This window comes from Glutamicibacter sp. BW78 (assembly GCF_002332245.1).
GTDB classification, from domain to species: Bacteria; Actinomycetota; Actinomycetes; order Actinomycetales; family Micrococcaceae; genus Arthrobacter_H; species Arthrobacter_H rhombi_A.
The window spans coordinates 113,630-167,560 of record NZ_NRGU01000038.1 but is presented as its reverse complement, the minus strand read 5'-3'; the positions used below and the strand labels follow the sequence as shown (position 1 = coordinate 167,560).

General features: G+C 66.3%; 63 protein-coding genes (2 of these 63 only partly in view). 34 read left to right on the top strand and 29 right to left on the bottom strand.

Going from position 1 to position 53,931, the window contains the following annotated elements:
- The 3 genes in view from CIK75_RS11070 to CIK75_RS11060 are tightly spaced (each overlapping or abutting the next) and all read left to right on the top strand, a layout consistent with a single transcriptional unit that may run on beyond the window.
- On the top strand, positions 1 to 267 hold the end of the coding sequence (locus CIK75_RS11070) for a metal ABC transporter substrate-binding protein (protein ID WP_096224241.1). Its footprint begins 690 nt before the window's first position; 267 of the gene's 957 nt are visible here — the last part of the coding sequence; its start codon lies off the left edge, out of view; its stop codon occupies positions 265 to 267.
- Positions 264 to 1,004, top strand: coding sequence for a metal ABC transporter ATP-binding protein (locus tag CIK75_RS11065; protein WP_096224239.1), 741 nt, complete (start codon positions 264 to 266; stop codon positions 1,002 to 1,004). The genes CIK75_RS11070 and CIK75_RS11065 overlap by 4 nt, the downstream gene beginning before the upstream one ends.
- Positions 1,001 to 1,876, top strand: coding sequence for a metal ABC transporter permease (locus CIK75_RS11060; protein WP_086997038.1), 876 nt, complete (start codon positions 1,001 to 1,003; stop codon positions 1,874 to 1,876). The genes CIK75_RS11065 and CIK75_RS11060 overlap by 4 nt, the downstream gene beginning before the upstream one ends.
- A gap of 7 nt (positions 1,877 to 1,883) precedes the next feature.
- Here CIK75_RS11060 and CIK75_RS11055 read toward each other — a convergent pair whose 3' ends face one another.
- Complete coding sequence (locus CIK75_RS11055; RefSeq protein ID WP_096224237.1) at positions 1,884 to 2,567, bottom strand: metal-dependent transcriptional regulator; 684 nt, start codon at positions 2,565 to 2,567, stop codon at positions 1,884 to 1,886.
- 157 nt (positions 2,568 to 2,724) lie between these two features.
- On the opposite strand from CIK75_RS11055, the gene CIK75_RS11050 reads away from it, so the two are divergent.
- From CIK75_RS11050 to CIK75_RS11010, 9 genes are all read left to right on the top strand, one after another.
- Positions 2,725 to 3,300 carry a sigma-70 family RNA polymerase sigma factor gene (locus CIK75_RS11050; protein ID WP_096224235.1) on the top strand — a complete coding sequence of 192 codons (576 nt, stop codon included), beginning with the start codon at positions 2,725 to 2,727 and terminating at the stop codon, positions 3,298 to 3,300.
- Positions 3,291 to 3,866: a hypothetical protein gene (locus CIK75_RS11045; RefSeq protein WP_143269234.1), complete on the top strand. Its 576-nt coding sequence runs from the start codon at positions 3,291 to 3,293 to the stop codon at positions 3,864 to 3,866. Before CIK75_RS11050 ends, CIK75_RS11045 begins: the two co-directional genes overlap by 10 nt.
- A complete protein-coding gene (locus CIK75_RS11040) occupies positions 3,859 to 4,212 on the top strand; it encodes a hypothetical protein (protein ID WP_096224233.1) in 354 nt (117 codons plus the stop codon). Before CIK75_RS11045 ends, CIK75_RS11040 begins: the two co-directional genes overlap by 8 nt.
- Positions 4,213 to 4,311: 99 nt before the next feature.
- Positions 4,312 to 4,815, top strand: a complete 504-nt coding sequence (locus tag CIK75_RS11035; RefSeq protein WP_096224231.1) for an Asp23/Gls24 family envelope stress response protein — start codon at positions 4,312 to 4,314, stop codon at positions 4,813 to 4,815.
- Positions 4,816 to 4,818: 3 nt separating this feature from the next.
- On the top strand, positions 4,819 to 5,001 hold the full coding sequence (locus CIK75_RS11030; RefSeq protein WP_086997056.1) for a DUF2273 domain-containing protein: 183 nt from the start codon (positions 4,819 to 4,821) through the stop codon (positions 4,999 to 5,001).
- Between the two features lies 1 nt (position 5,002).
- Positions 5,003 to 5,410 carry a hypothetical protein gene (locus CIK75_RS11025; RefSeq protein ID WP_096224229.1) on the top strand — a complete coding sequence of 136 codons (408 nt, stop codon included), beginning with the start codon at positions 5,003 to 5,005 and terminating at the stop codon, positions 5,408 to 5,410.
- Complete coding sequence (locus CIK75_RS11020; protein ID WP_086997062.1) at positions 5,407 to 5,964, top strand: DUF6286 domain-containing protein; 558 nt, start codon at positions 5,407 to 5,409, stop codon at positions 5,962 to 5,964. The genes CIK75_RS11025 and CIK75_RS11020 overlap by 4 nt, the downstream gene beginning before the upstream one ends.
- Positions 5,961 to 6,551, top strand: coding sequence for an alkaline shock response membrane anchor protein AmaP (gene amaP / locus CIK75_RS11015; protein ID WP_086997065.1), 591 nt, complete (start codon positions 5,961 to 5,963; stop codon positions 6,549 to 6,551). Before CIK75_RS11020 ends, amaP begins: the two co-directional genes overlap by 4 nt.
- 48 nt (positions 6,552 to 6,599) lie before the next feature.
- Positions 6,600 to 6,785, top strand: a complete 186-nt coding sequence (locus CIK75_RS11010) for a CsbD family protein (protein ID WP_086997068.1) — start codon at positions 6,600 to 6,602, stop codon at positions 6,783 to 6,785.
- 72 nt (positions 6,786 to 6,857) lie between these two features.
- Here the strand turns inward: CIK75_RS11010 and CIK75_RS11005 are convergent, their stop codons facing one another.
- The 7 genes from CIK75_RS11005 to CIK75_RS10975 all read right to left on the bottom strand — a co-directional run bounded on the left by CIK75_RS11005 (position 6,858) and on the right by CIK75_RS10975 (position 13,385).
- Positions 6,858 to 7,625, bottom strand: a complete 768-nt coding sequence (locus CIK75_RS11005) for a sulfite exporter TauE/SafE family protein (RefSeq protein ID WP_086997071.1) — start codon at positions 7,623 to 7,625, stop codon at positions 6,858 to 6,860.
- 6 nt (positions 7,626 to 7,631) lie between these two features.
- The gene (locus CIK75_RS11000) at positions 7,632 to 9,020 is read right to left on the bottom strand and encodes an MBL fold metallo-hydrolase (protein ID WP_096224227.1); all 1,389 of its coding nucleotides are present in this window, start codon (positions 9,018 to 9,020) and stop codon (positions 7,632 to 7,634) included.
- 33 nt (positions 9,021 to 9,053) lie between these two features.
- A complete protein-coding gene (locus tag CIK75_RS10995) occupies positions 9,054 to 10,250 on the bottom strand; it encodes an FAD/NAD(P)-binding oxidoreductase (RefSeq protein ID WP_096224225.1) in 1,197 nt (398 codons plus the stop codon).
- Positions 10,251 to 10,409: 159 nt separating this feature from the next.
- On the bottom strand, positions 10,410 to 11,159 hold the full coding sequence (locus CIK75_RS10990; protein WP_241895413.1) for a GntR family transcriptional regulator: 750 nt from the start codon (positions 11,157 to 11,159) through the stop codon (positions 10,410 to 10,412).
- A gap of 109 nt (positions 11,160 to 11,268) precedes the next feature.
- Positions 11,269 to 11,616: a DsrE family protein gene (locus CIK75_RS10985; RefSeq protein WP_086997079.1), complete on the bottom strand. Its 348-nt coding sequence runs from the start codon at positions 11,614 to 11,616 to the stop codon at positions 11,269 to 11,271.
- Positions 11,613 to 12,578, bottom strand: a complete 966-nt coding sequence (locus tag CIK75_RS10980; protein ID WP_096224223.1) for a cytochrome c biogenesis CcdA family protein — start codon at positions 12,576 to 12,578, stop codon at positions 11,613 to 11,615. Before CIK75_RS10980 ends, CIK75_RS10985 begins: the two co-directional genes overlap by 4 nt.
- Complete coding sequence (locus CIK75_RS10975) at positions 12,579 to 13,385, bottom strand: DsbA family protein (protein WP_096224221.1); 807 nt, start codon at positions 13,383 to 13,385, stop codon at positions 12,579 to 12,581.
- Positions 13,386 to 13,512: 127 nt separating this feature from the next.
- Between CIK75_RS10975 and CIK75_RS10970 the strand changes: the two genes are divergently transcribed.
- The 5 genes from CIK75_RS10970 to CIK75_RS10950 all read left to right on the top strand — a co-directional run bounded on the left by CIK75_RS10970 (position 13,513) and on the right by CIK75_RS10950 (position 17,933).
- Positions 13,513 to 14,076, top strand: coding sequence for a hypothetical protein (locus CIK75_RS10970; protein ID WP_096224220.1), 564 nt, complete (start codon positions 13,513 to 13,515; stop codon positions 14,074 to 14,076).
- Positions 14,073 to 14,471 (top strand): BlaI/MecI/CopY family transcriptional regulator, encoded by a 399-nt coding sequence (locus CIK75_RS10965; RefSeq protein WP_158225945.1) that lies wholly within the window; start codon positions 14,073 to 14,075, stop codon positions 14,469 to 14,471. Before CIK75_RS10970 ends, CIK75_RS10965 begins: the two co-directional genes overlap by 4 nt.
- A gap of 78 nt (positions 14,472 to 14,549) precedes the next feature.
- Complete coding sequence (locus CIK75_RS10960) at positions 14,550 to 16,475, top strand: glycerophosphodiester phosphodiesterase (RefSeq protein ID WP_096224216.1); 1,926 nt, start codon at positions 14,550 to 14,552, stop codon at positions 16,473 to 16,475.
- Between the two features lie 44 nt (positions 16,476 to 16,519).
- Positions 16,520 to 17,002, top strand: coding sequence for a glutathione peroxidase (locus tag CIK75_RS10955; RefSeq protein WP_096224214.1), 483 nt, complete (start codon positions 16,520 to 16,522; stop codon positions 17,000 to 17,002).
- 28 nt (positions 17,003 to 17,030) lie between these two features.
- Complete coding sequence (locus CIK75_RS10950; protein WP_086997096.1) at positions 17,031 to 17,933, top strand: alpha/beta hydrolase fold domain-containing protein; 903 nt, start codon at positions 17,031 to 17,033, stop codon at positions 17,931 to 17,933.
- 29 nt (positions 17,934 to 17,962) lie between these two features.
- Here the strand turns inward: CIK75_RS10950 and CIK75_RS10945 are convergent, their stop codons facing one another.
- On the bottom strand, positions 17,963 to 19,102 hold the full coding sequence (locus CIK75_RS10945; RefSeq protein ID WP_198962437.1) for a PQQ-dependent sugar dehydrogenase: 1,140 nt from the start codon (positions 19,100 to 19,102) through the stop codon (positions 17,963 to 17,965).
- A gap of 245 nt (positions 19,103 to 19,347) precedes the next feature.
- Between CIK75_RS10945 and CIK75_RS10935 the strand changes: the two genes are divergently transcribed.
- Positions 19,348 to 20,364: a hypothetical protein gene (locus CIK75_RS10935; RefSeq protein ID WP_143413335.1), complete on the top strand. Its 1,017-nt coding sequence runs from the start codon at positions 19,348 to 19,350 to the stop codon at positions 20,362 to 20,364.
- A 49-nt stretch (positions 20,365 to 20,413) separates the two neighbouring features.
- Here CIK75_RS10935 and CIK75_RS10930 read toward each other — a convergent pair whose 3' ends face one another.
- Complete coding sequence (locus CIK75_RS10930) at positions 20,414 to 20,734, bottom strand: DUF2316 family protein (RefSeq protein WP_086997109.1); 321 nt, start codon at positions 20,732 to 20,734, stop codon at positions 20,414 to 20,416.
- 110 nt (positions 20,735 to 20,844) lie between these two features.
- On the opposite strand from CIK75_RS10930, the gene CIK75_RS10925 reads away from it, so the two are divergent.
- The 4 genes from CIK75_RS10925 (at position 20,845) to CIK75_RS10910 (ending at position 24,936) form a co-directional block, all read left to right on the top strand.
- Positions 20,845 to 21,552: a FadR/GntR family transcriptional regulator gene (locus CIK75_RS10925; RefSeq protein WP_096224426.1), complete on the top strand. Its 708-nt coding sequence runs from the start codon at positions 20,845 to 20,847 to the stop codon at positions 21,550 to 21,552.
- Positions 21,549 to 22,511, top strand: a complete 963-nt coding sequence (locus tag CIK75_RS10920; protein WP_096224209.1) for an asparaginase — start codon at positions 21,549 to 21,551, stop codon at positions 22,509 to 22,511. Before CIK75_RS10925 ends, CIK75_RS10920 begins: the two co-directional genes overlap by 4 nt.
- Positions 22,512 to 22,601: 90 nt before the next feature.
- A complete protein-coding gene (locus CIK75_RS10915) occupies positions 22,602 to 24,014 on the top strand; it encodes an aspartate ammonia-lyase (protein WP_086997114.1) in 1,413 nt (470 codons plus the stop codon).
- Positions 24,015 to 24,093: 79 nt separating this feature from the next.
- On the top strand, positions 24,094 to 24,936 hold the full coding sequence (locus tag CIK75_RS10910; RefSeq protein WP_096224207.1) for a metalloregulator ArsR/SmtB family transcription factor: 843 nt from the start codon (positions 24,094 to 24,096) through the stop codon (positions 24,934 to 24,936).
- A 22-nt stretch (positions 24,937 to 24,958) separates the two neighbouring features.
- Here CIK75_RS10910 and CIK75_RS10905 read toward each other — a convergent pair whose 3' ends face one another.
- The 3 genes from CIK75_RS10905 to CIK75_RS10895 all read right to left on the bottom strand — a co-directional run bounded on the left by CIK75_RS10905 (position 24,959) and on the right by CIK75_RS10895 (position 27,758).
- Positions 24,959 to 26,671 (bottom strand): AarF/UbiB family protein, encoded by a 1,713-nt coding sequence (locus tag CIK75_RS10905; protein ID WP_096224205.1) that lies wholly within the window; start codon positions 26,669 to 26,671, stop codon positions 24,959 to 24,961.
- A 5-nt stretch (positions 26,672 to 26,676) separates the two neighbouring features.
- Positions 26,677 to 27,219 (bottom strand): PadR family transcriptional regulator, encoded by a 543-nt coding sequence (locus tag CIK75_RS10900; protein ID WP_096224203.1) that lies wholly within the window; start codon positions 27,217 to 27,219, stop codon positions 26,677 to 26,679.
- A gap of 134 nt (positions 27,220 to 27,353) precedes the next feature.
- Positions 27,354 to 27,758: a DUF3021 domain-containing protein gene (locus tag CIK75_RS10895; protein ID WP_086997128.1), complete on the bottom strand. Its 405-nt coding sequence runs from the start codon at positions 27,756 to 27,758 to the stop codon at positions 27,354 to 27,356.
- A gap of 42 nt (positions 27,759 to 27,800) precedes the next feature.
- On the opposite strand from CIK75_RS10895, the gene CIK75_RS16345 reads away from it, so the two are divergent.
- Positions 27,801 to 28,199, top strand: a complete 399-nt coding sequence (locus CIK75_RS16345) for a hypothetical protein (protein ID WP_198962436.1) — start codon at positions 27,801 to 27,803, stop codon at positions 28,197 to 28,199.
- A gap of 241 nt (positions 28,200 to 28,440) precedes the next feature.
- On the opposite strand, the gene CIK75_RS10885 is transcribed toward CIK75_RS16345, so the two are convergent.
- Positions 28,441 to 28,899: a hypothetical protein gene (locus CIK75_RS10885; RefSeq protein ID WP_096224201.1), complete on the bottom strand. Its 459-nt coding sequence runs from the start codon at positions 28,897 to 28,899 to the stop codon at positions 28,441 to 28,443.
- Between the two features lie 165 nt (positions 28,900 to 29,064).
- Positions 29,065 to 29,451, bottom strand: coding sequence for a nuclear transport factor 2 family protein (locus CIK75_RS10880; RefSeq protein ID WP_143413333.1), 387 nt, complete (start codon positions 29,449 to 29,451; stop codon positions 29,065 to 29,067).
- A 52-nt stretch (positions 29,452 to 29,503) separates the two neighbouring features.
- On the opposite strand from CIK75_RS10880, the gene CIK75_RS10875 reads away from it, so the two are divergent.
- From CIK75_RS10875 to CIK75_RS10865, 3 genes are all read left to right on the top strand, one after another.
- Entirely contained in the window at positions 29,504 to 30,028 is a 525-nt protein-coding gene (locus tag CIK75_RS10875) for a GNAT family N-acetyltransferase (protein WP_086997138.1), read from the top strand.
- A 59-nt stretch (positions 30,029 to 30,087) separates the two neighbouring features.
- Positions 30,088 to 30,777, top strand: a complete 690-nt coding sequence (locus CIK75_RS10870; RefSeq protein ID WP_241895412.1) for a class I SAM-dependent methyltransferase — start codon at positions 30,088 to 30,090, stop codon at positions 30,775 to 30,777.
- A 115-nt stretch (positions 30,778 to 30,892) separates the two neighbouring features.
- Entirely contained in the window at positions 30,893 to 31,522 is a 630-nt protein-coding gene (locus CIK75_RS10865) for a class I SAM-dependent methyltransferase (RefSeq protein ID WP_096224198.1), read from the top strand.
- Positions 31,523 to 31,553: 31 nt separating this feature from the next.
- On the opposite strand, the gene CIK75_RS10860 is transcribed toward CIK75_RS10865, so the two are convergent.
- A complete protein-coding gene (locus tag CIK75_RS10860) occupies positions 31,554 to 32,468 on the bottom strand; it encodes an EamA family transporter (protein ID WP_241895411.1) in 915 nt (304 codons plus the stop codon).
- An 83-nt stretch (positions 32,469 to 32,551) separates the two neighbouring features.
- Between CIK75_RS10860 and CIK75_RS10855 the strand changes: the two genes are divergently transcribed.
- On the top strand, positions 32,552 to 33,478 hold the full coding sequence (locus tag CIK75_RS10855) for a LysR family transcriptional regulator (protein WP_096224196.1): 927 nt from the start codon (positions 32,552 to 32,554) through the stop codon (positions 33,476 to 33,478).
- Here CIK75_RS10855 and CIK75_RS10850 read toward each other — a convergent pair.
- Positions 33,468 to 34,733, bottom strand: coding sequence for an MFS transporter (locus CIK75_RS10850; RefSeq protein WP_198962435.1), 1,266 nt, complete (start codon positions 34,731 to 34,733; stop codon positions 33,468 to 33,470). The two genes, CIK75_RS10855 and CIK75_RS10850, sit on opposite strands and share 11 nt — an antisense overlap.
- Before the next feature lie 53 nt (positions 34,734 to 34,786).
- On the opposite strand from CIK75_RS10850, the gene CIK75_RS10845 reads away from it, so the two are divergent.
- Positions 34,787 to 35,338, top strand: coding sequence for a CGNR zinc finger domain-containing protein (locus CIK75_RS10845; RefSeq protein ID WP_158225944.1), 552 nt, complete (start codon positions 34,787 to 34,789; stop codon positions 35,336 to 35,338).
- Between the two features lie 136 nt (positions 35,339 to 35,474).
- Here CIK75_RS10845 and CIK75_RS10840 read toward each other — a convergent pair whose 3' ends face one another.
- Together CIK75_RS10840 and CIK75_RS10835 are read right to left on the bottom strand one after the other, a co-directional pair.
- Positions 35,475 to 36,071, bottom strand: a complete 597-nt coding sequence (locus CIK75_RS10840; protein WP_241895410.1) for an aspartate/glutamate racemase family protein — start codon at positions 36,069 to 36,071, stop codon at positions 35,475 to 35,477.
- The gene (locus CIK75_RS10835) at positions 36,068 to 36,907 is read right to left on the bottom strand and encodes an SDR family oxidoreductase (protein ID WP_096224191.1); all 840 of its coding nucleotides are present in this window, start codon (positions 36,905 to 36,907) and stop codon (positions 36,068 to 36,070) included. The genes CIK75_RS10840 and CIK75_RS10835 overlap by 4 nt, the downstream gene beginning before the upstream one ends.
- A gap of 173 nt (positions 36,908 to 37,080) precedes the next feature.
- Between CIK75_RS10835 and CIK75_RS10830 the strand changes: the two genes are divergently transcribed.
- The 4 genes from CIK75_RS10830 to CIK75_RS10815 all read left to right on the top strand — a co-directional run bounded on the left by CIK75_RS10830 (position 37,081) and on the right by CIK75_RS10815 (position 40,430).
- Positions 37,081 to 37,830, top strand: a complete 750-nt coding sequence (locus CIK75_RS10830; protein ID WP_096224190.1) for a hypothetical protein — start codon at positions 37,081 to 37,083, stop codon at positions 37,828 to 37,830.
- 160 nt (positions 37,831 to 37,990) lie between these two features.
- Positions 37,991 to 38,770 carry a hypothetical protein gene (locus CIK75_RS10825; RefSeq protein WP_096224188.1) on the top strand — a complete coding sequence of 260 codons (780 nt, stop codon included), beginning with the start codon at positions 37,991 to 37,993 and terminating at the stop codon, positions 38,768 to 38,770.
- 74 nt (positions 38,771 to 38,844) lie between these two features.
- Positions 38,845 to 39,654 (top strand): hypothetical protein, encoded by an 810-nt coding sequence (locus CIK75_RS10820; protein WP_096224186.1) that lies wholly within the window; start codon positions 38,845 to 38,847, stop codon positions 39,652 to 39,654.
- On the top strand, positions 39,651 to 40,430 hold the full coding sequence (locus CIK75_RS10815; protein ID WP_096224184.1) for a hypothetical protein: 780 nt from the start codon (positions 39,651 to 39,653) through the stop codon (positions 40,428 to 40,430). Before CIK75_RS10820 ends, CIK75_RS10815 begins: the two co-directional genes overlap by 4 nt.
- 7 nt (positions 40,431 to 40,437) lie before the next feature.
- Here the strand turns inward: CIK75_RS10815 and CIK75_RS10810 are convergent, their stop codons facing one another.
- The 9 genes from CIK75_RS10810 to CIK75_RS10770 form a co-directional block, all read right to left on the bottom strand.
- On the bottom strand, positions 40,438 to 42,546 hold the full coding sequence (locus CIK75_RS10810; protein WP_096224182.1) for an iron ABC transporter permease: 2,109 nt from the start codon (positions 42,544 to 42,546) through the stop codon (positions 40,438 to 40,440).
- 7 nt (positions 42,547 to 42,553) lie between these two features.
- Complete coding sequence (locus CIK75_RS10805; protein ID WP_096224180.1) at positions 42,554 to 43,540, bottom strand: iron-siderophore ABC transporter substrate-binding protein; 987 nt, start codon at positions 43,538 to 43,540, stop codon at positions 42,554 to 42,556.
- 82 nt (positions 43,541 to 43,622) lie between these two features.
- Positions 43,623 to 44,447: an ABC transporter ATP-binding protein gene (locus tag CIK75_RS10800; RefSeq protein ID WP_086997171.1), complete on the bottom strand. Its 825-nt coding sequence runs from the start codon at positions 44,445 to 44,447 to the stop codon at positions 43,623 to 43,625.
- A gap of 90 nt (positions 44,448 to 44,537) precedes the next feature.
- Entirely contained in the window at positions 44,538 to 46,079 is a 1,542-nt protein-coding gene (locus CIK75_RS10795) for a long-chain fatty acid--CoA ligase (RefSeq protein WP_096224178.1), read from the bottom strand.
- Positions 46,076 to 46,702, bottom strand: coding sequence for a TetR/AcrR family transcriptional regulator (locus CIK75_RS10790; protein WP_096224176.1), 627 nt, complete (start codon positions 46,700 to 46,702; stop codon positions 46,076 to 46,078). Before CIK75_RS10790 ends, CIK75_RS10795 begins: the two co-directional genes overlap by 4 nt.
- Positions 46,699 to 48,828, bottom strand: coding sequence for a 3-hydroxyacyl-CoA dehydrogenase NAD-binding domain-containing protein (locus CIK75_RS10785; RefSeq protein WP_096224174.1), 2,130 nt, complete (start codon positions 48,826 to 48,828; stop codon positions 46,699 to 46,701). Before CIK75_RS10785 ends, CIK75_RS10790 begins: the two co-directional genes overlap by 4 nt.
- A gap of 54 nt (positions 48,829 to 48,882) precedes the next feature.
- Entirely contained in the window at positions 48,883 to 50,064 is a 1,182-nt protein-coding gene (locus tag CIK75_RS10780) for an acyl-CoA dehydrogenase family protein (RefSeq protein ID WP_086997184.1), read from the bottom strand.
- Positions 50,065 to 50,184: 120 nt separating this feature from the next.
- Positions 50,185 to 50,811: a phosphoribosylanthranilate isomerase gene (locus CIK75_RS10775; RefSeq protein ID WP_096224172.1), complete on the bottom strand. Its 627-nt coding sequence runs from the start codon at positions 50,809 to 50,811 to the stop codon at positions 50,185 to 50,187.
- A 107-nt stretch (positions 50,812 to 50,918) separates the two neighbouring features.
- A complete protein-coding gene (locus tag CIK75_RS10770; RefSeq protein ID WP_096224171.1) occupies positions 50,919 to 51,494 on the bottom strand; it encodes an XRE family transcriptional regulator in 576 nt (191 codons plus the stop codon).
- Positions 51,495 to 51,563: 69 nt separating this feature from the next.
- On the opposite strand from CIK75_RS10770, the gene CIK75_RS10765 reads away from it, so the two are divergent.
- On the top strand, positions 51,564 to 52,511 hold the full coding sequence (locus CIK75_RS10765) for an NAD(P)/FAD-dependent oxidoreductase (RefSeq protein WP_096224169.1): 948 nt from the start codon (positions 51,564 to 51,566) through the stop codon (positions 52,509 to 52,511).
- Positions 52,508 to 53,224 (top strand): class I SAM-dependent methyltransferase, encoded by a 717-nt coding sequence (locus CIK75_RS10760; RefSeq protein WP_241895409.1) that lies wholly within the window; start codon positions 52,508 to 52,510, stop codon positions 53,222 to 53,224. Before CIK75_RS10765 ends, CIK75_RS10760 begins: the two co-directional genes overlap by 4 nt.
- Positions 53,225 to 53,285: 61 nt before the next feature.
- Here the strand turns inward: CIK75_RS10760 and CIK75_RS10755 are convergent, their stop codons facing one another.
- Positions 53,286 to 53,931: the 3' portion of a sulfite exporter TauE/SafE family protein gene (locus tag CIK75_RS10755; protein WP_086997196.1), read on the bottom strand. It continues 104 nt past the right edge of the window; the window shows 646 of its 750 coding nt (coding positions 105-750); its start codon lies beyond the right edge, outside the window; the stop codon is at positions 53,286 to 53,288.

Here is a 53,931-nt window from a genome sequence, read left to right as displayed (position 1 = left end):
GTCAATGCCGAACAGCAGGCCCGGCCCAGCCAGATCGCCGCGGCCATCGAGTTCGTGAAGGACCAGCAGGTGCCCGCGGTGTTCTGTGAATCCACGGTCTCCGATGCCCCGATGCAGCAGATCGTCGAAGCCACCGACGCCGACTTCGGCGGAACGCTCTACGTCGACTCGCTCTCCGGGCCCGAAGGACCGGTCCCCACCTACCTGGATCTGCTGCGCCATGACGCCGACACCATTTCCTCGGCACTCACCGGGGCCACCTCGTGACCGCCGCGATCGACGTCCGCGAGGCCACCGTCCACTACGGGGAGGTCCTGGCCCTGGACCGTGCCACCGTGACCTTGCAGCCGGGCCGCATTTGCGGCCTGGTCGGCATGAATGGGTCCGGCAAATCCACGCTCTTCAAAACGATCATGGGTTCGGTGACCCCCGACCAGGGTTCGGTGCAGATCAACGGCGGAGCCCCCTCGGCCGCCCGCAAGGCCGGCACCATCGGCTATGTTCCCCAAAGCGAGGAAGTGGACTGGGCCTTCCCGGTTTCCGTCCGCGATGTGGTGATGATGGGCCGTTACGCTCAAATGGGCATCACCCGCCGGCCACGGCCCGCGGACCGCGCCGCGGTCCAGGACGCCCTGGAGCGGGTGGAACTCACCGAATTTGCCGACCGGCAGATTGGTCAGCTTTCCGGCGGGCAGAAGAAACGGGCCTTCGTGGCCCGGGGTATCGCCCAAGGGGCGACCATCCTGCTGTTGGATGAGCCCTTCGCCGGCGTCGATAAGCGCACCGAGGCCACCATCACGTCCCTCTTGCGTGGACTCGCCGCCGAAGGGGCCACCGTCCTGGTCTCCACCCACGATCTGCACGCCTTGCCGGCGCTGGCCGATGAGGCCGTGCTACTGATGCGCAAGGTGCTCATGCATGCCTCCCCCGCGGAAGTCCTGCAACCCGAGAACCTCGCCCGCGCCTTCGGCCTGGACGTCATGGACCGGGAGGTGCTGGCGTGAATCTCATCGAACTCCTCGCCGAACCGCTGAGCTATGACTTCATGGTCCGCGCCTTGGCCACCACCGTCATCGCCTCGGTCGTCTGCGCCGTGCTCTCCTGCTGGCTGGTGCTGGTGGGCTGGTCGCTGATGGGTGACGCGGTCTCCCATGCGGTGCTTCCCGGCGTCGTCCTGGCCTACGTGGTCGGGGCACCCTTCGCCCTGGGAGCCATCGTTTTCGGGTTCCTGGCCGTCGCCCTGATCGGGGTGGTGCGTGACACCAGCCGGGTCAAGGAAGATGCGGCGATCGGCATCGTGTTCACCACGCTCTTTGCCTTGGGGTTGGCCCTGATCTCGGTGACCCCCTCGCAGACGGACCTGAACCACATCATCTTCGGCAACCTGCTCGGTGTGTCCCGGGCGGAGCTGTGGCAGGTGGGCATCCTGGGGGCCATCACCCTGGCGGTCCTGCTCCTGAAGCGCCGGGACTTCACGCTGTATGCCTTCGATCCCACCCACGCCCAGGCGATCGGGCTGAACCCCCGCCTGCTCGGTGCCGCCCTTTTGGGGCTGCTGGCCCTGACCTGCGTCGTGGCCCTGCAGGCGGTCGGCGTGGTGCTCGTGGTGGCCATGCTCATCATCCCGGGCGCCACGGCCTACCTGCTCACGGACCGGTTCTCCCGGATGCTGGTGCTCGCCCCACTGATTTCCGTGGTCTGCGCGGTGGCCGGACTGTATGTGAGCTACTACCTCGATACCGCTTCCGGGGCCATGGTGGTCCTGTCCCAGGGGGCGGCCTTCACGGTGGTGTACCTCTTCGGCCCGCGCCACGGACTGCTGGGCAAACGGTGGGCTGCACGGCGCCGCAAACGGCTGCTGACCACCGCGGCCTAAGGAACAACTAGTCGGTGGCCACGGACACGAAGAGGGCATCGCTGGCCGTTTGCCCCAAGCTCAAGGGGTGCTGGCCTGAACCGTCCACCTGCACTTCCAACGTTCCCGAATACGGTTCGCCGGCACCGACGGTCAACCGGGCACCACAGCTGATGTTCCGATCCCTGAAATACCCCAGCAGCTCGCTATCGGAATCGGAGATCCGCTCCACCACCACGGTGGTTCCCGGTTCGACGCCGGTGAGCTGAACGGCGTCGGGAACCTCCACGGTGCCGTCCGCTGCGGGGATGGGATCCCCGTGCGGGTCACGGGTGGGATGCTCCAGGATGACGTCGATGCGTTCGATCATGAAGTCGGAGACGGCATGCTCGAGGACCTCGGCCTCGTCGTGGACCTGTTCCCAGCCGTAGCCCAGCACCTCGACCAGGAACGATTCGATCAGCCGGTGCCGGCGGACCATCGCCACCGCGTGGATCCGTCCGGTTTCGGTCAATTCAACGGTGCCGTATTTGGCGTGGTTCAGGTATCCCTGCTCGGCGAGCTTGCGCACGGCATCGGAGACGGTGGAGATCCGCAGACCGGTTTTTTCGGCGATGTCCTTGGTCGTGACCGGTTCGCTGGTCCACTCCGAGAGACTCCAGACGGCTTTGAGATGGTTTTGGGCGCTGTCCGACAATTCTGTAACCGACATGCAGGCCAGTCTACGCAGCCCGCGACCCGCACGCCCGTCGGGCCCCGTTGGAGCCGCTCCATCTGGTCCCGGCGCACCTGCTAGCCTTCAAGTCATGGCCCTGCTGCAGCCCTGAAGCAACAGGTCCTGCGGTCTGCGGCAGTGACGAGGGGGATGTATGGACGGGACGATCACCGAGCTGGATGATCCTGTCCTGATCGTTCGCGCCCAATCGGGAGATCTGGCGGCGTTCGAGGAGATCGTCCGCCGGTACCAACGCCCCCTTCTGCGGTTCTGCCGTGGCATGCTCGGTCGCGGACCGGATGCCGAAGACGCCGTCCAGGACGTCATGGTCACCGCCTGGCGTCGGTTGCCGACCCTGCGCTCCGCCGAGGCCGCGTCGACGTGGTTATACCGGATCGCCCGGCATAGTTGCATCGACCTGCTCAGGAAACGGCAGCCCGACGGTGGCGATCCAGCCGAATACGAAGACCGCCAAACCCCGAGCGAATCATCTCGGCGCCCCCTGGCGGGGCCCGCCGAGGACACCGAAACCCAGTTGGCTCTGGCCGAGCTGTGGCGATTCGTCGCCACCATGCCCTGGGCCCAACGCGAAGCCTGGATGCTGCGCGAGATCCACGGGTTGAGCTACCAGGAAATCGCCGCTATCACCGGCGAAAAGCTGGCCACCGTCCGAGGACGCATATCGCGCGCCCGCATCACGTTGGCCGAAAGGATGGACCCGTGGAAATGACCACCGGAGGCGAGGAGGTGCCAGCTTGCGACCGCTCCGAAGAGGACATCTGGGAGCGTCTGGACCTGCCTCCCGACGAGCACGAACTCTCCTGCCCGCACTGTCAGGAACAACGCCGCCGGCTCCAGCCCCTGCTCTTGGCGACCCGACGGCTCCGGGAGACCCCGCCGGAAGAGGCCGCCGAGGAGGACGCCGCCTTGGAGCGGATCCGCCATACCGCCATGGACGGCATTCGTGCCGAAATTCGGCGTGGCCGGCGCCTCGAGGTGCTGGTGACCCCGCACGGCCCCCTGGAGCTCAGTGTCTACGTGCTCAATGAGGTCATCCGCCGGGCCGCCGACGGTGTTCAGGGCATCAAACTGGGCCGCCACGGCACCACGGGGACGACGACGGATGCCGGACTCCCCGCGGTGCTCTGCCACCTGTCGGTGCAGATGAACGCCGATGAACAGGTCCCGGAGGTCGCCGAACGACTCCGCGCGGCCACCCTGGCCGCCCTGGCCGACGAGCTGGGCGTCGTCCCCGCGGCCGTCGATATCACCGTGGAGGACATCACCCATGACTGAGCCAACCGTTGAGCCCACCGCCACCGAAGCGGCCCGCACGGCGGCCATCACCGAAGTCTTGGAAACCGACGGGGTGGCCGAGGTGTTCCCGCCGACCGTCGCCATCGTCCGCGCCCTGGCCTCCCGGCCGGCCTCCCCCACCGAAGCCCTGCGCCTGCGCCAGGGCACGGAAGGGACCGAGGCGCGGATCGACATCGGTGTGGAGGCCGGTCACCGGGCCACCGACGTCGCCCGGGCAGTGCAGCAAAAAATCCATACCGTCCTGCTCGGCCACGGTCTCAAGATGGCCTTCGTTGCTGTCACCGTCCTGGAACACGGTCGAGCCGACACGGGGCCGCGGAACTAGCATCCAAAGTTTTTTTCGTTTCGACCGTGACGTTTTCCTCCCGAAACCGTCTGTACTCATGAGACCGACGCACCGTGCGTTGGCACCAGGGAGGAAATCATGGCCGAGAACACGCACACGAACCTGCCGAAGACCACCGAGGAAGCACGCGCGAAACAGGCTCCCCAGCCGGCCCAGCAGTCCCCGCAAGCCCAGGGACCGCTGCAGACCGACCACGGCACCACCACCATTGCCGAGACCGTCGTGCAGAAGTTGGCCGGAATCGCTGCCCGCGAAGTTCCTGGCGTCTACGCCATGGGAGCCGCAGGCCGCCGCGCCCTGAACGCGATCTCCGAACGCATCCCCGGATCCCAGACCAATGTCAGTGGCGGGGTTTCCGTGGAGAAGGGTGACCTGCAGACGGCCATCGATGTGAGCATCGTCGTCGAATATGGTGTCTCCATTGCCGAGGTCGCCGAAGATATTCGCCGCAGCATCATCCAGGCCGTCGAGCACGGAACCTCCCTGGAGGTGATCGAGGTCAATGTGAACGTCACCGACGTGCACCTGCCCGAGGAAGACAACGACGATGCTGTTTCCGATCGCTCCGATCGTCTGGAGTAGACGATGACGAGCACACGCTTCTGCACCATTATCGGACTGGTCCTGGGGACCATCTGGGTGATCGCCGGATTCTGGGCGATGCTCTTGGTGGCCGTCGTCGCGGCGGTCGCCTTCGGCGTCGGCCGCGTCCTGGACGGACGTGTGGACCTGCAGGACTGGGCGGGCCGCATCCAAGGCCGGCGCTGATATGACCGCCTCCAGCCTCAGCGCCGCCACCACGCCGGAACCGGACGTACCCTCGTCCCCCGAAACCCGGGGTCGGCTGACCATCAGCGAACGGGTGGTCAGCCGCCTCGCGGCGAAATCCGCTGCCTCCCATCCGGCGGTGGGCGCCCGCTCCGGCGGCGTCCTGGGGGTCGGGGCCAACCAGGATTTCAGCGCACTGCCCCCGGCAACGGCGACGATCGCCGGGTCTTCGGCTTCCGTTTCCGTACGGATCGGGCTGCGGTTCCCCAGCGACATCCGCGCCACCACCGAGGAGGTGCGCCAGGGAATCATCACCGACCTTGAAAGATTCGCCGGCGTCACCGCCGCACCGGTGGACATCCAGGTGGAGTGGCTGGAAGCCGCACCACCGGCCAGGAGGGTCCTATGACGAAGACATCCTCGCTGCGGCCGCGCCCGGCCCGGGTCCTCCCGGCGACGATTGCTGCCGTGCTGCTCATCGCCGTCGGAGTTTTGCTCACCGGCCTGGCGATCATGCGGCTGCAGGACGGGCAGTGGCCCAGCGCCGCCACGTTCATGGCCGACGTCGGATCCCGTACCTGGGGTTCCCGCTCGGTAGCCGCAGGTGGTGGCCTCATCGCCATCGCCGGCCTGGTGTTGCTCCTCTGCGGGATCCTGCCCGGACGCCCGTCCCCACGTTCATCGCCGAGCCCGCAACGGTCCGATTCCGTCGGTTCCTCGGAGGCCGTGGTGACCCGCCGTGGGACCGAACGCCTGGTCGAGAACCGGGTCAACGCGATGGACGGGGTGGGGACCTGCAAGGCCCGGATGAAGGGCACTTCCCTTTCCCTCACCGTGCGCACCCCCTTGCGTGAGCATGGGCAGTTATCCGAGGCCGTGAAAACTGCGGCCCGGGAGATCCTGTCCGAAAACCTCGTCGGTGCTCTCCCGGCACTGAACGTCAGGATGGTGAGTACCTCATGAGATCCTTTCCCGCCACGTTGAACCGCACGCTACTGATCATCATCGGCTTCGTGATGCTGGCCGGTGGGCTCTGGCTGATCTGGCCCTGGTTCCAGACCACCGTGGGTCTGCGGGTCCCGGAAGGCGCCTCGGGGTTGCTGGCCGATCCCTCGGCCGACCTGGCGCCGGGTGCCACCGATGTTCTGGAACAGTCGTGGATGCCCGCGGCGCTGATCGTCGTGGGCATGATCGTGCTGTTGCTCGGGCTGGCCTGGCTTGGACGTCAGGTGCCGCGCTCGCGGCGGGCAGAAACCCTGCGTTTCACCGCCGACCCGGGTGCTGGAACCACCACCTTGGACCCGAAGGTTCTGGAATCTGCCGTCTCCCAAGCGGCCGCAGCGTTGCCACAAGTGGCCGCCGCGAAGGCCATGCTCAGGGGGAGCGTCGGTGCCCCCGACCTGCTCCTGCAGGTCCACGCGGAGCCGGCTGCCCACCTGCCCCACCTCACGGCAACCCTCACCGAGCAGATCGCGGCCGACGTCGTGCTCTGCCTGGGCCATCCGCTGGAACACTTCGCCATCGAGTATTCGGTCGAGAAATCCAGCTGAGAACGCCCCACCACTAGACCCAACCCCCCAACACCAAAGGAGAAACACATGGGACTCGGAGACAAGATCAGCAATAAGGCCCAGGAAGCCACCGGCAAGGCCAAGGAGGCCGTCGGCGACGCCACCAACAAGGAAGACCTGCAGGCCGAAGGCGTGGCCGACCAGGCCGCCGCCCAGGCCAAGCAGGCCGGCGAGCACGTCAAGGACGCCGCGAAGGATGCCTTCGACAAGTAGCATGCCCAACGCACCCGTCGTCATGGTTCCGACCAGGACGACGGGGGCGTTGTCATGTCCTGATGATTCCGGCTAGAAGTCCAGGACCACGCGGAGCACCACGTAAGCGGCGACCACGAAGACCAAGGAGGCGAAACCGCGTTTGAGTACCCGTTCGGGCAAGGAGCGTCCGATGTGCCCGGCAATAGAGGACGCCACCATGGCGGTACCGGCGAAGGCCCCGGTCAGTCCCCAGTCCAGGTCGAGGCTTCCGATATGGGAGATGAACCCGCCGATGGAGTTCACCACCACGATGACCAGCGAGGTCCCCACTGCCATGGTCATCGGCAGCCCCAGGATCAGCGCCAGAGCCGGAACAATGAGGAACCCTCCCCCGACACCGAGCAATCCGGTCAGGAATCCGACGACGACGCCGGTAGCCACCGCCTTGGGCAGACGGCGACGCCAGATGACCGTTCCATCGGCAGCATAGTCGTGGCCGGCTCGAGAGCCCACGGGAAGCAGCATGCGGATGCCGGCCAGCACCATGATCGCGGCGAAAACGATCAGCAGGACCTGCTGATCGAGCAGCTGGTTCACCGCGGTGCCGGCAAAGGCCGTCGCCCCACCGGTGGCCCCGATGATCAGGGCCAGCCGCCAATCCACATCGCGTCGGATGCGGGGCAGCACCGCCATCGTCGATGAGGCGCCCACGACGACCAAGGAGCTGGGGATGGCCGCCGACAGCGGCATCCCCACCCCGTAGACCAGTGCAGGCACCGCCAGGATGGAGCCACCCCCGCCGACGAGCCCCAGCAGCCCGCCGACAATTAGCCCGAAGACCAGGGCGGCACCGATCACCGCTGGCTACTTGGCCTGCTGGGCGGCCCAGGCGGCATAGCTGCCCTCGAGCTCGACGACGTCGTAGCCGGCATGGCGCAGGGTGCTGGCGACCACCGAGCTACGCACCCCGGACTGGCAATAGGTGACGATGGTGCCGCTGTTCGGCAGTTTCTCCAGGTTCCAGAGCACCCGGCCACCGTGGAGTTGCTCCGAACCGGGGACCTTCCCGGCCTCGTGCTCGGATTTTGCCCTCACGTCCAGCAACAGGGCCTTGTCGAAGTCGGCGACCTCATCCGGCTGCACCAATCTCGGTGTGTGGTGTGGCAGGCCCTCGATGCTGGTGACATAGCCGGAGACGTCGTCGATGCCCACCCGGATCAGGTGGTCCCACATCGCCTGGGCCGATGCGGGACCGTCGGCCAACAGGACCAGCGGGCGCCGGTCACGTTCGGGGTCGATGGCCCAGGCACCATAGGTGGCCATGGATTTGATCGCCGGGATGTTCACCGATCCGGCGACCGTGCCCCGATGGACGTCGGTCTGGGACCGGGTGTCCACGAAGGTCGCCTCGTTGGCGGCCAGCCAGGCGGCGACCTGCGCCGCGTCGAGCTCGGCCAGTGGCTGGCGTTCCCCCAGGACCGCCGGGCCGGCGAGGTTCTGGCGCTTCATGCGTCCGAAGTAGGCCGGGGCGTCGGGCTGGCCCTCGAGCAATTCGGCGACGAAGCCTTCCTCGTCGTCGGCTTCCAGGTATTTGCCCCACCAGGCGTTGAGTCGTTCGTAGCCCACGGTGCTGGAGGGAACGGCGCCCAGGGCCTTGCCGCAGGCGCTGCCGGCCCCATGTGCCGGGTGAACCTGGACGTGGTCGGGCAGGGTGAGGAATCGATCCCGCAGGCTGGCGAACATCTGTTGCGCCCCGATGAACCGGGTGTCCACGCCGCCGGCTGCCTCGTCGAGCAGATCGGGGCGGCCCAGATCCCCGCAGAACACGAAGTCGCCGGTCAGGGCGTAGCCCGGGTCCTGGGAGAAGGCACCATCGGTGACCAGGAACATCAGGTGCTCGGGGGTGTGCCCCGGGGTATGGGCGGCGGTGAGCGTGATGTTGCCCAGGGTGATCGTTCCGCCGTCGGTGAGCAGGCTGGCCTCGAAGTCATAGAGCCAGTCGGGTCCGCCCTCGCCGGAAACATACAGGGTGGCCCCGGTATCCGCCGCCAGTTCGCGGGTCCCCGAGAGGTAGTCGGCGTGGACGTGGGTTTCGGTCACCGCGACGATCTTCAGGCCGTTGGCCGCGGCGATCCGGTGGTAGACGTCGGTATCGCGTCGGGCGTCGATGACCACTGCCTCCCCGTTGGACTGGCAGCCGATGACGTAGCTGGCCTGGGCCAGATCGGTGTCGTAGATGCGTTCAAAGAACACGTGTGCGCTCCTTAATGGTGGCGGGGGCCCGCATCAGGCGCGGCCCTTGAGGATGAGGTTCCAGTACATGAACGGCAGCCCGTAACGCTTGAGATACCACATGTCCTTGCGTTCATGGGTGGTGTCGATGAACGGGATGCTCGGCGCCGGACGCATGCTGTAGTCGAATTCGGCCAGCAGCATCGTGTGCCGGGAGGTGGTCAGCGGGCAGGAGGCATAACCCCCGTAGCTGGCCGACGGCGTCTTGCCACTCATTGCGGCCAGCAGGTTCTTCACCAGCACGGGTGCCTGCTGGCGAATGGCCGCACCCGTTTTGGAGTTCGGGCTCGAGCCGGCGTCGCCGAGGGCGAAAACTTCTGGATAGGTGGTGTGCCGCAGCGTGTTCTTGTCGATCGCCACGTAGCCGGCAGGGTTGTCCGGGTCGGCCAGAGCGCTGTTCTTGAGCCAATCCGGCGCCGACTGTGGGGGCACCGCATGGAGGAAGTCGTAACCGAGGTCTTCGCTGGCTTCGGTGGTGTTGTTGCGCACCGAGACGGTTTTGGCCTCCGCGTCGATGGAGGTGACTTCGCTGGAAAAACGGACTTCAATACCGTAGTCGGCGACGACCCGGTCGAGTTCGTCGGAGAATTCCTTGACCCCGAACATCCCGGGTGTCGGCAGGACCAACACCATGCGGATAGCGTCCAGGACCCCTTGTTCACGCCAGTAGTCGGCGGCCAGGTAGGCGATCTTCTGGGGTGCCCCGGCACATTTGATCGGTCCGGCCGGCATGGTGAACACCGCGGTGCCCGAGCGCAGGGCGCGGATCATGTTCCAGGTCTTGGGGGCCAACTCGAAGCGGTAATTGCTCGACACCGCGGGGGTCTCCAGGGCTTCGGACAGGCCGGGTAGCTGGTCCCAGTCGAGCTGGATGCCGGGGCAGACCACGAGGTAGTCGTATCCGACGACGGCCCCGGAAGCGAGGGTGACGGTCTTCGCCTCGGGATTGGTTTCCGTGGCGGCGTCCTTGATCCAGGCGACGCCCTGGGGCATGACCGAGGCCTGGTGCCTGACGGATTCCTTCGCCGGGGCCCGTCCACCGCCGACCAGGGTCCATAGCGGCTGGTAGTAGTGCTGGTCGCTGGGTTCGACGACGGCGATGTCGTCCTGACCGGCGTGGCGCAGCCGGGCGGCCACGCTCAGTCCGGCGTTGCCGCCGCCGATGATCACGATGCGATGGTGCAGGCCCATATGAAACGTCTCCACTTCGTTCGGCTCTGCCCGCCGGATGTGGCATACGGCGGGGAAGCGCCGGGGATCACAGCACCTCATGACCTAATGTACGTACATTTACCGTTGAGGGGAAGCCCCTGGGCGGTGAGGATGATCGAGAGGCCGGGCTCCGCCGGTTCAGCGCCCGGCCGCAGGGGCCGCGGGATACGAGGTGGTGACGGTGAAACGGTCCCCCCGGATGAGGGTTTCGCGCCACTCCACCGCTTGTTCCCCGGCCAGGCCGAGACGCTCGATGAAGAAGACAGCCGTCCCGGCAGGGCAGGCCAGGCGCCGGGACTGCTGCGCATCGGCGGCCAGGGCATGCAGGGTTTCGTGTCCAGCGCTCAGGGTGATCGAACATTCACGGCGCAGCACCTCGTAGAGGGCGGTATGGCTCAGGTCGGCGCCCAGGACCGGGGCCGCGACGTTTGCGGGCAGCCAGGTGTCGTCTACGGCGATGACATCGCGGTCCGCATAGCGGGTGCGGGAGATGAAGACGAGGTCGGCGTCGGCGTCCAGGCCCAGGTGCGCGGCCGCCGTAGCGGACCGGCGCAGTTCGGCGATTTCGACGACGCTGCGCTGGGTCATGCCGGCATTTTCGACGGCGGCGAAGAGGCTGTAGACGGGGCCGAAGCGCTGTTCGTCGACGACGTTGACCACCGAGGACTGCCTACCCCGTTGGGCCGAGAGCAATCCGGCCCGACGCAGCGGTGCCAGGGCGGAACGAATCGTGGACCGGCTGACCTCGTATTCATCGGCCAGGGCCATTTCGCCGGGAAACCCGTCGGCGAATTCTCCGCGGCCGATCCGTTCCTGGAGCTGGTCCTGCACCGATTGCCACAGGGGGACCTTGCGCACTGATCGATCTCGCTGCCCGGTGGCCATCATCTCCCCGCCTCGCTGTCTGGGGTGCCGGCCGGATGCCGGACGCGTGGCCGCCAGGTCTTGACCAGCCACTCCCGTGACCGATGCTATCGCGGGGCAGCCGTCGAGGACGTCAGATGCGGACGTAAGCGGCGCCGTCGCCCTGCCGTCGGGCCAGGTGGGCAATGGCGGCAGGAACGACCCGGACCCCGCCGGCCAGGCTCGCAGCGCCCACCGCTGCCGAGCGCAGGCTGTTGGCACATGCGCTGATCGCCACGTTTCCCGCCCCGGTCAGCTCCGCGACGCGCGCCGCGTCCTGGGCCGATGCCAGCAGTTGGGTCACCGCCGGGCCCTGGACAACGATCTCCACCTCGGCCCCAGGTAATTCGTCCAGGGCATTGGCGGCGACCTTCAACGCCGTGGCCAGGTCGGGGAACGGCGCCTGTCCCGGACCTGCCAGATGCAGCAGCAGGGCGCTCACGGTGTCTCCTGTCCCGCGGCGCCGGCAGCGCGCTCGCGCGGCCGGCCCGAAGCAACCTCCTGCGGGCCGGCGACATGTGATCCGGCGTCACGTGAGTCGACGTCGCTCCGGGGGCTCTCGTCGTGTCCTGATGCTTCGGCCTGCAGGTGACGGCGAACCGCCACGACCCACCAGCCCAAGAGCACCAGTCCCAGCAGTGCCGGCCAGGCCCAGCCCGGTAGCGCCGCGTCAATGGAGCTGGCCGCTGCGGAGATCTGGTCCATCAGCGAAGCGGAGATCAGTTCATTGGAGGTCACGAGTCCTCCGGTGGCCAGCATGATGACCCCGACGGCCACGGTGACCACTCCGGCGATCAACATATTGGTGTTGAAACGGAACCTGCCCAGGGACAGGGTCCGGCCGCGCAGCCAGCCGGCCTTGAAGGCCCCGGTCCTGCGGATGACACCGGCCACTGCCAGCACCGGGATCACCATGCCCAGGGCATACATGGCCAACAGCAGGCCTCCCGAAACGGCGCTGCCTTGGGCCAACACGAGCGTGAGGATCGCCCCCAGCACGGGGCCGGTGCAGAATCCTGCCACGCCGGCGGCGGTGCCCAAGAGGACTGCCCCACCCAGCGACGGGGTCGCCGGCCCCTTGCGACGGGCCCAGTTCGGCAGCAATCTGCTGACGTCGAATCCCCCGCCGAGGATCTGCACGAGGCCCAGGGCGATAATGACCCAGGCGGCGACGACGATCAGGGCCCGGCGGTCCACCGAGATGGTGCCTCCGAGCCAGCCGATGCCCAGGCCGAGCGGGACCAGGGTGGCGAGCATGCCGATCAGGAAGGCCAACCCCAGGGCCGAGAGCCTGCGGGTGGAGGTTGCCGCGTGGGCGAAGAACGCCGGAAGGAGCAGGGCGTTACAGGGACTGAACAGCCCTAGCACTCCCCCGACGAAGGCAAAGACCAGTCCTGCTTCCATCTACTGATCGTCCTTCTCGGCGGCCTTGATTTCCTTGTCGATGGCCTCGATGAAGTTCTCGGTGGGCTGGGCGCCGACGAAGGGGGTCTTATTGAGCAGGAAGGACGGGGTGCTGGTCACACCCAGTTCCATGGCTTCGTCGATGTTCTGCTGGACGACGTCGGGGGCGTGGACCCCGTTCATGTCCTTGATGAGCTGATCGCCATCCATCCCGAGTTTCTCGGCGGTGGCCTTCAGGTTCTGATCCTCGAAGGCGGAGGCCTTGGCAATTTTGCCGCCCTTGGACATCTCCTCATGGAAGTCGAGGTAGCCGTCTTGCATGGCTGCCGCCTGGGCGGCTTCGGCGGCCTTCAGGGACTCATCGCCGAAGATGTCCAGATCGCGCCATTCAATGCGCAGCTTTCCGGTTTCGACGTATTTGTCCATCAGGGTCGGCAGCGTGTTGGCCGTCCACTTGGCGCAGTACGGGCATTGGAAGTCCGAATAGGCCACCATGACCACCGGAGCATCCACGTCACCCACGGCGGTGGGGTCTTCGGGGTCCACGCGGGCCATATCGGGGACCTCCACCTCCTCGCCCGGCGCTTGCTGCTGCGGTGGTTGTTGCTGTTGTTCCTGCGGCGCGGCGTCCGGAGCCGGCTCGGAGGCGGCGCCATTGCCGAAGGGCAGCTGGATGCCGATCAGCAGGCCGATGATCAGGGCCACGGGGATCGGGATGATCCACACCCAGGGCAGTTTCCTGCTCCTGGCTCCGTGATTCCGGCGGGCCGGTGTCGACGGATCGTCGGGCACTGGTGTTTCAGGCATGGGGGTGCTGCTTTCGATCGATTAGTTACTATGTTGCATAGTATCTCTACTATCCTTGATAGTAGATAGAGCGGCGACGATCAAGTTTTCCGTTCAACATCACAGACCAGCCCAGGAGCCAGAACCCATGTCACGCCCCTCACGACCGCGCATCGGCCTCACACGCCGCTTCACGTTGGCCGCGACCGCCCTGCGGTACTGGGGGCCCCGGCAATGGGTCATCTCAACCGTCGGCGCCCTGGCCATCGGCGTGCTGCTCGGCGTGGCCACCGTCCTGATCCCCAACGACTTCTTCACCCGGGACATCGCCCCGACGGTATGGAATCGTCCGGTGTGGATGGTGACCTCCTTGCTGTCCGGACTGTTGATCGGCAGCTATGTCAGTGCCCGCGGGGCGCCTGCGGCACCGGAAAACCCGTCAACCGATAGCGGCTCGCGGTGGGGATTGGCCGGTGGGCTGCTGGCCTGGTTCGCCATCGGCTGCCCGGTCTGCAATAAAATTGCCCTCCTGGCCTTGGGCTACTCCGGCGCCTTGGCCTACTTCGCCCCCTTGCAGCCCTGGATGGCCGGGCTGGCCCTGGTCATGACCTTCGGCGCCGTGATCTTCCGCCTCTCGGGGCAGGTCGAATGTCCGGTGTCCAGCCCCCGGGCCGAGTCACCGCAGGAAGCAGTGGAAAGGACCCAAGCATGAGCACGACGACCGCCCAGGAAGCTGCCTTGCCTTTCGAACCGGGAGAGGCTCCGCAGGTGGGCACGCTGGAACGCCGGGTCCTGGATGTGCTGTGGAAGACCAAGCAGGCCCACACCACCCGCAGCGTCCTGGAGGTCCTCACCTCCGGCGCTGCACCGCATCCCGCCTACACCACGGTGGCCACCGTCTTGGGGCATCTAGTGGATAAGCAGTTGGCCACCCGTGAACTGATCGGTCAGGTCTGGTCCTATACCGCCGCGTTGAGCGGCTGCGAGTTCTCCGCGGCCCATATGGTCAGGGCGTTGGGTGAAACCAATGACCGCCGCCGGTGCCTGGCCAGTTTCGCCACATCACTGGATCCTGCCGACCGGGCCTACCTGAAATCGCTGCTGTAGCCACCGAAACCGTGAGGATGCGTCCGCATCCGCCCCGCCTTGCTAAAATGGTACGGATCTTTTACCCCCTCACGTTAAGTGAGGTCCAGGAGCCACCGACACAGGGACGGAAAAACCATCGGCAGCCACGATCAGGACGAGCAACCGGCCGTCCTCGGTGCTGCCGCGACCACACCAACCGGGCGCCGTCGGGAGTTTTTGACCGGCCTGTCGGTGCCTGCCGGGGTCCTCGTGCTCTGGCAGGGAATCATCCTGGTCTTCGTGCTGCCGCTGGTGAATTTCTTGTTCACCCACGCGTTGGCCCTGGCCGGGACCCCGAATCTGACCGACAGGAACTTCCCACGAATCCTGCATAGTCCCTCGTCGGTGCTGTTGTTCCTGGCCATCGGGTTCATCGCCTTGGGCGCCCTGGCCTTGCAGTACACCTCGGTCATCGCCCTGGTGGGCAGGATCCGTGCCGGTTCCGAGCATCCGGGAACGACGGCGGGACGCCAAGCCTGGCGCGCTACCGGCAGGGCCCTGGGGTTCCAGGCACCGTTGGTGGCCGTCTACGTTTTTTTGCTCATGCCGTTGGGCGGTCTGGCCGAGCTCTCCCCGCTGACCCGCGAGATCGGCGTCGCCCCGTTCGTGACGGCCGAGTATCTGAAGAAACCGTTGAGCCTGAGCTTGTACCTCTCGATGATCAGCGCGCTGGTCTATCTGAACCTGCGCCTGCTGCTGACCATCCCCCTGCTGGTGACACGGGGGCTGAGCCCGTTGCGGGCCATGCTCAGCAGCTGGCAGGCCACCTGGCACCGGCGGCTTCGCTGGCCCGGGATCCTGGCTTCCCCGTTGCTGGCCGCTGCCTTGATGTTCGGTGTCCCCGGCCGCACCGTGGCCTGGGTGGCCACGCTGCCCGGAGCCTTGATGAAGACCGACTCCCATCTGGTCGCCACCTTGGGGTTGGGTGCCGCCCGGGTCGCGGCCTTCGTCCTCATGGTCGTCACCACGGCGGCGTTCATCCGGTGGGCACTCGCCTGGCTGGACCGGAGCGTCCCCGGGGGCAGGGTCATCGACTCGACAGAATCTCCAACGGTGCACCGGGCGCGGTCCCCTCGCCCCGGCAACCCTCCGGCCAGCGGCCTCGGTGGGCGACGGCTGGCCCTGCGCACCACGGCGGGCGCTGCCGTGGTGGCCATCGCCATCATGGGCGCCCCGGCGGTGGCTGCCGCTCCGCCACCGACCTCGGAGCCTCTGGTCGTTGCCCACCGTGGTTGGGTGTGGGGCGGGGTCGAGAACACCCTCGGCGCCTTGGAATCCGCGGCAACCCAGGACCCCGATCTGGTGGAAGTCGACGTCCAGCAGACGAAGGACGGACACTTCGTCGCCAGCCACGACACGAATCTGCTGTTGCTCTCGGGGCATAACGTGAATATCTACGACCTGACCCTCGCCGAGGCGGAGGCCACCACGGTCAGTGCCCGCGGCTTCACCGACCACATCCCCTCGATGGTCGACTATGTCCGCCGGGCCCGGGAGCTGGGGGTCAAGCTGCTCATCGAACCCAAGGTCCACGGCCACGAAACCGACGACTATGTGGACCGGTTCGAGGAGGAACTGGCCTCGGTGGGCCCGCTGGAGAATAATATTTACCACTCCTTGGATGCCGACCTCGTGGAGTCGCTCAAGGCCAGGCGCCCCGATCTATCCGTCGGCTACACCATCGCCATGACCGTCGGCGGCGTCCCCGACGTGAACTGCGATTTCCTGGTCGTGGAGCAGGCCTCCTATTCGAAACGGTTCCTCGACCAGGCCCACGCGGCGCATCTGCCCGTCTACGTGTGGACGGTCAACCGCGAGGACCGGATCCGCAACTATCTCTACGACGGGGTCGACGGCATCGTCACCGACCACCCGCAACGGGCCAAAACCCAACGTTCCCGGGTAGAGGCCCACCCCGCCACGGCGTTCCCGCTCCGCGATGTGGTCAAGCATCTGGCCAACGTGATGCCAACCGCGCGTTAGGTCGGTGCGGGAATGCCCCGGGCCCCGCAGGGGTTGGCCACAGCATGGACCTGACCACGATTCCCCTCACCACCATGGATGAGCACGCCACGACCCTCAACGACTATGCCGGACAAGTAGTGATGGTGGTGAACGTCGCCTCCCGCTGCGGCCTCTCCGGGCAATACGAGCAGCTCGAGGAACTACAACGCACGTATGGCGATCGTGGCTTCACCGTTTTGGGTTTTCCCAGCAACCAGTTCCTCCAGGAGCTGGGCAGCAACGAGGCAGTGCTTGAGTATTGTTCGACGACGTACGGCATCACCTTTCCGATCTTCGACCGGGTGCGGGTGAACGGGCGGCGCGAACATCCGCTGTATACCGAGTTGAAGAAGACGAAGGACGCAGCGGGGAAGGCAGGACGGGTGAGCTGGAACTTCGAGAAGTTCCTCCTGCTACCCTCCGGTGAGAGGCTGCGGTTCCGACCGCGGACCACACCCGACGCCCCGGAAATCATCGCAGCGATCGAAGCGAATCTCCCCGGCTAGCCACCCCCGAACCGATGCGGAGCCACCGATGATTCTTCCTCAGGCACTCATTCCCGTCGCCCTGAAGGCCACCAGTGCCGGCGCCCCCTTCATCACGGAGGCAGCTGCCCGCCGGCGACTGCACCGACGGACGCTCCGCCCAGCTTCCTACGGCCCACCCCGGGGGCTGCGGAAAGACGTCGTCATCTCCGCTTCCCGCACCGAAGCCGGGTGGCCCGCCTATACGCTCGCTCCCCGCAGCACCGGGGCCCGGGGACACGTCGTCTACGCCCACGGTGGTGGGTGGGTTAGCGAGATCGCCCGGCAGCACTGGCAACTGGCTGCACAGATCGCCGCCGAGGCACGGACCGCCGTCCACGTTTTGATCTATCCCCTGGTCCCCTTCGGCACGGCCCGGCAGGTCGTCGACGGGTTCACGACAGAGGTCCTCACGTGCTTGGAAAGCGCTGAACCAACGGTTCTGGCCGGCGATTCGGCAGGAGGGCAGATCGTCCTCTCCACGCTCCTACAGTTGCGTGACCAGCACGGGGTCACCCTGCCCCGGACAATCGCCATCGCCCCGGCAGTTGATCTGTCCATGAAGAACCCGGAGATCGCCATCGTCCAACCCAGCGACCCATGGCTCGGCACCCGGGGAACCCAGGTCTTCATCGACCTCTGGAAAGACACCCTGGACGTGGACAACCCAGTGGTCAGCCCGCTCAACGGGAAGCTGGACGGCCTAGGGCCCATCACGCTGTTTACCGGAACCCGCGATATTCTCAACCCCGATGGGCGGCTCTTTGCAGAGCAGGCTTCCGCAGCCGGCGTCGAGATCGAATACCTTGAAAAGCAGGGGCAAATTCACGTGTATCCACTGCTGCCCACGGTGATCGGACGTACTGCCCGTCAGCACATCGTGGCCCGGGTCCGCGAAGCGACCACCCGCTAGCCCCCCGAACCCCACGACCTGCAGGGGTTTCAGCTGCCGCGGATCCCGACGCTGATGATCTGGTCGTCTTCGGGCCCCGGGCTGCCGCGCCCGTCGGTGTTGTTGGTCAGGAACCAGAGGTCCCCATCGGGGGCGAGGACCGCTTGCCGGAGTCGGCCGAACTGGCCCACAAAGTGTTCATTCGACGTCCCGTCCTCGGCCACCGGCACCACCCGCAGGGCTGCCCCCCGCAGGTTGGCGATGAAAATCGCTCCGGCGGTAATGGCCATCCCGCTGGGACTGGCCTCCGCGGGCTCCCATTGTTGGACGGGGTCGGTGAAACCCTCCTCGTCGGCGATGCCTTCCACCGCGGGCCACCCGTAGTTGGCCCCGGCGGTGATCACGTTGAGCTCATCCCAGGTGCTCTGCCCGAATTCGGTGGCATATAGGGTGCCCACCGCATCCCAGGCCAGCCCCTGCGGGTTGCGGTGCCCATAGCTGTAGACGTAGGAGTCGTCGAAGGGGTTCGATGCCGGAATACCGCCGTCGGGTTCCATCCGCAAGATTTTTCCGCCCAGACTTTCGCGGTCCTGGGCCAAGGACCGGTCACCACTGTCCCCGGTGGTGGCATAGAGCATCTTGTCGGGACCGAATCCCAGCCGCCCGCCATTATGGTTGGTGCCAGCAGGAATCCCATCAAGCAGGGTGGTGACACCGCCCAGCGCCAACGAACCCGGCTTGCCGATGAGGTCGAAGCGCTGGATCCGGTTGCCGTCGGCACCCGTGGAATAGGCGTACAGCTGGTCGGTACCGCGCATCGCCAACCCCAGCAGGCCGCCTTCCCCGCCATGAACCACCCCGGGGATGACGCCGATCTCCCGGGTTGCACCGTTCTCCCCCAGTTCAAGGATGCGCCCGCTATCGCGCTCACTGATCAGGGCCGTCTGCTCGCGGAAGACCACCGACCACGGGGCTTCCAGATCCTCGGCGATCACTTCGTGGCCGTCCTTGATGATCGACGTGGTCGGGGCAGCCTCGACGGGCTGATCCGGAGAGCTGGCAGGTGCCGAACCGCTCATCGCTGCCGTGGACGCCGCCTGTTCCGCGGTTGGTCCCGGTGTACAGCAGCTCAAAGCCAGGCTGGTGGTGATCCCCGCGACGGCGAGAAGCGAACCGCGGCGCATCCGCATGCATGGCCTCCTGGCCGGCTGGCTCTTCACCAGGCGTCGGCAGCTACCTCGCTGGCGGGAACACCGCAACCGGCTCCGACGGCTCCCCTTCCGCCCAGTATGGACGCTGGACCACAAAAGTGCACCCGTTCTCGACCATCGGCAGGTCCCCCTGCGCACGGGCCACGGTGCCGCGTTGACGACCGGCCCCCTGGCTGAAAGGGTTGGTCTTCTTCGACCACCTAACCTCCAGGGGACCCCAACAGATGAAAATCGTGACGTACCTGGCCACCCTCCTCGGTGGCCTGGTCTTCACTACCGGTTTGCTGGCCTGGGTGCTCGCCACCTCCTCGGCCATGGCTCCGGGAGCCGTGCTCTTGGCGGCCTTGGCACCGACGGCCTTCGTGGGGGCCGCCTGGCTATGGGGAACCAGTCGCGTCCGCGGGAAGGTCCAGACACCAGCACGGACACAGACAGCAACCGAGCCAGGGACAGTACCCGCTAGTTCGTGGTGGCAACGTAGCGGACTAGCCTTGCTGGCCATCGGAATCCTGGCCACCCTCCTCCACGCGCTGCTCAGCGCAAACTCCTTAGGGCCCACCGTCGTCATGTTGGGTAGTGGCTTCGCCTTGGCCGGCCTCGGGATGGCTGCCGGTCGGTGGATCGCCAGCCACCGTCCGGATGATCTGCTGTCCCTTCAGTTGAGGCTGCCCACAGCGGAGCGTCTCCAGACGGAGATGGCCTGCCTCGTCGCGGTGGGTTCGCAGGCGATCTTCTGGATTTCGCTGCTCGCCGGGGCTCCATCGCGTCCAACCGGCGATACCACACAGCTGATCTACCATTTGCTGGGCAACACCCAGCTGGCCCTCTACGGTACCGGGGTCGCCGCCCTGATTTGCGGGGCGTACCTGCGCGATCAGATCCTCCACGACGCCCGGGTCAACAGGGACCAGACGGCCCTGCTGCGCCGGGTCATCTTCGGGAGCACGCCGCTGCCCCAGGACGCGGAACTCCGCCGACAAGCCCTGAGGTATTCGGTGGCCATGCCCTATCAGTCGTTCTTCCGGCTCATGGTGATCCCGCTCCTTTTCCTGGCGCAGGCCCTGCAGTATTACGTGGGCATCATCCGGGGCGAGGGCTCGCTCTTCGGCCAAATCACCTCGGTGGCCTTGGCGATTGCCTTGGTCCTCTCCACGGTCCACTTCCTGCGGTTGGGCCGGGCGGCCCGACGCTTCGCCCGGAGACAGCTGGAGGGCCCCTCGGTGAGCACCACTCAGGGCTGAGAGCCGCCGGCGCCCCCGAGCAAGCAGCGGGCCCGCCTGCAGGCAGGGTTCACTCTGCGGTGACCCCCGTGCCGGCCTGCGGTGCCTGGCGTAGTTCGAACCATTTATAGGCTTCGGTTCTGGCTTCTTCGGTCAGCGCCGTGTAGGCGGCGGGTTCGGCGCCGGCATCGCGGGCCGCCTGCTCGAGGTAGTCACGCAATACCCACACATCGACCGGGTCCACCATCTCGCGCAACTCCAGTGCTGCTTCGAGGGCATGGTCGCTGAATTCAAGATCTTCGCAGATCTGCTCCCGGCTCAGACCGGACAACGACAAGTTGGCGGCAAGTTCCTCGCTGGTGGCCTGTCGTTCGGCTGGTTTCAACGTCATGGGTGGCTCCTTCGGCTGATGGGGTCCTTCTCTTGAACCCTACTCGTCCACGTCAAGCCGTGGCCCTCCCGTTTTGACCTGAGACTGTGAGCGGTGCCATCCTACTGTTCATGAACCTGTCAGACAGCTGGACAGCAGGACAGCAGCCGATCGATCGCACGAGTGCCTCCGAGGCGGTCTTCGTTTCGCTGCGATCAGCCATCGAAGCTGGCGATCTGCCGGTGGGCACCAAGCTCAGTTCCGAGGCGGCCCTGGGCTCCCGCTTCGGGGTCAGCCGGTCGGTGATCCGCGAGGCGCTGCGCTCCTGCGCCGCCCTGGGCCTCACCCGCACCGAGACCGGCCGGGGCACCTTCGTCATCGCCGAACAAGCCACCGCCGACCTGGTGCTGGGCACCTTCTCCTCCACCGACCTACTCGAAGCCCGCCCACATATTGAAGGCCCCGCCGCCCGGCTCGCCGCCCAACGACGCACTGATGCGGATCTTGAACGCCTGGAATCGCTGATGGATCAGATGCGCAGCGAGGACGACGCCGAAGCCTGGGTCGAATTAGACACCACCTTCCACCTGGCGATCGCCGCCGCCGGAGGCAACGGCGTCTTCATCAAGGTCCTCTCGGATATCCGCGATGCCCTGGCCCGGCAGTCGGAGACCTTGAACCTGGCCTCGGGCCGGAGGAACCCCTCGGATGCCGAACACCAGCTCATCGTCGCGGCCATCGAAGCCCGCAACCCCGACGCCGCCGAATCTGCCATGCAAGAACACCTCGGGGCCGTCCACGGCGCCGTCGACCATCTCGTGAAGAACGGATATCAGTGAAGCTCCCCGCCCACGCCCCACTCGCCGTCCAGACCCGCGGCGACGCCGTCGAATCCATCCATTACGGATCCCTCGTCACCACGGGGCCCGCTGGGACGGTGACCTCCAGCATCGGCGACGCCCGGGCGGGGTTCTACCCACGCTCGGCCTTGAAACCTCTCTTCGCCGTGGGCCTGGTGCGCGCCGGGCTGGCCCTGTCCAGCGAACAACTCGCCTTGGCAGCGGCCAGCCATTCGGGCTCCGAACGCCACCAGCGCATCGCCGCCTCCACCCTGGCCGACGCGGGCCTCGATGCCTCTGCCCTGGCCAACAGCACCGACCTGCCCTACGGCGTCGAAGAGCAGAAGGCCTGGCTGCGCGACGGAAACGGGCTCACCCGGTTGGCCCAAAACTGCTCGGGCAAGCACGCGGCGCTGGCCTCCCTCTGTGTGACGCGTGGTTGGCCGGTTCGGGGCTACCTCGACACGTCCCACCCCATCAACGAACTGCTACGCAGCACCGTCGAGGAGCTGACCGGCGAAGCCGTGGGTGCGACCAGCACCGATGGTTGCGGCACTCCGGTCTACACCCTGTCCCTGGTCGGGATGTCCCGCGCCTTCGGCCGCTTGGCCGCCGCGGCCGACGGGACAGCTGAACGTGCCGTGGCCGATGCCATGCGCGCCCACCCCGAACTGGTCGCCGGCGAAGGGCGCGATGTCACAGCCATCATGCGGGCCGTACCGGGACTGGTCGCCAAGGACGGATTCGAAGGCATCCAAGCCATCGGCCTGCCCGACGGAACGGGACTGGCCCTGAAGATCTCCGACGGTGGCGACCGGGCCCGGATGCCGGTCGCCGCGGCAGCCCTCACGCGGCTGGCCGATGACCGCTCCGTGCGCGCTGCCGTGGAACCGTTCCTGTCCGTCGGCGCCCTCGGCGGCGGCGAGCAGGTCGGCGAACTCACCGCCGTCACCGCCTAAACCCTTCACGGGCCGTCGGCACCGCCGGCGTCTCCTCCCCGCTTTTTTCTTGTACCCACCCAGAGCAACACCCTTCAGGAGCATCACCCCATGTCCATCAGCACCCAGGCCGCCACCCGTCTCGAACACGATCTGATCGGTGACCGTGACGTCCCGGCCGAGGCATACTGGGGCGTGCACACACTGCGCGCTTCGGAAAATTTCCACATCACCGGGCAGCAGGTGGGTTCGAACCCGCATCTGATCCGCGCCCTGGCACTGGTCAAGCAGGCAGCGGCCCGGGCGAACCGCGAACTCGGTCTCCTCGATGCCACCCGCGCCGAAGCCATCGATGCCGCCTGCACCGAAATCGCCGGGGGCGCCCTGCATGACCAGTTCATCGTCGATGTACTCCAGGGGGGTGCCGGGACCAGCACGAACATGAACGCCAACGAGGTCATCGCCAACCGGGCCCTGGAGATCCTCGGCCACGCACGCGGGGACTACCAGCACCTGCACCCCAATGACCACGTGAACCTCTCCCAGTCCACCAACGACGTCTACCCGACGGCAGTGAATGTGGCGACCTCCTTCACCGCTGCCCCGCTGCTGGCGGCCATCGAAGAGCTTGAAACAGCGTTCCAGGCCAAGGCCAGCCAATTCCGCACCGTGGTGAAGATGGGCCGCACCCAGCTCCAGGATGCCGTGCCGATGACCCTGGGTCAGGAGTTCGGCACCTATGCGGTGACCATCCGCGAGGACCACGATCGGTTGGCCGAGTCCCTGGAGCTGGTCCATGAGATCAATCTGGGCGCCACGGCGATCGGCACCTCACTGAACGCCCCCGACGGCTATACCGAGGCCGCCTGCCGGCACCTGGTCGAACTGACCGGCCTACCGCTGACCACCTCCCCCGACCTGATCGAAGCCACCCAGGACGTGGGCGCCTTCGTGCACCTTTCCGGCGTGCTCAAGCGCGTGGCCGTGAAGCTCTCCAAGATCTGCAACGACCTGCGCCTGCTGTCCTCCGGCCCACGGGTGGGCTTCAACGAGATCAACCTGCCGGCCGTTCAAGCAGGTTCCTCGATCATGCCCGGCAAGGTCAACCCGGTGATCCCCGAGGTTGTCAACCAGGTCGCCTACCAGGTCGTCGGGCACGATGTGACGATCTCCATGGCCGCCGAGTCAGGACAGCTCCAGCTCAACGCCTTCGAACCGGTGATCGTGCACTCCCTATCGATGTCGATGCGCCATCTGGAAGCCGGCTGCCTGACGCTGGCCCGCAACTGCGTCACGGGCATCACCGCCAATGAGGAGCTGCTGCGGGCCAACGTGGAAAACTCGATTGGCCTGGTGACGGCGCTGACCCCGCAGCTGGGGTACGCCACGTCGACGGCGATCGCCATGGAGGCCTTGCATTCCGGCCGCGGGATTGCCGAATTGGTGCTGGAGCAGAACCTGCTCAGCCGCACCGAACTGGAGGAACTGCTGCGCCCGGCACGCCTGGCCAACCTCTCCGAATAGTCCCTGTTCGCCGGGGCCACGCGCCGCCCCGGGGATCGACGGGCCTTGACTTTGGATTCCTGGGTTGAAGAATCAGAGGATGAGCACCCCCGTAACCCAGACGTTCTCCGCCTTGGGAGACCCGGTGAGATCGACGATGATCGACCACCTCTCCGCCACAGACGCCACCGTCGGTGAGCTGGCCGCGCTGTTCGGGATCTCCCAGAGATCCCTCTCGCGGCATCTGGGCGTGCTGGAACGCGCCGGCCTGATCACCCGTCATCGGGAGGGCAGAACACGCCGCGTCCGGCTGGAAGAGCAGCCCCTGAACGCCGCCCACCACTGGATCCAGGAGCAGCGACGACGACTCGAACACCGCCACCGACGCCTCGGTGCCGTACTGGCCCGCCATCCGGATCGATTCGAGCCAACTGCCCTACGGGAAAAGATGAACTCTCACGACATCCACCAACCGGGACTGACCGAACACCGTCGGGTCGGTGAACAGAGCGTCGTGCACCGCCGCGAATTCGCCGCCCCTGCGGCCCTGGTCCAGCGCGCCCACACGGACGTGGAACTATTCAGGCAGTGGATGGGTCCGCGCGGGACCACAGTCCGTGTGGAGCGATTCGATCCGGTCACCGGAGGAGCCTTCCACTACGCCGTCGAAGCCGACGGTGGCGGCAGCTGGCCGTTCCACGGCTCGTATCACGTGGTCTCCCCCGGCCTGATGGTGCATACCTGGGAGTACGAGGATGACCACGACGTCACCTTGGAGACCCTGCATTTCGTCGATCACGGCGACGGTTCCAGTGCCTTGGAGGCCACCTCCACCTACACGTCCAAGCAGACCTGCGACGCCATGATCGATTCGGGCCTGGACGCCGGGATGGACGAGAACTTCGAACGGCTCGACGCTGTTCTCAAGGAGGCCCTCCGCTGAATCCTTCGGTGAGCTTGCCGCCTCAGGGCCTTCGTCGCCCCGCCCACAGTCCCATGAGCAGCGGGACGACAGAGACCGACATCAACACGTTGCCCAACACCACGTCATCGGGACGGACCAGTGAACCGGCGATCAGCACCGCTCCGAAGACCACGACGGCGACCGCGCGTTGGACGGTGCGCTGGAGTCTGGCGACCTGCCGTTCGAGCCGGGGGCTGCCCACCGACAGGGAACCGTCTTCGAGCCCGGTGATGAGCCCATCCAGGCGCTTCGGTAGGCGGAGTGCGACTTTGGCGACGTCGAACCCTTGCTGCGCCAAGTCCTGAACCACGTTGCCGCGTTCGTCACGCACCAGCTGCGCCGCATAGGGCTCGACGGAGTCCCACAGATTGAATCGGGGATCCAGCGTGCTACAGACCCCGGAGGTCAACGACATGGCCCGGATGATGAGCAGGAAGTTCTCCGGTAGCTGGAACGGGAGCGAGCGAACAACGTCACCGAATTCGACGGCGAACTCACGGAACTCCTGCGGATCCACGTCCTTGAGTTCGGCGAAACCCATTCCTCCGAACCGGGCGAAGAGCTGGACCATCGCGCGCTCCAATTCGACCGTGTCGGCAGAGGACACCAATACTCCGACGTCGTTGATCGCGGAAACCAATCCTTTTCCGTCGCGGGACGCGGCGGCGATCAGCAGTTTCCTCAAGCCGCGACGCGTACTGGGTGGAACGTCCCCCATCATGCCGAAGTCGATGAACGTCAGCTTCCACGGGTGTTCCGCAGAGGAGTCGCCGGTTGGGGTGACGAAGATGTTCCCGGGGTGGGGATCAGCATGGAAGAAGCCGTTCGTGAACATCTGGTCGAACATCACCGAAGCGAAAACCGGTGCCACCTTCACCGGGTCGATGCCGGCAGCGCGCAGCGCCGCTGCATCGGTGATCTTGATGGCCGTGACATCCTCCAGCGTCAGGACGCGTCGGGTGCACCGCTCCCAGACGACCTCGGGCACGGCCACCCGGTCGTCGTCAGCGAAATCGACGGCAAAACGCTCCGAGTTTGCCGCCTCCTGCAAATAGTCGATTTCTTCGAGGCTGGTCTGGGCAAACTCCTCGACCAAGGCGGGCATATCCGCGCGCTTCGACACCAGACGCACGTGACTGAGCCAGCGTCCGACCTTCCGCAAGGCCGCAAGATCGACATCGACGATCAAATCGATGCCTGGTCGTTGGACCTTCACCACCACGTTCTCGAGCCCGGTGTCTTCCGCGTTTGCTGGCAGAAGCCTGGCCTGGTGCGCCTGTCCGAGGGAGGCTGCAGCGATGGGTATCTCCTCGATCGAAGCAAACACCAGCTCCAACGGCGCACCCAGTTGCGCCTCGGCTAAGGCACGAATGGCCGGGAACGGGACGGGAGGCACCTCGTCCTGAAGCCCCTCCAATTCGGCAGTGATCTCCGGCGGGAGCACATCGAGTCTGGACGACAGGAACTGGCCCACCTTGATCATGAGTCCGCCCAGTTCCACGGCGAGCCGATGGAAACGTTGTGCGAAATTGAGCATGCGCTTGGTCCGGGTACGTTCGGCGATCTTGGCCAGCCCGATACGAGGCAGGAATAGTTCGAACCACCAGGTCACCGATAGATGCCAAGCCGCGAAACGCAGGATACGCCGATAGCGGGCGCGGGTGTTCCCCGCGCCCGCCGTCGGATCCGCCCGGCTTCGACGAACCGATGCCACCCGTGTCAGCCTTGTGCGAGGATCGAGTACAGCCGACGACGCGCCTCGTCGAGCACCGTCACGGCTTCCTGCACCTGCTCGTGCGTGCCCGTACGTCCCACTTGGGAAGCGGCCTGTGCCAGCTCGATGCCGGACTTGGGCAGCGCAGCGAAACCGGACCCCGATGATGACCCCTGGTTCTCCCAAGGAGCCGGTTCGTCGTTGTCGGCCACGTCTTCCCGACCGGCTTCGGTCAGCGAGTAGATCTTCCGGCCGTTGGACTCCTCGGCGCTGATGAAACCCTCGTCGGCGAGCAGCTGCAGGGTCGGGTAGACGGAGCCGGCACTGGGCTTCCATCTGCCACCGCTGCGCTCTTCGATTTCGCGGATGATCTGGTATCCGTGCATGGGGCGTTCCGCGAGCAAGGCCAGGACGGCAGTGCGTACCTCGCCCCGTCCTGCACGTGTTCCCGGGCGCTTTCCGAAGCGGGCACGCAGTTCTTCAACGGCTTGCCACATGCCATCCATGTTGTTGCCGTCGAATCCACCTGACGGATATGAATTACGCATTCTGCTCTCCTTCTGAAATCGCCAACGATGTACAGCGATACTCAACGATATATCGCGATACACGTAAAGCCAAGGGAATGCGGCCCCGAGTACCTTCTCGCGCTCCGAATCCACGATGGGGGTGATCACTGGCCTTATTGCTGGCTGGCTGACGTGCTGCCCCGTTTTTGAAGACGCGGAACGACGATACCGAAAACACAATACGCAAGAACCCAAGCGACGAGCCCGACAATCAGAAAGTACCCTCCGATGACCAGAATGTCCGCAGCTGTCTGTGCGGGGAACCAGCCACTCAAGCACAGAGCGGGAAAAACCGTCAGGGCCATCGCCAAAAAGTGAACGACCGTCTGGCGCCTCAGGGACCAAGCTTCAACGTCGTAGATCACCGAGGCCGCCATGATCGAAGCGACGATGACACCGGCAGTCAGCGTGCCGCGTGCGTCTGATGTCTTGTCCAACGCCGCCAGTCTCGCCGCAATACCCGACATGATCACGAGCGGAATACTGCCCCGTAGCACTGCTTTCCCCCAGAGCTTCATGGCTCAATCGTAGCCGGATCGGCAATCCCGAGTCGGCGGGCCATGGCTGAAGGCACGATGGACTCCTGGACGAAAACCACGCACGGCTCGGCACCCTCCCGAAAAACGTATCCGCTGCCAGCGCCCTCCGGTATCTTGTCCTCCATGGTCCTCAACGTGCATGAGCGAAGAATTGCCGCACCCCCAGCAGTGGTCGCCCAGTTGATCGATTCCCTGGCCAGCTCCGATGATCGGCTCTGGCCCTGCAGTGAGTGGCCTGCCATGCGCCTGGACCGAGGACTCGAGGTAGGTTCCGCCGGCAGGCACGGCCCGGTCCGTTACGTCATCAAGCACTATGAACCCGGCCAGCGGGTGGAGTTCCGATTCACTGGCCCAGCGGGCTTCCACGGACACCATTCCTTTGCGGCCTTCAGTAACCCAAAGGACTCAACGCTGCTCTGACACGAACTGTTCTTGAGGCCACGGGGTATCGCGATCATCTCCTGGCCGTTGTTTTTCAGACCCCTCCACAACGCCCTCGTGGAAGAAAGCCAGGATCGCACCGAAACGGAATGCGGTGCTCCAGCCAGCTCGCCCTTTCGGCGAACTTTATGGACCAGAGTGCTTCGGGCCGCATTCTCGAAGCGACTCACACTGCACCGAAGTAACAGTTAAGGATTCCTGGGCCCCTCCGGGTCAGTGTTCAGAGTGACGAATCGTCAGTGGCCAGAGTTTCGATCTGCGCGCGCGGCAGGAAAACAACATAGGCACAGATCGCCGCGATAAATAGAGACACGAAACCCAGCAAGCCCCAGCCCACCGAATCGCTCGACACCTCGTTGGGCGCGACGCCGACGATGGCCAAAATGCTGGCCACCGCAAAACCAATCAAACCGAAGCCACCGGCCTCCATCCCGACGGCGATGGATTTCTCGGTTTGATACCAATGGCTTTCCTTCAAGAAGCCCCTTGCTGTCGCACCACCGATGATGAACGCCACTGCTGCGAGGGAACAGGCCCCTGCCAGCAGGAGTGAAAGAGAACCATATTCGACGCTGTCGGTGCCGACATGGACAACTGCCCGGCTCGGTAGCCATGGGTTCACGGCCAGATACAGGAGGGGGACCAGGACGATGGAACTTGCGGGGGCAACGATCAACAAGGCAATTGCCCTGGACCTGCCAATAGTCCTTGAGGACTCCGATCCGTCACGAAGTTCAGTCATTGCCCGCTACATCCCCCTCTGTAGTGGCCAAGCATCTGCAGCTTCGGCCATCGTATGACACGGATAAGTGGTGAAAATCTTTCCGCGCCTCGTCACGTTCCTTTACGATTCCCCGGAGACTTTGATGAGGTAGCTGTTGATGTCGGCGACCTTCGCGGTTTTCGCCGTGCTCTTGAAACGCAGGACATGGCAAAACGCGGTTTCTCCTCCATCAGCCAGCCGAAGCACTCCATCGACCCCGGCCCCACGCCCATGGGTCAGGAACGTTCCAAACGTCAACTCGTCGGCTGGTGGAAGGGCCAGCGCCATTCCCCGGGCCGCTGCGCGCCCGGACACGGTCTGCTCCCCGACGACTGTCCATGAAACGTCTTCGTCAAGGACCGCCTCCAGGTGTTCGACGTCCCGTTGCGCGAGAGCAACCACCAGATCCCTGAGGATTTCCTTGCGCGGGGAGTTTCCGCAGTCCGGTTCTTCGTGAATGGTGACCATGCGCCGAGTGTACTCAGCATCGGCTGCCGCACCGTCGTCGTACGATCGAACCATGGCCCTTCGAATTCGCTCTGCAACCCCAGCAGATGAGGCGTCGGTCGAAGCGATAGAGAACGATGCCGACCGGATCCTGATCAAATGGTTGTCTCCCGATCATTGGCCTCCTGCCCCGTCCGGTGCCTCGAGGGCGTCCGAGAACGGATACCTCTTGGTTGCTGAAGAAAGCAATTCACCCGCCTTTGTCGGCTTCGTCCATGTCCTGGAAGCCGAGGGGCTTGCCCATCTGGAACAGATGTCCGTGGCACGCGCCTACGGTCGACGTGGCTACGGTCGACTCCTCCTCGACGCAGCTCTCGATGAAGCCCGGGAACGCGGCTACGACCGCATCTCCTTGCGGACCTATGCAGACATCCCCTGGAACGCACCGTTCTACGCACGCGCAGGCTTTGTTGAACAGGCTCCCGAAACGAACTTTCACCGTGGCTTGATCGATATCGAAGAGGATCTCGGGCTGCCTGGCTACGGGCGTCGCATCCAGATGACGGCATCACTGAACGACCGTACCGTGGGGCCATGACTTCACCCTTGACCTGAGAACAGCTCACCGCCCTCTACGACGCAGAGAACCTGTGGTCGGTGGACGGCGCGTTCTTCTTGTCCGTCATCAACGAACTCCCCAGCAGCCAGGTTCTTGATCTGGGATGCGGCACTGGACGACTCACCCGGGCCGCCGCTGCCGATGGTCATCACGTCGTCGGCATCGATCCGGATGCCGACGCCCTTGACGCCGCACAGAGGAAACCGGACACCGAGAACATCAGGTGGGTTCACGGAACATCCACCCGGATCCCCGACGGGGTTCTCTTCGATACCGCCATCATGACCTCCCACATGACCTCCCACATGGCCCAAGCCATTAGCGACGAGGCGGCCTGGGCCCAAACCCTTGAAGATCTTCATCGAGCACTGGTCCTCGGTGGACGTTTAGCCTTCGACTCCCGCGATCCTGCGGCCCGGGTCTGGGAGCGGTGGACTCCGGCCAACACACGGGATACCTACACACTCCCCGATGGCACAATCGTCGAAACGTGGATTGATGGCACTGTCCCACGCGACGGGCTGGCACTTCTGACTGAACACCGGCTCCATCGCGGCCACGAGGAAGAGACCGCTACGCTGGTTCTCGCCTTCCGCCCTGAAGCACAGCTGCGCCAGGATCTCAGGGCAGCCGGGTTCACTTTCGAACAGGTGCTCGGCGGTTGGGCTGGCGAAGTCGTCGGGGAAGGCCAGGGTGAACTGATCGTGATCGCCGGCAAGCGAAGCTGAACAAGAGCAACAGCTGGACCCACGACATATCCATTCGCGCCCCTGCTCCTGGGGGCCTGGCTTGCGGGCACTCACAGCTCCAGGATTCATTGCCACCCCATGTCAGACTGGATCGATGATCCCCCAGCCCGACTACCGCAACTACGCAGCAAAAATGCGGCACCTCGTACTATCTGGAATTGATATGGAAGTCGAGGCCCGCTTCGTCGACATGATCAGCGTTCGCGGTGCCCGGATCCTCGACGTCGGCTGCGGGATCGGCACTGCCGTTGCTGCCTTGCGCAGCAGAGGCCACGCAGCCTACGGGATCGATCCCACTCCCACCGTCCTCGACGTGGCAGTAGAGCTTTACGAGCCCTCATGGTTTCTCGCTCTCGGCGCCGTGGAGATCGCCCCGTCACAGCTGGTTCGCCAGGGCCTTCCCGGCTCCTACGACGTCATCCTCATGTCGGGAAACGTCCCGGCATTCCTCTCCGGGGACGAACTCGAGGAAGTCTTCGGGCACGTGGCCGCCCTGTTGAATCCCGGCGGAACGCTGGTGGTCGGAACCACCACCGCAGTCCGCGGTGGGCCCGGCGATCAGGATCGGGCTGTGGCATCAGCCGGGCTGGAGCTGGCTCAGCGCTACGCCGACTGGCATCTGGGCCCCTTGAGCGCCGACTCCCCCTGGTCGGTCAGCGTTTTCTCGGCACCCGGCACACAGGGTCCGCCCCAGGGGCCCGACGGGATCTTCCTCTTGGCCTGATGGACTCACCTGCTGCACCGAAGAGCAGGCTCTACCGTTCCTCCCCCACATCGCCCGCCGTGGCAGCAACCGTGGAGGTATCGGGGGTCGTGCGTCGTTGGCCGGTTCTGGTGGCCCCGATCCCTGCGGCGATGACCAGGACGATCCCGATGACTGCTGCCGGACGCGGGACCTGATGCAGGATGGTCAACCCGATCAGCACGGCGATCGCCGGTTCCAGGCACATCAACGTTCCGAAGGCTGCGGTGGTCAGCTTCCGCAGGGCCAGCATTTCGAGACTGAAAGGGATGACGGGCAGGAGCAGGGCCAAGCCGAACCCCCAGAGCAGGATCGGCCAGTCCAGGTCTCCGAGGACGGAGGGACCGACCGCGAGGGTGGCCACGACTCCGGCCACCGGCATAGAAATCGCCAGCGCACTGATTCCCGAGACGGCGTCACCGGCCTTTTGGGTGAACAGCACGTAGCCGGCCCAGCAGGCGGCAGCGCAGAGGGCAAAGCAGATCCCTACCGGATCCGTGGCCCCCAGCCAGGGTTCGGTCAGTCCCAGGACACCGGCCCCGGCGACCAGTGCCCACCAGCGTGCTGCGCCCCGTCCCTGGACGATGGCGACGGAAAGCGGTCCGAGGAACTCCAGCGCGCTGGCGGTGCCCAACGGAATCCGTTCGACGGCGAACATGAAGAAGATCGTCACCCCTCCAGTCGCCACCCCCAGCAAGGCACTGGTGCCCAAGGCCGCCCGACTGTACGCAACCTTCCACGGGCGTCCCACCACGACCAGGATCACCGCAGCCCAGCACAGGCGCAGCCAGGCGACCCCGGCTGGACCCAACGTGTCGATGAGTCCGACGGAGACGGCCAACCCCAACTGGACGCAGACCATCGCGGCGAGCGCCATCAGCGAGCCGGTGCCTGCCGAGCTCTGTGCCAGGCGGGGTGAGGAGTTCATGGGTCCATTGGAACGGAAATACTCCGTCAACGTCCACGTGACAATCCTCAACAGATCGTCCAGGATTCCTGCACAATAGAAGGATGGAAACCCGGCGTCTGCAATATCTCTACGAACTCTCCCGGATGGGCTCGATGCGCGGGGTGGCCGATCTCTTGGGCACGACGACGTCGACCGTCTCCCAGCAGATCGCCTTCCTAGCGCGGGAGACCGGCGCCCGGCTTCTGGAACCCGCAGGTCGCGGAGTGCGCCTGACTCCCGCAGGACGCAGGCTGGCCGATCATGCCGAGGCCATCCTGACCGCCGTCGACTCGGCCCGTCTCGATCTGGTCCCGGGGGCGGCCCCCTCGGGGACCCTGCGGGTGGCCGGCTTCGCCACGGCGATCCGCACGACCTTGATGCCGGTCATCGCCGAATTGGCCGACCGCCACCCCAGCATGGACATCGTGGTCTTCGAACACGAACCGGCGGAGGCGATGAAGCTCCTGGGCGTGGACCAGATCGATCTGGCCCTGACCTATGACTACAACCTGGCCCCCGACCAGGTCGATGCCGGAGTGGACACCCTGCCGCTGTGGAGCACCCCGTGGGGACTGGGTGTACCGACGGCCGACGCCCGCCGGCTAGGGTTTCTTCCGGCCACCGGGGACCGGGACGCCCCGGGATCCGCCGCCCCGGATGCGGCCACGGTGTTCTCCGCGTTCCGCGACCACGACTGGATCGGGAATTCACGCAATATCGCCGATGAGACGGTGCTGCGCATCATTTCTTCGATGGCCGGATTCGAACCGGTGCTGCGCCACCAGTCCGACAGCTTGGATCTGGTCGAGGACCTCATCCTGGCCGGCCTCGGCGTCGGGTTGCTCCCCGAGAACCGGCCGCCCCGGGAGGGGATCACCATCCTGGAACTCCATGATCCCGATATCAGGTTGCGCGCCTTCGCCCGCATCCGCCGCGGTCGCAGTGCGTGGCCGGCGCTGGCCCTGGTCCTCGATCGGATCAGTGCCTGACGTAGCCGCTGCGTCCGGCCACCATCCCCGCCGGGAGTTGGACGATCAGAGCCACGAGCAGAACCCAGAGCAACGCCGTCCAGCTTCCCGTCAGGTCGTGCAGCACCCCCGCCAACAGCGGCCCACTGGCCGACATCGAGTAGCCAATGGTCTGGGACATGGCCCCCAGCTCCGCGGTCGCCGAGCCGCCGCGGGCCCGCAGCAAGGGCAAGGAGAAGCCGACGCCGGTCATGATGCCGAAGCCCACGCCCAGCAGCAGCATCCACAGCAGGGTCAGCCCGGTGGGCGCCGACAGGACGCCGATGATTCCCGCAACGGTCAGCAGGGTTCCCGCCACGGCCCCGCCGATCTGTGAATGGTGGCGGGCGACGGCGATCGAGGAGATCAGGGCGGGAATAATGGCCGCCAGGTTGGCGATCGACAGGGCATTGCCTGCTTCGGCGGCAGGCAGGCCTGCATCCATGAGGATCACGGGCAACCAGGCGTTGGCCGTATAGAAGACCAGCGAAAGCACCGCGAAATACAGGGTCACCGCCCAGGCCAGCGGCTGCCGCCAGACGGAGACCCCGCCGTCGTGCGTTTGAAGATGTCCGGCACCGGTGGCCGGTTGCTTGCTTCCACGCAGGAAAGGCATCCAGACGACCAACCCGATGATCGGCAGGATCCCCCACAGGGCCAGCGCCCCGGACCAATCCAGCCCCAGCGCGCGCTGCAGCGGCAAGGTCAGGCCGGCGGCTGCTGCCGGACCGGTGAACAGGGCCGTGGTGTACAGCCCGGTGAGGATCCCGGTGCGTCCGGCATAGTCGCGTTTGATCAGAGCCGGGAGCAGGACGTTACCGAAGGTGATGCCCACGCCGACCAGCGCCATCCCGGCGAAGAGGAACCCGGTGCCCGGGAGCATCCGCAGCCCGGTGCCGGCCAGAATGACGACCAGCGCGGCGGATATGGTGCGTTCGATGCCGAAGCGGCGGCCGATCCGTGGTGCCTGGGAAGAGAGCAGGACGAAGCTGAGCAGCGGGGTGGAGGTCACCAGCCCGGCGATGGCCGAAGAGAAGCCCAGCGAATCCTGGATCTGCCCGATCAACGGGGCCACGGCGGTGATCGGCGGGCGGAGGTTCAGACCCACCACGACGACGGCTATCGCGGCGAACCACAACGGCACCAGCGAGCGGTGCGCGGCGGCGGTGGGAACTTTTGCTTCGGTTCCGGCACCGTGTGTTGCGGTGGATGGCGCTGTCTCTGCTGGGTTCATCATCGTCCTTCGTCTGGGGCACGCCCAGCCTAGGAAGACCCTGCTATTCTTGCAACATGGCCAATAACGATTTTGAGCATTACAAGGGATGGGCGGTGGACCTCGCCATCGACCTCGTGAATACGGCGGCCACCGATGATGACCGGCTGGCCCATGCCGGGGACGTGGCCGAACTCCTGGCCAGGCACCATGTAGCAGCGCGCCGGCGGGCCACCGACGACGACGCCACCCACCTGAGGGCCGTCCGGGGGCAACTGCGCGCCGTGATGGACGCCGACGACATCGCTCAGGCGGCTCCCTCACTGAACTCGCTGGCCGCCGAGGGCGGCTGCACCCCGCGGCTTTCCAACCACGACGGGCACGATTGGCATCTGGATCACCACATTCCGGGGGACCTGCTGTGGAGGCACGTGGCCGCCGAATGTGCCGCCGGGCTCATGGACTTCGTGCTGCGGCATTCACCGCGAAGGCTCCGCAGCTGCGCAGCCTCGGACTGTTCGCGCTACTTCGCCGACCGCACCCGCAACGCTTCGGCGCGCTTCTGCCCGCAACGCGGCTGTGCGAACAGGACCCGGGTGCGCAGGCACCGCCAGGCCAGGGAACTGTAATGCCCTAAATTTCCGCTGGGACGTTCCCCGGTGGTGAAGAACACACGATCAGAGGAGTTCGCGGATCAGGGCGCAGGCACTGGGGATCGGTTCGATGATCTCCACCGCACCGCCCGCCGCTAGTCGACGCGCGGACTCACTCAACGGCCCCCCCGGCGATGATGACGGCGCGGGCGCCGGCCGCCCGGGAGCGCAGTGCCGCGCTCTGCAGTTCGGCAAATTGGGCTTCGGGGTCGCTGGCGAGCTGCACCGGGCCCGAGGCAGTGGTCTCGACCCCGCAGAAAAGCCCTGCCTCGGCATGCTCGTGTGCGAGCCGCTCCAAGGAGGGAACCAGTCGCGGGGTGGTGGTGGCCATCCCAAACCGTCGGCCTCCCCGCGCAGCGGCCAGAATGGAGGCCTGGCCGATGCCAACGACAGGGATTCCGATCTCCCGGGCCAGCGTGCTGCGGCCCGGGTCACCGAAAGCTGCGACGATGACCGCGGCCACCCGAGCGCCCTGTTCAGAGGCCAGGACCTCGTGGACGGTACGCCGCACCTGCTCTCCGGCCTCGGTCAGGGCCCTGGAGTCCACGATCATCCGTGGTCCCGATGGGACGGTCACCGCGAGCAGCTCAAACCCGGAACCGGCGAACTCCCCCTCGGCAAGGCCGGCCATCAGGGAGGTGGTGTCCTCGTTGGTGTTCGGATTGATCAGCAGCACCAAGCCGCCGGAGCGGGGAGGGGCAGTTCTCACGGGTGGCGAACCCCGTGCCCGTCGAGGACCGCGGCGTAGCCTTCCCGGTAGCTCGGATAGGCGAATGCGAAACCGGTGGCGCGCAGCAAATCTCCACGCAGCCGCTTACCGGCGGGCTGGCCCTCAGACGGAACCTCCTGCCACGGAACCCCCAGTCGCCCGGCGAGGAAGGAGAGCACCTGGAGTTGACTGACCGGCTCCTCGTCAACGCCCAGATACAGCGGGCCCGGCTCATCCACGGCCGTGGCCAGATGGACGATCGCAGCTGCCGCGTCGTCACGGTGGATGCGGTTGGTATAGCGCGGGGCGGCGGCCGGGTCGGCCGTTCCGTTGCGCACCTGGTCGATCAGGCGCGTCCTGCCGGGCCCATAAATACCTGACAGGCGCAGCACGGTGCCCTGCGGGGCCCGGGCGGCCAGCAGTTCTTCGGTTTCGCAGAGCACCGCTGCCGTAGCGGTCGGCGGGTCCAGGGGGCTGTTCTCGTCCATCCACACTCCATCGACATTGGGGTAGACCGCCGTGGAGGAGACGACAATGATGCGCTCGGGGTGCACACCGTCTCGTTCCAGCGCATCCAGGACGTTGGCCAGCCCCGCCAGATAGACCTGCCGGTAGGTCTCCTCGCTCCGCTCCCCGGCCGCCGGGGCCACGACGACGATGGTGGTGTCGGCCGGCACGGGAGGCAATTCGCCGGTCAGGTCCGCCACCACGGGCTCGATGGCTTCCGGCAGCTTCGCTGCCGAGCGTCGCCAGCCGATGACCCGGTGCCCGAGAGCCGCAAAACGCAGCCCGGCTTCGGTCCCCACATCGCCACATCCAGCAATCAATACGGTCATCCGTGGTTTTCTCCTTGAAGACGTTCGGGCCTCCCATCCTATCGGCGCTGGACCACCGGCTGCCTTCTCTGGGCAGCCCCCCAGAGGACCACCCACAGACGCGGATGGTCATGTACTCGTGGGTAAGAAGATTTTTCCACTCGTTCTACATAGAATTCTGCTCAACACGCCTTGTGGCCCGGACCACCGAGTACCGGGATGTCCTTCCGGGGGAAACCATGAACCTTTCACGACGCCGTTCCGTGGCACACTCCGTCATGGCACTGGTATCGCTGGTCCTGTTCACGGCCTGCGCCACGCCCGGGGCCCAGACGCCACCACCCCGGAGTTCAACCGCAGGCTCGATCCCCATGGCCACCGATTCGACCCGGATCCGGATGCTGGTTCGTTCCGTGGCCAACGGCTACTTCGAGTTCGAGGCACCCCCCGCCTGGACCGTGGAGGAGCTAGAGGTCCGCTCTCGCAGCGCCGACCGCCCCGAGGCCGGTCACGTACGGGTTCTGAACGAAGATGGCGAGGTCATGGCCGAGTTCATCTCCGGCGACGCCCCGCTGGCTGGGAAGGACGCGGGCGATACGAACCTGCCCTACACCAGATTCGACTCAGCCCCGACGTTCATCGAGGAACACGATTTCGTGTACGACGCAGTGGGCGGGAACGGCGAGGACGCCTCCATGGCTTTGGCCCCCCATGATGAGCAAGATGATGAAGCCTCGGCCTCGTCGCGTCGTTTCTCCTATGTGGGCGGCAGCGGCATCTTTCGTCGAGATATCGGGCCGGATACTCCGTTGGCCGGAATCTCCTCGAAGTTGAAGGGAATCAAACGGCTCAAGGCCTACACCCGGACTCGCGAATACCTGCAGATCAAGGCGATGATCACCTCGCTGCAGCAGGCCAAGACAACCCACGCTTCCTCCCAGTAGCTTCAGGAGAGCGCATCCGCCTCTTCCTCGGAGGACCTAGTTCCACGGCAACGGCTCGTCACCTCGGGAACAGCCGCTGACATCGTCAACCGCAGACGGGTAGCGTGGGAAGCAGCAGGCCCTTCGGGGTACCTCGATCAGTGGGAGTTCCACCCAATAGATGAAAGTCGCAGCCTTCCTCGTCTCCACCGTCGCCGGCACCCTGGCCGTCCTGTTGGGGACCTATGGCGTCGGTCAGCTGGCTCCGGGGTCACCGGCCCCTGCCCTGCTGACCGGACTGGGCCTCCTCGTGGTCCTCGGTGCGCTGGCTTGGAGCGGCTTCAGACGTGCTTTATCCGCTCAGGGTGTCAAGCGCCATGATCCCTCCGGCATATTCTGGACCCCCGAGGCCCGGAAGCTGGTCGGCAATAAATTCGCCGTCATTGGTGCCATCCTTGGCGCGGGGCTGGCCGTGAGCGTCATAGCGTTTGCCCTGACCGGCGCCACCAACCCGGCCCCCGAGGCGCTGGAGTCGCTGTCTTTCCATGTACAGATGATGTTCGTGGTGGCCGGCCTCACGGCGATCATCGTGACGTTCGCGGTGAATAACGTGCTCCGCGACGCCGCGGACGTCAACCCTGGACAGATGAACCGGATCAACCAGGCGGTCCTGCGTGGGCAGGACGTCGACCTCACCGACGAACAACGGCGCGGGGCGGCCCGCATGGCCGTCCTCGTTCCGGTCGTTCTTCCGCTGCAAAAATTCGGTTTGTTCTACCTCTATAGCTACTTCGCCACCGCCTTCATCGGGACACTTATGGCCGGTGAAGGCCGGCTCATGCCGATCGTGCTCCTGGTGTTCATGGGCGTTGTGGTGGTCATCTACATTCCCTACCTGGCCAGGCAGGTCCGACAGGCCAGCCATTACGCCCGCGCTGACGCGGCACTACCCACCGGCTGAACCTTCCGAGCAGTACGGCGCGAGACCTACGCCCCTCAGCCCCATCTCCGACCGACGGGAGAACCCCTCTCCAGATGAGACCCTCAGCCTTCCAGATCTACACCATCGCCGGAACACTCACGGTCCTGTTCGGGACCCTTGCCGTCGGCCAACTAGTCTCCGATTCCCCGCTGCCGGCGCTGCTGGCCGGTCTGGGCCTCCTGCTGCTGATCGCCGCACCGTTCTGGTGGCGGTTCAGGCACGTGTTCTCAGGCCCGGACCCCTTGCGCGGCGGCCCTCCCGAGCAGACGTGGACCGAGGACACGCCATCGCAGGTCTTGACCCGCAATTTCGCGCGGGCTGGCATCCTCCTCGGTGCGGGCCTGGTGATCAGTGTCGTCGTCTTCGCTCTGACCACTGCCAACGATCCACCCGATCAGGCGTTGAAGGTGCTCTCCTACATTGCCCAGGGGCTCTTCCTGGTGGCCGCCATCACGGTCGCGATCACCACCGTGCCGTTGGATACCGCCTCCCATGATGCAGTCGGGGACTCGCGGGCACGGATGAAGCGGATCAACCAGGTGGCGTGGGGTGGGAAGCATCTCTCCCTGAGCGAGCACGATCAACTGGTGGCCCTCCGCGTGGCGATCGTGGCTCCGGTCAGGCTGCGTCTTCAGGGCTTCGGCCTCACCTTCTTCCTGGCGTTGCTCGCCGTGGGAATCTGCCGGGACATCCCGCTGGGCGACCTGAGCTTCGGCGACGCCTTCATCCCGGCCCTTCTTCTGCTCGCACTCATCCGGATCCCCTATGTCGCCGGACAGCTGCGTCGGGCCCGCCACTACGCCAGCGAAAACCTTCCCCGTCCTCTCGCCGAGCGCTCAGGCGCCAACGTGGAGGACCGATGAAAACGTGGTTCTTCCTGACCTACACCATCAGCGGAACCGTGCTCGTCCTGTTCGCGGCCCTGGGCGTCGGCCAGCTGGCGCCGGCCTCCCCGATTCCTGCCCTGGTGACCGGGCTGGGGCTCCTGGTGCTTCTGGGGTTCCCGCTCTGGTGGCGGCTCAGGGACGCCTTTTCCACACCGGATCCGCTGCGTGGCGGACGGGCCATCGCCTCCTGGGCGGAAGCCACCCCGGTCATCTTCGCCCGCAGGTTCGCCCTGGTCGGCGCCGTCCTCGGCGGTGGGCTGGCGATCAGCGTCGTCCTCTTCGCCTGGTTCGGCGCCACCAATCCACCCGCCGCGGCGTTTGAAACACTGCTCGGGTACCTCCAGGCGCTGTTTCTGGCCGCCGCCTTCACGGCCATCTTTTCCGCGACGTCCGTGGGTCAGGCACTGCTGCGCGCCGCAGGAAACAGCCGGGAGCAGTTGAAAAGGATCAACCAGGTGGTCCTGCGCGGTCGGGAGATGGATCTGGACGGACAGGAGCAGATCCACGCCGCCCGCGTCGCCACGGTCCTGCCGGTGTCCGTCCCGTTGCAGACCTACGGTTTCGGTTACCTCTTCGCCTCTTCGGCCACCATCTTCCTCCGCCAAGCCCTCGTGGGTCAGGGCGGTTTCTTCGGTGTCCTCTTCCTGATCCTGCTGGTGGTCTTCGTGGCGGGTCTGGTGCCCCGCACCATGCGCCAGGTGCGCAAGGCCGGCCGCTATGCCAACAAGCACGCCGGTCTGCTCGCCGGATGAAGCCGCCCTACCGTTGCCCCGCCTTGGACCTCCAGAGCAGGTACACGAAATAGGGGGTCCCCACCAGGGCGGTCATGATGCCCGCGGGGATTTGCGCCGGGGCGATGACCGTACGCCCGATCGTGTCGGCCAACACCACCATGCAGGCCCCCAGCAATGCGGCAACCGGCAGAACCCGGGCATGGCGTGATCCGACCAGGCTCCTGGCCGCATGCGGTGCAACCAGACCGACGAAGGCAATAACCCCCACCGATGACACGGCGCCGGCCGTCAGCATCACGGCCGTGGCGAGCAGGACCAACCTCGCTGGGGCCAGGCTGATGCCCAACACCCGGGGCGAATCGTCATCTACGGCCAGCAGGTCAAGGTCACGACGCGCCCCGGCCAGAACCGGCAGCGCGAGCAGAAGCGCCACCAGGGGCGGCAGCACCGAGTCGAAGCTGCGCCCATAGGTCGAGCCGGAGAGCCAGGTCAACGCCTTGGCCTGATTATGCGGGTCGGTGGAGACCAGGATGATGGCCACCAGGGCCGCCAGCCCGGCAGAGATCCCGACACCGATGAGGACCAACCGGTTTTGTTGCAGCCCACCGCGGAAGGCCAACCCGAAGACCAACACGGCGGTGAGGGTCGATCCAGCCAACGCCGATCCGGTGACCAGCCAGGCTCCGGCCAACGGCACCGTGGTGATCACCGCAATAGCCGCCAGTCCCCCACCCGCGGAGACGCCGAGCAAACCGGGTTCGGCCAAGGGATTACGTGAGACGGCCTGGATCAGGGCCCCGGCGATCGCCAGGGCGGCCCCGGCCAAAAGGGCCACCACAACCCGCGGTAGCCGGGTGTTCAGGATCGCCGTGACCGTCGGACCCGCGTTCCCGGTTAGCCAGTTCGTCAGGTCTCCGAGCAGAAGCTTCGCGTCCCCCAGCAGCGCACCGGCACCGAGGAAACCCACCAGCAGGACGACGAGCCCGGCCACCACCGCCAGATACACGGTCCGCGACCGTAGCCGAGCCAAGGTATCGCCCACCATGGACGTTCCGGCGTCGCTCATCCGGTAGGCCAGCACCACCAGGAACACGGCCCCGAAAACCGTGGTGACGGCACCGGTGGGCACCTCCACCCCCGCTGAGGCACCCAAAATCAGTCGGACCAGCACATCCGAACCGATCACCACGATGGCACCGGCCAACCCGGAGACCGGCAGCAACGCCCGATGGCGGATGAGCCCCCGGACCTTCGAGGCCAGAAGTCGCACGATGGCCGGGGCACAGAGTCCGACAAAGCCGATGGGACCGGCGATGGTGACCGAACAGGCTGCGAGGAGGACCGCCAGGACGACGGCGGCGATTCTACCGATCCGCGGGTCGGCTCCCGCCAGCCGGGAGGCGTCGTCACCGAGGGAGAGCAGATCCAGCCGGCGGGCCAGCAGGAGCAGACCCACCGCACCGAGCACGATCAGCGGGGCAAATTCACGCAGATCGGTGCTGCTGGTATGCCCGATGCTGCCACTGCCCCAGGCCAGCAACCCGGTGGTTTCCTGGTTGAAGAGCAGCAACAGCGCCGAGGTCATCGAGGATAATCCCAGCGCGATGGCGGTTCCTGCCAGTACCAGACGCATCGGACCGCCGCTGCCTGAACCTCCGGCCCCGGAGAGTCCCAGCACCAGGAGGGCGGCGCCCAGACCGCCGATGAAGGCCAGCCCGCCGGAGGCCAGCGAGGGAAGGGCCACCCCAAAGGCTGCGACGGCGACGATCGCCAGATGTGCCCCGGCGTCGACCGCCAGGGTATCCGGGGAAGCCAGCACGTTGCGGGTGGCCGATTGCAGGCCCGCCCCGGCACAACCCAGCGCCACCCCGACGAGCAGGCCGGCCACTAACCGGGGAATACGGGAGGCTTCCAGGACGGCGATCTGCTGGTCGGTGCCGGAACCGGTCAGGATCCGCAGCAGGTCACCGGGGCCCACGGTGGCGGTCCCCTGCCCCAGGTGGATCAGGCTCAGCAGGACCAGGATGCCCAGTCCGGTGGTGACCACCGCGGGGATTCCCCAGCCCCGGCGTCCCGGCGTCGTTCGCTGTCCTTTTTCACTCGGCGGGGAGGCCCGTTCGGTTTCGAGACTCATCCGACGTTCAGGAAGCGGTGAGGGTGGAGACCAGGGACTTGACATATTGAGTCATCGAGGAGGGGCCGCCGAACATCCAGATCCCGTCATCGAGGCGCTCCACGTTCCCGTCCTGCACGAAAGGCAGTGACGTCCACACCGCATTATCCTTCAGCGCGTCGGTGAAGTCCCCGTCGACGGGGCTGCCGATGTAGACAAAATAGTCGGTTTTTAGTTTGGTCAGCGCCTCGACGTCGGTCGTGGCGAGCCCATAGGCGGGGTCGCCCTCCAGGGTCCATGGTGCTTCCAGGCCCAGCTCGGTATTGATATCCGTCAGCAACGATCCTGCGGGGTAGGGCCTCAGGGACACCTGGCCGTCGGCGACCCAACCGTCGGTGAAGGCCACGCGGGCCCCGTCCAGCCCGGCATCTGCGAGGGTGTCCCGCCCCGCGGCGACGGCCTTCTCATAGTCGTCGATGGTCGCCGCGGCGGCTTCCTCGGTGCCGGTGGCCTGGGCGATCAGGTCCAGGTTCTCGGTGGCCTGGTCAATTTGCCGGGTAGCATCCGCCGGGGTGATCACGAAGACCGGTGCCAGGTCCTCGAGTTGGGCGATGACCTTCTCCGGCAGATCGGTGGTGGCCACAATCAGGTCAGCGTCCAGCGAAGCAACGGTCTCGAAGCTGGGCTCGCCCCGGGTGCCGATGTCGGTGACCGTATCGTCCAAGGGTTCTGCCTTCACCCAGTCGGTGTACCCCTTCACATCCGCCGCCCCGACGGGCATCACTCCCAGGGCAACCAGGTCCTCCACGACAACCCATTCGGTGCCGACGACGCGGGTGGCCGGTGCGTCGAGTTCGATCTTTTTTCCACGGGTGTCCGTCAGGGTGACCGGGCCGGTGGACTCGGCCGGGGCCTGACCGTCAGCGGTGCTCCCGGAGGGTTCTTCGGTGGTACCGCAACCGGTCAGCAGCAGGGTCGCAGTGGTCAGGATGAGCAGGGGGCGCAGGAGCTTCATGGGGCAGGGGTTCCTTCGGATCGGTGGTCGGAGGCAGGGGTGTTCCACCGCCGGGGCGGGCGGCGGGCGTGAAGCCGGCAGGCTAGACGAGCGCGCCGGCGCGTTTGCCGAGGGCGTGGGTGCGAAGCCGTCCCGTGAACGGGTCGGTATGGGTGACGACGTCGATGCCGTAGACCCTGCTCAGTAGCCCGGATTCCAGGGCTTGCTCGGCCGGGGCGTTGGCGAGGATGCGGCCTTCGGAGAGGACGGCGATGCTGTCGGCAATATCGGCGGCTTCGTCGAGGTCATGGAGGACGACGCCGATGGCCACCTGATGGTCGCGGGCCAAATCGTGGATCAGGTCGAAGATTTCGACCTTATAGCGCAGGTCCAGATGGTTGGTCGGCTCGTCGAGCAGCAGGATCGAGGTGTCCTGGGCCAGGCAGCTGGCCAGCCAGACGCGTTGGAGCTGACCTCCTGAGAGTTCATGGACACCGCGGTTCGCCAGCCCGGTGATCCCCGTCAGCTCCATGGCATGCTCGATCGCTGCCGCCCCGTCGGGGTCGGCCGCCCGCCAGCGTCCCCGATAGGGGTGCCTGCCGAATTCCACGACGTCGCGCACACTGAGCCCATTCGGGACCGGACGGCTTTGCGCCAGCAAGGTCACCCGTTGGGCGAACTCACTACGTTTGAGGGCCAGGGCATCGGTGCTGGCACTGGCTTCTTCCAGCTGCAGGGCCCCTGACTCGGCATCATGCAGCCGGGCCAAAGCGCGCAGGAGCGTCGATTTGCCGCTGCCGTTGGGGCCCACCAGCGCCAGGATGCGGCCGGGTTCCAGCGTGAGGAACGCATCGTGGACGACGTCGGTGCTTCCGTAGCGCAGGTTCAACCCGTCGGCCGTGAGCATGACATTAGGTTTATTGGACATCACGCAAACATATTAGCTTAGGCTCACCTTACTGACCAACCTGTGGGGTGATCCGCATCGGTGTGGGAACCCCATGCCCGGAACCGTGAGCTACTCCCCCGCCACATCGCGGCGCAGTTCGCGTTTGAGGATCTTATGGCTGGGCCCCAGCGGGAACTGGCCGACGAAGCGGATGCGCCGCGGGTATTTATGCTTGGCCAGCCGGGTCCTGCTCCAGGCGATGATGTCCTCGGCGGTGGGCTCTGCGCCGTCGTACCCGGTATCCCTGATGACCACGGCACAGATCTCCTCGCCGCGTTCCTCGTCGGGGACCCCGATGACCGCTACCTGCTCGATGCCGGGGCAGCGGGAGAGGACCTCTTCGACCTCTCGCGGGTAGACGTTGAATCCGCCGCGGATGATGACGTCCTTGGTGCGGTCGACCACCGTGATGAAGCCGTCGTCGTCCATGGTGCCCAGGTCCCCCGTGCGGAACCAGCCCTCGATCATCGCCGCTGAGGTGGCTTCCGCGTTGCCGAGGTAGCCGGCGAAGACGTTATGCCCGCGCACCAGGATCTCACCCAGTTCGCCAGGGGGCAGTTCGGTGAGGGCCTCGGGGGTGGTGCGGTCGCTGATCATGACGTCGACACCCCAGATCGCCGGCCCCACGGTGCCCGGTTTCACACCGGCGTGAGGGGTGTTCGTGGAGACCACCGGTGAGGTTTCCGAGAGGCCGTAGCCCTCAAAGATGGTCACGTCGAAGGCGGCGTTGAACCGCTCCATCAACGTCTGCGCCATGGCGGCTCCCCCGGAGACGCAGAGCCTGAGCTTCGGCAGTTCGGATTCGTCCTCGGCGGAGGCGAGCAGCTGGTGGAACATGGTCGGCACACCATGGAAGACGTCGACCTGGTGCTCGCGGATCAACCCCAGCGCCCCGGCACCGCTGAACCGGGGCAGCAGCACCAGGGTGGCGCCGAGCCGGAAGACGGCGTTCATGCTGGCGGTCTGCCCGAAGACGTGGAAGAGCGGCAGGCAGCCCAGCGCCACGTCGTCGTAGTGGACGTCGTTGGCATCCACCGCCGATACGGTCGCGTTCATCACCATGTTCACCTGCGTCAGGATGGCCCCCTTGGGGGTGCCGGTGGTCCCCGAGGTGTAGAAGACGACGGCGGGGTCCTCGGCTTCACGCGCCACATAGTGGGCCAGCTTCGCCGGTTCCAGTCCAGCGTCCAGGCCCGGGTCTTCCGCGTCCTGCTGTGGCCAGACGCTGGTCACCACCGGGATCCCCACTTCCGCGGCAGCGGGACCTCCGACCGGCAGGAAGGAGGGGTGGCAGATCAGCATCGTGGCGCCACTGTCGGCCAGCACGTGCACGACCTCGGGGACGGTGAGCAGCAGGTGGACCGGTACGACCACCCCGCCGGCGGCGAGCACGGCATAATAGGAACGTGGGAAGTCCACGACGTTGGGGCTCATGATGGCCACCGCGTCACCGGCGCGGATCCCGGCACCGGCCAACGATGCCGCCTGTTGAAGCGCTTGGCCCCATAGCTGTGCGTAGGTGTAGGACGTTCCTTCGCTGATCACTGCCGTCTTCTGCGGATACTTGCGCGCCGACCCTTCCAGAACGGCGGCGAGGGATAATGCTGTCATGCCGGGTTTCCCTTCGTCAGTTCCTCAACTGATGGGTCGCGGAGTACCAGCAGGGCGGCCACCGAGGTTTCCAGCACTGCTCTGGCTTCGGCAACGGAGCGTTCCAGGTACTGGCGCAGCAGTTGCCAGCTGGCCCAGTCGGAGGCGACGACCAGGGCCGCGACGAGTCGTTCCCGCTCCCCCGCCTCATGCCGATCAAGTTCTTCGGCGAAATGGGCTTCGATTTCTGCGCGAATTGTCTCCAGGTTCTGGCGCAGATTCTGTTGCAGCACGGGTGAGAAGGGGCGCTGCACATCGGCTGCCCGCGCCAGTGGTGCCAGTTCCTCCAAGGCTGCGGCCCGGTAGTAGGCGAAGGCCCGGAGACGTTCGGGCAGGTCGGTACCCTCGAGCGGCGGGGTGAATGCCGCCTTCCTGGCATCGAGTTGCTGGCGGGCGGAGGCGGCCATCACCGCCTCCATATCGGTGAAGTGGCCCCAGAGCGTCCGGGGGGACACCCCCGCGCGTTCGGTCACTTGGCGGGCGGTGGGTTTGAGTTCCCCGTCGGTGATCAGCCCCAAATGGGCGTCGACGATCAGTGAGCGGGTGCGTTCGGCCCGGGCGCTACGGCCATCCACGTCGTTCATGATCGGCCATTTCCCGGGGCGCCCTGGCCGTCCGGGAGCGCCTCGGTCAGCCAGGGGGCCGGTTCCAGCGTCGGATCCCCGGTGGCCCGGGCATGCTGGCGGAGCCGATCGGCGATCCGGGCGCGCCCGATCTGCTGGGCGTAGAACATGGGCCCTCCCCGGTAGGCGGGCCAGTTATAGCCTTTGACCCAGATGAGGTCGATATCCCCGGGGCGTTCGGCGATGTCTTCGGCGAGAATCCGGGCGCCCTCGTTGATCATCGGGTAAAGCAGCCGTTCGAGGATCTCCTCGGAGTCGATCTCCCGGCGTTCGATCCCCTGTTCGGCGCTGGCCGCTTCGATGATGTCGGTGACTGCGGGGTCCTCCTGACGCTCGCGTCCCCGGTAGGCGAAGAAACCTGCGCCGGTCTTTTGCCCGAACCTGCCGGCCTCGCAGAGCGCGTCGCCTACGGCAGCTGTGGTGCCCTGGGCCTGGCGGTTGCGCCAACCGATATCCAGCCCGGCCAGATCGGCCATGGCAAACGGGCCCATGCGGAAACCGAAACCGGTCAACGCGTCGTCGACCTGACCCGGCAGCGCCCCTTCCAGCAAGAGGGCCTCGGCCTGGCGGGCACGGACTTCGAGCATCCGGTTGCCCACGAACCCATGGCAGACCCCCACCACGACGGGGCATTTGCCCAGCCGCCGGGCCAAGGAAACCGCTGTGGCGAGAACCCGGGTCTCCGTGGCCTCCCCCCGGACGACTTCCACCAGTTCCATCACGTTCGCGGGGCTGAAGAAGTGCATTCCCAGCACGCGGCCGGGATGGGCCGTGGTGGCGGCGAGTGCGTCCACGTCGAGGTAGGAGGTGTTCGTGGCCAGTACTGCGTCCTCGCTGGTGTGGGCGTCGAGCCGGGCGAAGATCTCTTTTTTGACGTCCAGGTCCTCAAAGGCCGCTTCGATGATGAGGTCTGCCGAAGCCAGGTCGGCGTAGTCGAGGCTTCCGCTGATGCGAGCAAATTGTTCGTTGGCCCTCTGGGGGCTGCGGCTGCCGTGGGAGACCGAAACGTCCAGAGTCGCCCGGACCTGGGCCAGGCCGCGGTCCAGGGCTTCGGCAGAGGTTTCCACCACGGTGACCGGAACCCCCGCGGTGGCCAGGGCCAACGCGATGCCCCCGCCCATGGTCCCGGCACCGATGACCCCGGCACGCCGCACGTCGCGGGCGGCTGTTTCTCCCGGGGCGGTGGCGAGGGCCCGGGGCGTGCGGCTGGCCCGTTCGGCGGCGAAGAGGTGGCGACCGGCCGCCGATTCGTCGCTGGCCAGCCGCTCCAGGAACTTCTCGCGTTCGAGCTCTGCCCCGGCGTCGAATCCCTGCTCGATGCCTGCGGCGAGGGAGTCCACTGCCGCCCGGGCCGCGAAGGGGTCCTTGGCCTTGCGCACTGCGGGGGCCGCGAGGCGTTCGATGGTTCCCGGAACGGCTGCGGCTTCGGCGATCCGCCGGTTCAGGTCACGGGTTCTGGTGGGGGGCGTCGACCCGGTTCCGGGCTCCTCGTCGAGCCGGGAAGCCGCCCAGGCGACGGCGGCACAGGAGAAATCCCCACCATCGAGAACCGCGTCGATGAGCCCGTCACCTTCGGCAGTGGCTGCACCGACGCGCGTTCCGGTCAGGATCATGGCCAGCGCCCGTTCGGGCCCGACGAGTCGCGGCAGCCGCCCGGTGCCGCCGGCCCCCGGGATGAGCCCCAAGGTGATTTCCGGCAGCCCGAGCAGGGCCTCGGGGTGCGCGACCCGGGTGTGGGCGGCCATCGCCAATTCCAGCCCCCCGCCCAGGGCCACCCCGGAGATGGCTGCGGTCACCGGCAGGGCAAACGACTCGATCCGGTCCACGAGTTCGGGCAGCGAGATCCCGTCGGTGGAGCCACCGAATTCGGTGATGTCGGCGCCGGCGGAGAACGCCTTCTCCGTGCCCGTGAGCACCACGGCGCGCACACCTGACAGATCCGCCACGTCATCGAGTGCCTGGGCGATCGCCGTGCGGGCCGTCTGCCCCAGGGCGTTGACCGGCGGAGCCAACAGGGTCAGCAGGACGACGTCGTCGTGTCGGGAGAGGGCGACCCGGGGTGCGGGGCGGGAGCTGGGGTCGGTCATGGGGCCCTTCCGGTGGGGTGCAGGTACTGGCAGGCTATTGATTCGGCGGCAGGGTTATTTGAAGGCTGAGATGCCGGTGATGTCCCGGCCGACCAACAACGACTGGATGGAGTCGGTCCCTTCATAGGTGCTGACAATGTCCATATCGGTCAGATGCCTGGCGATATGGCGTTCGATGAGTACACCGTTCCCGGCGAGCATGTCCCGGGCCTCGTTGCAGATCCATTTGGCCTTCTGCGCCGTGGACATCTTGACCATGGAGGCCATCGGACCGGTGAGTCGGTCGGTCTCTGCCAGCTCGGCCATCCGGGTGCACATCAGTTGCATGGCGGTGAGCTCGGAGAGCATATTGGCCAGCTTATGTTGTACCAGTTGGAAGCTGGCGATCGGTTGGCCGAATTGTTCGCGCTGACCGGCGTAGGTGGCGGCGATTTCGTAGGCGGCCATGGCGTGGCCTACCGCTTCCCAGGCGGCGCCGCCACGGGTTGCGGTGAGTACCCGGGAGACATCGCGGAAGGAGTGGCAGTTCTCCAGTTGGTTGGCCGCGGGGACGCGCATATCCGAGATCACGATATCCGATTGCAGGATCGCCCGTTTGCCCATTTTCCCGGTGATCACGGTGGGTTCATATCCTGCGGGGTAGGTACCGTCGTCGTTCTTCTCCATGACGAATCCCTTGACCTGGCCGTCGGCCGCGTCCCGGGCGAAGATGACGACGATATCGGCGGCATCCCCGTTGCCGATCCAGCGCTTATGCCCGTTGAGGACCCATTCTCCGCCCTCGCGGCGGGCGCTGGTTTCCAGGGCAACGGAGTCTGATCCGTGCTCTGGTTCGGTGAGCGCGAACGCCCCCGTTCGCTGAAGCGTGGCCATCTCCGGCAGCCAGCGTTGGCGTTGTTCCTCGCTGCCGAGCATGGCGATGGTCCCCATGCCCAGCGATGAGTGCACGCCGATATAGGTGTTGATGGAGCCGTCGCCGCGGGAGATTTCGCGGGCGACGATTCCTGCCGCCCGGCGGCTCAACCCCGGGCACCCGTACCCTTCGATGGTGCCGCCGATGATGCCCAGGCCCGCCAGCCCGGGGCGTAGCTGGTGCGGGAACTCGGCCCGTTCCCAGTACTCGTTGATGATGGGCAGGACATCCGTATCGACGTAGGCTCGGATCCTGTCGCGCAGGGCGATCTCCGCATCGTCGAGTTCCTCGTCGAGCAGGAAGTAGTCGCTGGTGACCGTCATACCGTTTTTCACTCTGCCGTCCTGTGGTGGAGAAACTGGCGGGTCGAGCAACCCGAACAATTTGCACACTAACTGCAAATTGTTTCCCGGGCAAGGGTTTTCGGTGGACCGACGACCGTCTCAGCCGGCCGCCGACCGTGCCGCGGCGATGAAGGCGCGGATCAACCCGGTGTCCTTGACCCCGCGCCGGGATTCCACCCCGCTGGAGACGTCGGCGCCCGTGGCCCCCGAGCTGTTCAGCAGGGCCGCGACATTGTCCACGGTGAGCCCTCCGGCCAGCAGCCAGAACCCCCCAGGGGCCCGGCCGGCCAGCACCGAGGGGTCGAAGGTCTCACCGGCCCCGGGGTCGACGGCGTCCAGCAGGATCCGCTCGGCGGCCCACTCGGCACGACCGGCCGAGGACAGGTCGGCATACGCCGGGGCGGAGAAGGCCCGCAGGGTGCGGTAACCAGCCTCCTGGGCGGCGCGGATATCGGCCAGTGGTTCATCACCATGCAATTGGACGGTGGACACCCCTGCCGCTGCCGCGGTGGACAGGACGACATCGAGGGGCTGGTTGCGGAAAACCCCTACGGTTTCGACCGCCTCGGGGATGCCAGCTATCAGCTGGCGCACCATCGCCGGCTCCACGGTCCGCACACTGCCGGGGGCGAAGATGAAACCCAGGGCATCGGCCCCGGCCTCCACGGCGGCAGCCACGGTTCCGGGCGTGCTCAACCCGCAGATCTTTACATAGCGTTCGGTCATGTCCGGGCTCCGCTCCTCGCCTCCGCCCGGCAGCTCGCCGGGGTGCTCCCCTAGTATCCTGCACGGGGCCATGCCTCGGCCAGCCGTCCGAGGGCAGGGCCGGCGGATCAGTCGCCGGGTCGGTCGCCGTCGGAAACCCTGGTGTGGATGCGTTCGCCGTCTCCCCCGAAAATGCTCAGCACCTCCACGGATCGGCCATCCGCCGATCCCATGGCGTGCGGGATCCGGGTATCGAATTCGGCGGCCTCCCCGGGTTCGAGCACCAGGTCCCGATCCCCCAGCAGCAAGCGCAATTTCCCGGAGAGCACATACAGCCAGTCGTATCCATCATGCACGCGGGGCTCCGGCATGACCTGGCGTCCCGGATAGGTCATCCTGAACGTCTGCGTGGGCGAGTTCGGCGGAGACAGCCTGAGGGTCTGGATGCCGTGGTGCATGCTGCGGGTGGGGCGGATGCGCGGGTCGGGCACCTCTGCGGGGATGAGCTCGTCGATGCCGATGCGCAGCGCTCGGGTCAGCGGCAACAGCAGTTCCAGGCTGGCCTGGCGCTTGCCCGATTCCAGCCGCGAGAGCGTGGACACCGATATGCCGGTTTTGGAGGCCAGATCCTCCAGCGTCCGATCCTGCTTCACCCGGGCAGCCCGGAGTCGGGGGCCGATCTGCTCGAGAACCGTATCCTTCACATCTTTCCCTTCTTGCTGTTTCTGCAAAGATATTTGCCATCATAGCAGTGGGGGTTCCACAGTTGAAGCATGAAAACCAACAGCAACTACGACGTCATCATCATCGGCGCCGGCGCCGCGGGTCTCAGTGCAGCACTGATGCTCGGCCGCTCGCTCCGCAGCACGCTCGTCCTGGACACCGGCACCCCGCGCAACCGCTTCGCCGCAGGGATCCATGGTGTCCTGGGCAACGACGGCACCGCCCCCGAGGACTTCTTGGCCCGCGGCCGTTCCGAGGTCGCCGGCTATGGCGTCCAGTTCGGCACGGCGGCAGCCGCAACCGTCGTGGCAACCGACGCCGGTATCACCGTGACCGATACCCAGGGCCGGCGCCATGCTGCCCGCCGCCTCGTGGCCGCCACCGGAATCAGCGATGAACTCCCGCCGCTGCCCGGCCTCGCCGCGGGCTGGGGAACCGATGTGCTGCACTGCCCGTATTGCCACGGCTGGGAGGTCCGCGGTCAACGCCTCGGCATCCTGGCCACCTCGCCCATGGCCCTGCACCAGGCGCAGCTGATCCGCCAGTGGAGCGACGACGTCGTCCTCTTCAGCGCCGGCGCCGGACCCATCGACGACGCACTGGCCACCACCCTGGCCTCCCGGGACGTGGTGATCGACAACCGGCAGGTCACCGGCATCCTCAGGAACGACGCCGGGGCCCTCACCGGGGTGCGGATGGTAGACGGCGGGCAACGGAACCTCGACGCCCTTTTCACCGCCGGTGAACTCCACCCCCAGGACGCCTACCTTGACGGACTGGGTTTGACGCGGGAGCAGACACCTTGTGGCAGCTTCATTGCCGCGGGTCCCACCGGCAAAACCAGTCACCCGAGGATCTGGGCTGCCGGAAACCTCGTCGCCCCGATGGCCAATGTGCCGATGAGCATGTCGGCGGGCACGATGGCTGGCAGCATGGTCAACATGGACCTGGTGACCGAGGATTTCAACCACGCAGCACAGCAGGTTCACGCGGCATGAACGAACGGAGCAGCACCGACATGGAGCACCAACACCACCACCACGACGAGGCGCCCACCGAGGCGCCCATCGAGCCGCGCGCCTTCTGGGAAGCCAGGTACGGCGAGCGCGAAAGGATCTGGAGCGGGGCTGCCAACCGGGCCCTGGTGGACGTTGTTTCCCCGCTGAAACCGGGCAGCGCCCTGGATCTGGGCTGCGGGGAAGGCGGGGATTCGCTGTGGCTGGCCGAGGCCGGCTGGCAGGTCACCGGGGCGGATATTTCCGCCACCGCCCTCGAACGGGCCGCCGTCCAGGCCCACTCCCGCGGCCTGGGCGCAGAAGCGGTCAGCTGGCTGCAGGTGGATCTGGGCGAGGACTTCCCGCCGGGAACCTACGATCTGGTCTCCGCCTGCTTCCTGGCCTCGCCGGTGCAGTTGAACCGCGGTAAGGTTCTGCGCCGGGCTGCGGACGCCGTCACCGCGGGCGGCACCCTGCTCATCGTCTCCCATGCCGCCACGCCTCCCTGGTCCCGACACCGGCATGGCCCCGATGAGGCGCCCAGCTCCCACGGCCCCGGCGACTTCCCCACCCCTGCCGAGGAACTCGAACTCCTCGGACTCGACGAGGACCGGTGGTTAGTCGTCACCGCGGAGGTCAGGCCGCGGCAGGCCACCGGCCCCGAGGGGGCCGTCGTCGACCTGGAAGACACCGTCATCGTCGCCCGGCGAAACTAGCAGGACCGGGCCCGGGGCATTGCCGGCCCCCGCGGCCGGCGGCCCTGGCCGGGCCGTCGACTCAGAGGAGGCCGAGCCACCCCTTGGCAATGGCGGCAAAGGCTCCGACGAACGCGATGATCAGGATGAACGCGCGGGCATGATGGTCATGGACATAGCGCTGGAGGCGTTCACCACCAAAGATCCCGACCACGATGGCCAGCACGATCAGCGCCCAGTACCACCAGGGCAGGATGAGTTGTTGTTCCGGAGCCAGCAGGACCTTCGACACCACTGAAACGGTTCCGGTCACGGCGAAGAACGGTTGCATGGTGGCGGCGAAGGAGCGCTGGTCCCACCGGGTGAGCACCGCGTACGCGCTGACCGCCGGACCGCCGACCCCTGCCATGGAGCTCGTCAACCCGGACAGCGCTCCGGCGGCTGATCGTATGCCAGCCCCTCCCACGGCGATGCTGGAGCGGGAAAGGCCCAGGGAGAGCAGCAGGGCGATCAGCACGATGATGCCCACCGAGAGCGAGAGGACAGCTGATTCGAGCCGGGTGGCGATCAGGGCACCGATGACGGATCCGACGACGCTGAAGGCGGCCAGCCAGCGGAACGCCGACCAGTTGATGTCCTTCCAGACCCGCGGGGTGATCAGCGTGGAGGAGACGACGCCGCAGATATTCACCAGCAGCACCCCCTCATGGGGGCCGAGCAGCAGGACC

Excerpts from the sequence above, each read along its gene's own strand:
- CIK75_RS10995 (WP_096224225.1), bottom strand. The coding sequence starts at position 10,250 with ATGGGCCTGCACCATCGCATCGTGATCATCGGCGGCGGCAACGCCGGA.
- CIK75_RS11040 (WP_096224233.1), top strand. The coding sequence starts at position 3,859 with ATGACTGAGCCAACCGTTGAGCCCACCGCCACCGAAGCGGCCCGCACG.
- CIK75_RS10965 (WP_158225945.1), top strand. The coding sequence starts at position 14,073 with ATGAGCACGACGACCGCCCAGGAAGCTGCCTTGCCTTTCGAACCGGGA.
- CIK75_RS10945 (WP_198962437.1), bottom strand. The coding sequence starts at position 19,102 with ATGCGGATGCGCCGCGGTTCGCTTCTCGCCGTCGCGGGGATCACCACC.
- CIK75_RS10950 (WP_086997096.1), top strand. The coding sequence starts at position 17,031 with ATGATTCTTCCTCAGGCACTCATTCCCGTCGCCCTGAAGGCCACCAGT.
- CIK75_RS10765 (WP_096224169.1), top strand. The coding sequence starts at position 51,564 with ATGAAAACCAACAGCAACTACGACGTCATCATCATCGGCGCCGGCGCC.
- CIK75_RS11050 (WP_096224235.1), top strand. The coding sequence starts at position 2,725 with ATGGACGGGACGATCACCGAGCTGGATGATCCTGTCCTGATCGTTCGC.
- CIK75_RS10880 (WP_143413333.1), bottom strand. The coding sequence starts at position 29,451 with ATGGTCACCATTCACGAAGAACCGGACTGCGGAAACTCCCCGCGCAAG.
- CIK75_RS10935 (WP_143413335.1), top strand. The coding sequence starts at position 19,348 with ATGAAAATCGTGACGTACCTGGCCACCCTCCTCGGTGGCCTGGTCTTC.
- CIK75_RS10895 (WP_086997128.1), bottom strand. The coding sequence starts at position 27,758 with ATGAAGCTCTGGGGGAAAGCAGTGCTACGGGGCAGTATTCCGCTCGTG.
- CIK75_RS10850 (WP_198962435.1), bottom strand. The coding sequence starts at position 34,733 with ATGATGAACCCAGCAGAGACAGCGCCATCCACCGCAACACACGGTGCC.
- CIK75_RS10845 (WP_158225944.1), top strand. The coding sequence starts at position 34,787 with ATGGCCAATAACGATTTTGAGCATTACAAGGGATGGGCGGTGGACCTC.
- CIK75_RS11035 (WP_096224231.1), top strand. The coding sequence starts at position 4,312 with ATGGCCGAGAACACGCACACGAACCTGCCGAAGACCACCGAGGAAGCA.
- CIK75_RS16345 (WP_198962436.1), top strand. The coding sequence starts at position 27,801 with ATGGCTGAAGGCACGATGGACTCCTGGACGAAAACCACGCACGGCTCG.
- CIK75_RS10915 (WP_086997114.1), top strand. The coding sequence starts at position 22,602 with ATGTCCATCAGCACCCAGGCCGCCACCCGTCTCGAACACGATCTGATC.
- CIK75_RS10855 (WP_096224196.1), top strand. The coding sequence starts at position 32,552 with ATGGAAACCCGGCGTCTGCAATATCTCTACGAACTCTCCCGGATGGGC.
- CIK75_RS10805 (WP_096224180.1), bottom strand. The coding sequence starts at position 43,540 with ATGAAGCTCCTGCGCCCCCTGCTCATCCTGACCACTGCGACCCTGCTG.
- CIK75_RS11030 (WP_086997056.1), top strand. The coding sequence starts at position 4,819 with ATGACGAGCACACGCTTCTGCACCATTATCGGACTGGTCCTGGGGACC.
- CIK75_RS10825 (WP_096224188.1), top strand. The coding sequence starts at position 37,991 with ATGAAAGTCGCAGCCTTCCTCGTCTCCACCGTCGCCGGCACCCTGGCC.
- CIK75_RS10835 (WP_096224191.1), bottom strand. The coding sequence starts at position 36,907 with ATGACCGTATTGATTGCTGGATGTGGCGATGTGGGGACCGAAGCCGGG.
- amaP (WP_086997065.1), top strand. The coding sequence starts at position 5,961 with ATGAGATCCTTTCCCGCCACGTTGAACCGCACGCTACTGATCATCATC.
- CIK75_RS10800 (WP_086997171.1), bottom strand. The coding sequence starts at position 44,447 with ATGTCCAATAAACCTAATGTCATGCTCACGGCCGACGGGTTGAACCTG.
- CIK75_RS10815 (WP_096224184.1), top strand. The coding sequence starts at position 39,651 with ATGAAAACGTGGTTCTTCCTGACCTACACCATCAGCGGAACCGTGCTC.
- CIK75_RS11010 (WP_086997068.1), top strand. The coding sequence starts at position 6,600 with ATGGGACTCGGAGACAAGATCAGCAATAAGGCCCAGGAAGCCACCGGC.
- CIK75_RS10860 (WP_241895411.1), bottom strand. The coding sequence starts at position 32,468 with ATGAACTCCTCACCCCGCCTGGCACAGAGCTCGGCAGGCACCGGCTCG.
- CIK75_RS10930 (WP_086997109.1), bottom strand. The coding sequence starts at position 20,734 with ATGACGTTGAAACCAGCCGAACGACAGGCCACCAGCGAGGAACTTGCC.
- CIK75_RS10775 (WP_096224172.1), bottom strand. The coding sequence starts at position 50,811 with ATGACCGAACGCTATGTAAAGATCTGCGGGTTGAGCACGCCCGGAACC.
- CIK75_RS10970 (WP_096224220.1), top strand. The coding sequence starts at position 13,513 with ATGTCACGCCCCTCACGACCGCGCATCGGCCTCACACGCCGCTTCACG.
- CIK75_RS10910 (WP_096224207.1), top strand. The coding sequence starts at position 24,094 with ATGAGCACCCCCGTAACCCAGACGTTCTCCGCCTTGGGAGACCCGGTG.
- CIK75_RS10900 (WP_096224203.1), bottom strand. The coding sequence starts at position 27,219 with ATGCGTAATTCATATCCGTCAGGTGGATTCGACGGCAACAACATGGAT.
- CIK75_RS10780 (WP_086997184.1), bottom strand. The coding sequence starts at position 50,064 with ATGACGGTCACCAGCGACTACTTCCTGCTCGACGAGGAACTCGACGAT.
- CIK75_RS10760 (WP_241895409.1), top strand. The coding sequence starts at position 52,508 with ATGAACGAACGGAGCAGCACCGACATGGAGCACCAACACCACCACCAC.
- CIK75_RS10925 (WP_096224426.1), top strand. The coding sequence starts at position 20,845 with ATGAACCTGTCAGACAGCTGGACAGCAGGACAGCAGCCGATCGATCGC.
- CIK75_RS10990 (WP_241895413.1), bottom strand. The coding sequence starts at position 11,159 with ATGATGGCCACCGGGCAGCGAGATCGATCAGTGCGCAAGGTCCCCCTG.
- CIK75_RS10795 (WP_096224178.1), bottom strand. The coding sequence starts at position 46,079 with ATGACAGCATTATCCCTCGCCGCCGTTCTGGAAGGGTCGGCGCGCAAG.
- CIK75_RS10810 (WP_096224182.1), bottom strand. The coding sequence starts at position 42,546 with ATGAGTCTCGAAACCGAACGGGCCTCCCCGCCGAGTGAAAAAGGACAG.
- CIK75_RS10980 (WP_096224223.1), bottom strand. The coding sequence starts at position 12,578 with ATGGAAGCAGGACTGGTCTTTGCCTTCGTCGGGGGAGTGCTAGGGCTG.
- CIK75_RS10820 (WP_096224186.1), top strand. The coding sequence starts at position 38,845 with ATGAGACCCTCAGCCTTCCAGATCTACACCATCGCCGGAACACTCACG.
- CIK75_RS10875 (WP_086997138.1), top strand. The coding sequence starts at position 29,504 with ATGGCCCTTCGAATTCGCTCTGCAACCCCAGCAGATGAGGCGTCGGTC.
- CIK75_RS10785 (WP_096224174.1), bottom strand. The coding sequence starts at position 48,828 with ATGACCGACCCCAGCTCCCGCCCCGCACCCCGGGTCGCCCTCTCCCGA.
- CIK75_RS10865 (WP_096224198.1), top strand. The coding sequence starts at position 30,893 with ATGATCCCCCAGCCCGACTACCGCAACTACGCAGCAAAAATGCGGCAC.
- CIK75_RS11020 (WP_086997062.1), top strand. The coding sequence starts at position 5,407 with ATGACGAAGACATCCTCGCTGCGGCCGCGCCCGGCCCGGGTCCTCCCG.
- CIK75_RS11055 (WP_096224237.1), bottom strand. The coding sequence starts at position 2,567 with ATGTCGGTTACAGAATTGTCGGACAGCGCCCAAAACCATCTCAAAGCC.
- CIK75_RS10790 (WP_096224176.1), bottom strand. The coding sequence starts at position 46,702 with ATGAACGACGTGGATGGCCGTAGCGCCCGGGCCGAACGCACCCGCTCA.
- CIK75_RS11025 (WP_096224229.1), top strand. The coding sequence starts at position 5,003 with ATGACCGCCTCCAGCCTCAGCGCCGCCACCACGCCGGAACCGGACGTA.
- CIK75_RS10975 (WP_096224221.1), bottom strand. The coding sequence starts at position 13,385 with ATGCCTGAAACACCAGTGCCCGACGATCCGTCGACACCGGCCCGCCGG.
- CIK75_RS10955 (WP_096224214.1), top strand. The coding sequence starts at position 16,520 with ATGGACCTGACCACGATTCCCCTCACCACCATGGATGAGCACGCCACG.